The 56,067-nt window shown below is 60.8% G+C and carries 55 protein-coding genes and 2 tRNA genes (2 of these 57 cut by a window edge); 26 read left to right on the top strand and 31 right to left on the bottom strand.

The genetic code is table 11. The features are described 5' to 3' along the window. Together modA and E0502_RS03350 are read right to left on the bottom strand one after the other, a co-directional pair. Positions 1-411: the 5' portion of a molybdate ABC transporter substrate-binding protein gene (gene modA / locus E0502_RS03355; RefSeq protein ID WP_137676535.1), read on the bottom strand. Its footprint begins 339 nt before the window's first position; only the first 411 of its 750 coding nucleotides appear in the window; its start codon is at positions 409-411; its stop codon lies off the left edge, out of view. A 110-nt stretch (positions 412-521) separates the two neighbouring features. Beyond that, positions 522-1,208, bottom strand: a complete 687-nt coding sequence (locus E0502_RS03350) for a GcrA family cell cycle regulator (protein WP_137676534.1) — start codon at positions 1,206-1,208, stop codon at positions 522-524. Positions 1,209-1,294: 86 nt separating this feature from the next. Between E0502_RS03350 and E0502_RS03345 the strand changes: the two genes are divergently transcribed. After that, positions 1,295-2,197, top strand: a complete 903-nt coding sequence (locus E0502_RS03345) for an ABC transporter permease (protein WP_137676533.1) — start codon at positions 1,295-1,297, stop codon at positions 2,195-2,197. Positions 2,198-2,226: 29 nt separating this feature from the next. Here E0502_RS03345 and hspQ read toward each other — a convergent pair whose 3' ends face one another. Next, a complete protein-coding gene (gene hspQ / locus E0502_RS03340; RefSeq protein WP_137676532.1) occupies positions 2,227-2,607 on the bottom strand; it encodes a heat shock protein HspQ in 381 nt (126 codons plus the stop codon). 148 nt (positions 2,608-2,755) lie between these two features. Between hspQ and E0502_RS03335 the strand changes: the two genes are divergently transcribed. Further along, a tRNA-Ser gene (locus tag E0502_RS03335) sits at positions 2,756-2,845 on the top strand. Between the two features lie 142 nt (positions 2,846-2,987). On the opposite strand, the gene E0502_RS03330 is transcribed toward E0502_RS03335, so the two are convergent. The 4 genes from E0502_RS03330 to E0502_RS03315 all read right to left on the bottom strand — a co-directional run bounded on the left by E0502_RS03330 (position 2,988) and on the right by E0502_RS03315 (position 11,678). Further along, the gene (locus E0502_RS03330) at positions 2,988-4,952 is read right to left on the bottom strand and encodes a tetratricopeptide repeat-containing sulfotransferase family protein (protein WP_137676531.1); all 1,965 of its coding nucleotides are present in this window, start codon (positions 4,950-4,952) and stop codon (positions 2,988-2,990) included. Positions 4,953-5,028: 76 nt separating this feature from the next. Then, entirely contained in the window at positions 5,029-7,689 is a 2,661-nt protein-coding gene (locus tag E0502_RS03325) for a TonB-dependent receptor (protein WP_137676530.1), read from the bottom strand. A gap of 425 nt (positions 7,690-8,114) precedes the next feature. After that, positions 8,115-9,803, bottom strand: a complete 1,689-nt coding sequence (locus E0502_RS03320; protein ID WP_137676529.1) for a BCCT family transporter — start codon at positions 9,801-9,803, stop codon at positions 8,115-8,117. 357 nt (positions 9,804-10,160) lie between these two features. After that, positions 10,161-11,678, bottom strand: coding sequence for an alanine/glycine:cation symporter family protein (locus tag E0502_RS03315; protein WP_137676528.1), 1,518 nt, complete (start codon positions 11,676-11,678; stop codon positions 10,161-10,163). Between the two features lie 263 nt (positions 11,679-11,941). Between E0502_RS03315 and secE the strand changes: the two genes are divergently transcribed. The 4 genes from secE (at position 11,942) to rplA (ending at position 14,004) form a co-directional block, all read left to right on the top strand. Beyond that, positions 11,942-12,151: a preprotein translocase subunit SecE gene (gene secE, locus E0502_RS03310; RefSeq protein ID WP_137676527.1), complete on the top strand. Its 210-nt coding sequence runs from the start codon at positions 11,942-11,944 to the stop codon at positions 12,149-12,151. A 31-nt stretch (positions 12,152-12,182) separates the two neighbouring features. Further along, complete coding sequence (gene nusG / locus E0502_RS03305) at positions 12,183-12,719, top strand: transcription termination/antitermination protein NusG (RefSeq protein WP_137676526.1); 537 nt, start codon at positions 12,183-12,185, stop codon at positions 12,717-12,719. 156 nt (positions 12,720-12,875) lie between these two features. Further along, positions 12,876-13,307: a 50S ribosomal protein L11 gene (gene rplK, locus E0502_RS03300; RefSeq protein WP_137676525.1), complete on the top strand. Its 432-nt coding sequence runs from the start codon at positions 12,876-12,878 to the stop codon at positions 13,305-13,307. Between the two features lie 4 nt (positions 13,308-13,311). Then, positions 13,312-14,004, top strand: coding sequence for a 50S ribosomal protein L1 (gene rplA / locus E0502_RS03295; RefSeq protein ID WP_137676524.1), 693 nt, complete (start codon positions 13,312-13,314; stop codon positions 14,002-14,004). Positions 14,005-14,139: 135 nt separating this feature from the next. Here the strand turns inward: rplA and E0502_RS03290 are convergent, their stop codons facing one another. Both E0502_RS03290 and E0502_RS03285 read right to left on the bottom strand, forming a co-directional pair. Next, a complete protein-coding gene (locus E0502_RS03290; protein ID WP_137676523.1) occupies positions 14,140-14,895 on the bottom strand; it encodes a competence/damage-inducible protein A in 756 nt (251 codons plus the stop codon). A 57-nt stretch (positions 14,896-14,952) separates the two neighbouring features. Beyond that, complete coding sequence (locus E0502_RS03285; RefSeq protein ID WP_137676522.1) at positions 14,953-16,455, bottom strand: flavin-containing monooxygenase; 1,503 nt, start codon at positions 16,453-16,455, stop codon at positions 14,953-14,955. A gap of 115 nt (positions 16,456-16,570) precedes the next feature. Between E0502_RS03285 and E0502_RS03280 the strand changes: the two genes are divergently transcribed. Further along, complete coding sequence (locus E0502_RS03280) at positions 16,571-18,583, top strand: TonB-dependent receptor (protein ID WP_137676521.1); 2,013 nt, start codon at positions 16,571-16,573, stop codon at positions 18,581-18,583. On the opposite strand, the gene E0502_RS03275 is transcribed toward E0502_RS03280, so the two are convergent. Next, positions 18,577-19,611 carry an ACP S-malonyltransferase gene (locus tag E0502_RS03275; protein ID WP_137676520.1) on the bottom strand — a complete coding sequence of 345 codons (1,035 nt, stop codon included), beginning with the start codon at positions 19,609-19,611 and terminating at the stop codon, positions 18,577-18,579. The two genes, E0502_RS03280 and E0502_RS03275, sit on opposite strands and share 7 nt — an antisense overlap. Then, the gene (locus tag E0502_RS03270) at positions 19,608-21,797 is read right to left on the bottom strand and encodes a thiamine pyrophosphate-dependent enzyme (protein WP_137676519.1); all 2,190 of its coding nucleotides are present in this window, start codon (positions 21,795-21,797) and stop codon (positions 19,608-19,610) included. Before E0502_RS03270 ends, E0502_RS03275 begins: the two co-directional genes overlap by 4 nt. Before the next feature lie 159 nt (positions 21,798-21,956). Between E0502_RS03270 and asd the strand changes: the two genes are divergently transcribed. Genes asd through E0502_RS03260 form a run of 3 tightly spaced genes read left to right on the top strand, consistent with a single transcriptional unit; the run spans position 21,957 to position 23,398 of the window. Beyond that, entirely contained in the window at positions 21,957-22,808 is an 852-nt protein-coding gene (gene asd / locus E0502_RS03265; protein WP_137676518.1) for an archaetidylserine decarboxylase, read from the top strand. After that, positions 22,805-22,972 (top strand): hypothetical protein, encoded by a 168-nt coding sequence (locus tag E0502_RS15025; RefSeq protein ID WP_161593693.1) that lies wholly within the window; start codon positions 22,805-22,807, stop codon positions 22,970-22,972. Before asd ends, E0502_RS15025 begins: the two co-directional genes overlap by 4 nt. A 15-nt stretch (positions 22,973-22,987) precedes the next feature. Next, positions 22,988-23,398, top strand: coding sequence for an RHS repeat-associated core domain-containing protein (locus E0502_RS03260; RefSeq protein WP_137676517.1), 411 nt, complete (start codon positions 22,988-22,990; stop codon positions 23,396-23,398). A 1,035-nt stretch (positions 23,399-24,433) separates the two neighbouring features. On the opposite strand, the gene E0502_RS03255 is transcribed toward E0502_RS03260, so the two are convergent. The 9 genes from E0502_RS03255 to E0502_RS03215 all read right to left on the bottom strand — a co-directional run bounded on the left by E0502_RS03255 (position 24,434) and on the right by E0502_RS03215 (position 32,597). Beyond that, entirely contained in the window at positions 24,434-24,799 is a 366-nt protein-coding gene (locus tag E0502_RS03255; protein ID WP_137676516.1) for a TrbC/VirB2 family type IV secretion system protein, read from the bottom strand. A gap of 3 nt (positions 24,800-24,802) precedes the next feature. Beyond that, a complete protein-coding gene (gene virB11, locus E0502_RS03250) occupies positions 24,803-25,771 on the bottom strand; it encodes a P-type DNA transfer ATPase VirB11 (RefSeq protein ID WP_137676515.1) in 969 nt (322 codons plus the stop codon). Continuing rightward, positions 25,771-26,814 (bottom strand): TrbI/VirB10 family protein, encoded by a 1,044-nt coding sequence (locus tag E0502_RS03245; protein ID WP_240048840.1) that lies wholly within the window; start codon positions 26,812-26,814, stop codon positions 25,771-25,773. Before E0502_RS03245 ends, virB11 begins: the two co-directional genes overlap by 1 nt. Continuing rightward, positions 26,807-27,511: a TrbG/VirB9 family P-type conjugative transfer protein gene (locus tag E0502_RS03240; RefSeq protein WP_137676514.1), complete on the bottom strand. Its 705-nt coding sequence runs from the start codon at positions 27,509-27,511 to the stop codon at positions 26,807-26,809. Before E0502_RS03240 ends, E0502_RS03245 begins: the two co-directional genes overlap by 8 nt. Next, entirely contained in the window at positions 27,508-28,353 is an 846-nt protein-coding gene (locus tag E0502_RS03235; RefSeq protein WP_137676513.1) for a VirB8 family type IV secretion system protein, read from the bottom strand. The genes E0502_RS03240 and E0502_RS03235 overlap by 4 nt, the downstream gene beginning before the upstream one ends. Further along, complete coding sequence (locus E0502_RS03230) at positions 28,350-29,561, bottom strand: type IV secretion system protein (RefSeq protein WP_137676512.1); 1,212 nt, start codon at positions 29,559-29,561, stop codon at positions 28,350-28,352. The genes E0502_RS03235 and E0502_RS03230 overlap by 4 nt, the downstream gene beginning before the upstream one ends. A gap of 2 nt (positions 29,562-29,563) precedes the next feature. Further along, positions 29,564-31,939 (bottom strand): VirB4 family type IV secretion/conjugal transfer ATPase, encoded by a 2,376-nt coding sequence (locus E0502_RS03225; protein WP_137676511.1) that lies wholly within the window; start codon positions 31,937-31,939, stop codon positions 29,564-29,566. Further along, on the bottom strand, positions 31,918-32,151 hold the full coding sequence (locus E0502_RS03220) for a VirB3 family type IV secretion system protein (RefSeq protein WP_240048927.1): 234 nt from the start codon (positions 32,149-32,151) through the stop codon (positions 31,918-31,920). The genes E0502_RS03225 and E0502_RS03220 overlap by 22 nt, the downstream gene beginning before the upstream one ends. A 354-nt stretch (positions 32,152-32,505) precedes the next feature. Next, positions 32,506-32,597, bottom strand: a tRNA-Ser gene (locus E0502_RS03215). A 233-nt stretch (positions 32,598-32,830) separates the two neighbouring features. On the opposite strand from E0502_RS03215, the gene E0502_RS03210 reads away from it, so the two are divergent. From E0502_RS03210 to E0502_RS15155, 3 genes are all read left to right on the top strand, one after another. Then, the gene (locus E0502_RS03210) at positions 32,831-33,658 is read left to right on the top strand and encodes a DUF1134 domain-containing protein (RefSeq protein WP_192895908.1); all 828 of its coding nucleotides are present in this window, start codon (positions 32,831-32,833) and stop codon (positions 33,656-33,658) included. 75 nt (positions 33,659-33,733) lie between these two features. Further along, positions 33,734-34,927, top strand: coding sequence for an amino acid aminotransferase (locus E0502_RS03205; RefSeq protein WP_192895907.1), 1,194 nt, complete (start codon positions 33,734-33,736; stop codon positions 34,925-34,927). A 3-nt stretch (positions 34,928-34,930) separates the two neighbouring features. Then, the gene (locus E0502_RS15155) at positions 34,931-35,491 is read left to right on the top strand and encodes a GNAT family N-acetyltransferase (protein ID WP_192895906.1); all 561 of its coding nucleotides are present in this window, start codon (positions 34,931-34,933) and stop codon (positions 35,489-35,491) included. Between the two features lie 21 nt (positions 35,492-35,512). Here E0502_RS15155 and E0502_RS03200 read toward each other — a convergent pair whose 3' ends face one another. Continuing rightward, positions 35,513-36,121 (bottom strand): hypothetical protein, encoded by a 609-nt coding sequence (locus E0502_RS03200; RefSeq protein WP_137676509.1) that lies wholly within the window; start codon positions 36,119-36,121, stop codon positions 35,513-35,515. A gap of 176 nt (positions 36,122-36,297) precedes the next feature. Between E0502_RS03200 and E0502_RS03195 the strand changes: the two genes are divergently transcribed. Next, positions 36,298-36,840 (top strand): hypothetical protein, encoded by a 543-nt coding sequence (locus E0502_RS03195; RefSeq protein ID WP_137676508.1) that lies wholly within the window; start codon positions 36,298-36,300, stop codon positions 36,838-36,840. A gap of 277 nt (positions 36,841-37,117) precedes the next feature. Continuing rightward, positions 37,118-38,053 (top strand): TraB/GumN family protein, encoded by a 936-nt coding sequence (locus E0502_RS03190; RefSeq protein WP_240048839.1) that lies wholly within the window; start codon positions 37,118-37,120, stop codon positions 38,051-38,053. A gap of 3 nt (positions 38,054-38,056) precedes the next feature. Here E0502_RS03190 and E0502_RS03185 read toward each other — a convergent pair whose 3' ends face one another. The 6 genes from E0502_RS03185 to E0502_RS03160 form a co-directional block, all read right to left on the bottom strand. After that, positions 38,057-38,674, bottom strand: coding sequence for a riboflavin synthase (locus E0502_RS03185; RefSeq protein ID WP_137676507.1), 618 nt, complete (start codon positions 38,672-38,674; stop codon positions 38,057-38,059). 11 nt (positions 38,675-38,685) lie between these two features. Continuing rightward, a complete protein-coding gene (ribD, locus tag E0502_RS03180) occupies positions 38,686-39,660 on the bottom strand; it encodes a bifunctional diaminohydroxyphosphoribosylaminopyrimidine deaminase/5-amino-6-(5-phosphoribosylamino)uracil reductase RibD (RefSeq protein ID WP_137676506.1) in 975 nt (324 codons plus the stop codon). Beyond that, positions 39,638-40,102, bottom strand: coding sequence for a hypothetical protein (locus tag E0502_RS03175; RefSeq protein WP_137676505.1), 465 nt, complete (start codon positions 40,100-40,102; stop codon positions 39,638-39,640). The genes ribD and E0502_RS03175 overlap by 23 nt, the downstream gene beginning before the upstream one ends. 68 nt (positions 40,103-40,170) lie before the next feature. Continuing rightward, positions 40,171-40,893: a M48 family metallopeptidase gene (locus E0502_RS03170; RefSeq protein ID WP_192895905.1), complete on the bottom strand. Its 723-nt coding sequence runs from the start codon at positions 40,891-40,893 to the stop codon at positions 40,171-40,173. A gap of 4 nt (positions 40,894-40,897) precedes the next feature. Next, a complete protein-coding gene (locus E0502_RS03165) occupies positions 40,898-41,335 on the bottom strand; it encodes a YcgN family cysteine cluster protein (RefSeq protein WP_137676504.1) in 438 nt (145 codons plus the stop codon). Then, positions 41,323-41,931, bottom strand: a complete 609-nt coding sequence (locus E0502_RS03160; protein ID WP_137676503.1) for an SCO family protein — start codon at positions 41,929-41,931, stop codon at positions 41,323-41,325. The genes E0502_RS03165 and E0502_RS03160 overlap by 13 nt, the downstream gene beginning before the upstream one ends. A gap of 90 nt (positions 41,932-42,021) precedes the next feature. Here E0502_RS03160 and E0502_RS03155 point away from each other — a divergent pair, with 90 nt between their 5' ends. From E0502_RS03155 to ssb, 5 genes are all read left to right on the top strand, one after another. Next, positions 42,022-42,639, top strand: a complete 618-nt coding sequence (locus E0502_RS03155) for an ankyrin repeat domain-containing protein (RefSeq protein WP_137676502.1) — start codon at positions 42,022-42,024, stop codon at positions 42,637-42,639. Next, the gene (locus tag E0502_RS03150; protein WP_137676501.1) at positions 42,639-43,298 is read left to right on the top strand and encodes a COQ9 family protein; all 660 of its coding nucleotides are present in this window, start codon (positions 42,639-42,641) and stop codon (positions 43,296-43,298) included. The genes E0502_RS03155 and E0502_RS03150 overlap by 1 nt, the downstream gene beginning before the upstream one ends. A gap of 69 nt (positions 43,299-43,367) precedes the next feature. Then, positions 43,368-43,607: a FeoA family protein gene (locus E0502_RS03145; protein ID WP_137676500.1), complete on the top strand. Its 240-nt coding sequence runs from the start codon at positions 43,368-43,370 to the stop codon at positions 43,605-43,607. Beyond that, positions 43,604-45,457, top strand: a complete 1,854-nt coding sequence (gene feoB, locus E0502_RS03140; RefSeq protein ID WP_137676499.1) for a ferrous iron transporter B — start codon at positions 43,604-43,606, stop codon at positions 45,455-45,457. The genes E0502_RS03145 and feoB overlap by 4 nt, the downstream gene beginning before the upstream one ends. Before the next feature lie 102 nt (positions 45,458-45,559). Beyond that, positions 45,560-46,120 (top strand): single-stranded DNA-binding protein, encoded by a 561-nt coding sequence (ssb, locus tag E0502_RS03135; protein WP_137676498.1) that lies wholly within the window; start codon positions 45,560-45,562, stop codon positions 46,118-46,120. Between the two features lie 15 nt (positions 46,121-46,135). On the opposite strand, the gene E0502_RS03130 is transcribed toward ssb, so the two are convergent. Both E0502_RS03130 and E0502_RS03125 read right to left on the bottom strand, forming a co-directional pair. Further along, positions 46,136-46,657 carry a YceD family protein gene (locus tag E0502_RS03130; RefSeq protein ID WP_137676497.1) on the bottom strand — a complete coding sequence of 174 codons (522 nt, stop codon included), beginning with the start codon at positions 46,655-46,657 and terminating at the stop codon, positions 46,136-46,138. After that, a complete protein-coding gene (locus tag E0502_RS03125) occupies positions 46,654-47,166 on the bottom strand; it encodes a ubiquinol-cytochrome C chaperone family protein (RefSeq protein WP_137676496.1) in 513 nt (170 codons plus the stop codon). Before E0502_RS03125 ends, E0502_RS03130 begins: the two co-directional genes overlap by 4 nt. Positions 47,167-47,370: 204 nt before the next feature. Here E0502_RS03125 and E0502_RS03120 point away from each other — a divergent pair, with 204 nt between their 5' ends. The 6 genes from E0502_RS03120 (at position 47,371) to E0502_RS03095 (ending at position 53,607) form a co-directional block, all read left to right on the top strand. Next, positions 47,371-47,823 (top strand): outer membrane protein assembly factor BamE, encoded by a 453-nt coding sequence (locus E0502_RS03120; protein WP_240048838.1) that lies wholly within the window; start codon positions 47,371-47,373, stop codon positions 47,821-47,823. A gap of 75 nt (positions 47,824-47,898) precedes the next feature. Further along, on the top strand, positions 47,899-48,456 hold the full coding sequence (gene hslV, locus E0502_RS03115; protein ID WP_137676494.1) for an ATP-dependent protease subunit HslV: 558 nt from the start codon (positions 47,899-47,901) through the stop codon (positions 48,454-48,456). Positions 48,457-48,472: 16 nt separating this feature from the next. Continuing rightward, positions 48,473-49,774: an ATP-dependent protease ATPase subunit HslU gene (gene hslU / locus E0502_RS03110; protein WP_137676493.1), complete on the top strand. Its 1,302-nt coding sequence runs from the start codon at positions 48,473-48,475 to the stop codon at positions 49,772-49,774. Positions 49,775-49,806: 32 nt separating this feature from the next. Further along, positions 49,807-50,184, top strand: a complete 378-nt coding sequence (locus tag E0502_RS03105) for an ACT domain-containing protein (RefSeq protein WP_240048837.1) — start codon at positions 49,807-49,809, stop codon at positions 50,182-50,184. A 186-nt stretch (positions 50,185-50,370) separates the two neighbouring features. Next, positions 50,371-52,155, top strand: coding sequence for a PKD domain-containing protein (locus E0502_RS03100; protein ID WP_137676492.1), 1,785 nt, complete (start codon positions 50,371-50,373; stop codon positions 52,153-52,155). 144 nt (positions 52,156-52,299) lie between these two features. Next, complete coding sequence (locus E0502_RS03095) at positions 52,300-53,607, top strand: tyrosinase family protein (RefSeq protein WP_161593692.1); 1,308 nt, start codon at positions 52,300-52,302, stop codon at positions 53,605-53,607. Positions 53,608-53,656: 49 nt separating this feature from the next. Here E0502_RS03095 and E0502_RS03090 read toward each other — a convergent pair whose 3' ends face one another. Together E0502_RS03090 and E0502_RS03085 are read right to left on the bottom strand one after the other, a co-directional pair. Beyond that, positions 53,657-55,465, bottom strand: a complete 1,809-nt coding sequence (locus E0502_RS03090; RefSeq protein ID WP_137676490.1) for an ABCB family ABC transporter ATP-binding protein/permease — start codon at positions 55,463-55,465, stop codon at positions 53,657-53,659. 67 nt (positions 55,466-55,532) lie between these two features. Next, on the bottom strand, positions 55,533-56,067 hold the 3' portion of the coding sequence (locus tag E0502_RS03085; RefSeq protein WP_240048836.1) for an aspartyl protease family protein. The gene runs 434 nt beyond the window's last position; 535 of the gene's 969 nt are visible here — the last part of the coding sequence; its start codon lies beyond the right edge, outside the window; it ends in the stop codon at positions 55,533-55,535.

The following is a 56,067-nucleotide window of genomic DNA, read 5'->3' as shown; positions in this document are numbered from 1 at the left end:
TTGCGGATCACCGGTTGCGATGGCCAAACTGTCCAGCGAGCCAAACACGGACTCGCGTGACCATTCCTTGCCATCGGCATGGCGCGCCAGGACGAGGCGATTCCGGGCGATAAGGCGCAAGACCGATTCATCGTTGCCGCTCTCGTCGAGCAGGAAATCAATCCATTGGCGATCAGCGCTGATATAGATGTCGCTTGGCGCGCCGTTTTCGATTTGCCGGGCCAGTGTGGCCGATGCGGCAAACGACAGGACCGGAGCGGGCCGCCCGCTGGCTTCCCATTGTGCGGCGAGATCTTCCAGCGGCGCCTGCAAGCTCGACGCTGCAAAAACCACCGGCCCTTTTGGCTCAGATGGAGTGCAGGCTGCGACTGCGCCGAGAATTGCCAACAGGATCAGACTCAGGCGAAACATCGCGCCCTTTATGCCGGGAGAGCCGAATATGTCGAGCGGATATGACAAGGGGCCGCAAGTCCGAAACTTGCAGCCCCTGCCGTAATCAAGCTGTGTTTTGTTGGCCGTTATCAGCGCACGCGCGGACCGCCAAATGGCAGGGGCGGTGGGGGCCGGCGGGCACCGCGCGGCAGCTGTGCCTGGAACGCGCGCCCGCAATGTTCGACGCAATACGGGAAGCCGGGGTTCACCGCGTGGCCGCAGAAATGGAAATCGGCTTCGCCTGGGTGGCCCATCGGCCAGCGGCAAACCTTGTCGCTGAGGTCGAGCAGGCTGGTCTTGTCGGCAATCGACGGATCGGGCTTGGCAGGCACCAGCCTGCGCGGTGGTGCCGGCGGAATCGGAGGCTGCTGGTCGCCCGGACCTTGCCGCAGAAAACCGCCGGGGCCGACGGAAACGATCTTCGGCAGGTCAGGAACCGGGTTGGGCATCGGCTGCGGTGCGTTGCTGCCGCCGCTGGAAGGTTGCGCCGGCTTGGCTGCGGCGGGCGCAGCGGGCTGCGCAGGGGCCGCCCTTTTCGCAGCCGGTTTCGGTACAGCCCGCTTGGGCGCCACCGGTTTGGCCGCAGCTTTGGTCTTGGCTTTCTTCTTGTCATTCGCCTTGACCGGCGAGGGACGCGATTTCAGGCCAAGGCGGTGAGCCTTGCCGATAACCGCATTGCGCGACACACCGCCGAGTTCTTCGGCAATCTGGCTCGCGGTCGATCCGCCTTCCCACATCTTTTTCAGAGTGGCGATACGTTCGTCAGTCCAGCTCATTCTATGCTCAATCCAGTGCTCTATTGTCCGGCGCAGAATCATCGGGCCGCTTGCCAGTGCAAGCCATTCGCCCTAGGCGCGCCCCTATGGCCGATCAAGCCCGCACCGCCGAGAAATCGTCTTCGCCTTCACCTGCGCAAATCGCGGGTGACGCGTCCGGCACAGGGAGCCGGTTGCCGCCGCGCGGGGTGCCCGTGTTCACCGGGATCAACCGCATCGGCTTGTGGAGCCTCTATATTAAGGAGGTTCGGCGTTTTCTCAAGGTGCAGACGCAGACGATCTGGGCTCCAGCGGTCACAACATTGCTGTTTCTCGTCATTTTCACTGTCGCATTGGGCCGGGAAGGGCGCGAAGTGCTGGGTGTCCCGTTCGCGACATTCGTCGCACCCGGACTGATTGTGATGGGCATGATGCAGAACGCTTTTGCCAATTCCAGCTTCTCGCTGCTCGCAGGCAAGATACAGGGCACGATCATCGATCTGCTGATGCCGCCGCTGAGCGAAGGCGAACTGATGACCGGCATCGTCGCAGCCGCCATTACTCGCGCGGTGATGGTCGGCGGGGCTGTCGCCCTCGCGATGGCTTTTTATCCCGGCGTTTCGCTGGCGGTCGAGCATCTTTGGGCAGTGGTGTGGTTTGGCCTGATGGGGGCAACCATGCTGGCGCTGATGGGGCTGCTGACCTCTATCTGGGCAGAAAAATTCGATCACAACGCTGCGATCAGCAACTTCATCGTGGCGCCGCTGTCACTGCTCTCTGGCACATTCTACGTGATCAGCAATCTTGCACCGGCGTTTCAGATGATCAGCCGTGCCAACCCGTTCTTCTATGTGATTTCGGGGTTCCGATACGGTTTTCTGGGAGAAAGCGATATCGGCAACACGGACATGGCGGTGTCGCAAGCGGCACTCGGCTTGCTGGTGTTCAACCTCGTGCTGGCTCTTGTTGTGTACCGCGTGCTCAAATCGGGCTGGAAGCTGAAAGACTGACCAGACGCGCGATTACGCGTCAGCGCATGTCAGTGCGTCAGTGAACGGCGCATCCGGTACCGCCCGTTGGCGAACTGTTCGAACAATTCATCGACATTGGGATGATCCACCGGGCCGCCGTCAGAATCCGGCAGCAGGTTCTGCTGGCTGACATAGGCGACGTAGGAACTTTCATCGTTCTCCGCCAGCAAGTGGTAGAACGGCTGCTCGCGCTTGGGCCGGATATGTTCAGGGATCGATTCATACCACTCTTCGCTATTGGCGAAGACCGGATCGATATCGAACACCACACCGCGGAAATCGAACATCCGGTGGCGCACGACATCACCGATCCCGAAGCGCGCGCGCGCATGACGGGGGACGTCGATCTCACGACCGGCCTGCTGGGAAAAGAAGCGACTGCGTTCCATAGCGAATGAAATATAGACCTTCGCAGGTGCAAAACAAGCGAACCACGTGTGCCCTCCACCAATTCGGGCGGAGAAGGGGCTTGGCAAGCAGCAGGGCATCGGCTAACCGCGCGCCTTCGACCGGCCTTCAGCGGCCACGCACTTCTGCGGAGAGGTGGCAGAGAGGTCGAATGCGCCGCACTCGAAATGCGGTATGCGGGCAACCGTATCGTGGGTTCGAATCCCACCCTCTCCGCCAGATACCGAAATGTCATGGACCGTTGCCGATGGAATTGCTTGCGCGGCAAGATCAGGCCTACGTGCGGCGTGGCAAGCTTGATGCAAATCTCGCGGCGCGCCTGCAGGCACTCGGCGACTGTCCCGATGAGCCGGGATCTGCGCTAGGCCAGCGCGCCGAGCGACGTTTTCAAGTCAACCAGCCAGGGTTCGAACGGCACCCACGCGCCCTGACCCGAGCGGTTGATCGGTTTGCGCACCTGTTCGGATGATGCAGTGCGTACCGCACGGTCTGTCTTGTGGAATTCGAGGCAAGCCTGTTCGAACGGCAAACCGAGATAGTCCAGCATCCGCCTGACCTGCGCCTCCAGATCGTCGAGCACATCTTCGTGCTGCACGCGCAGCACCTTGCCGGGCAAGACTTTGTCCCAGTGGTCCATCAGGCCGATATAGTCGGAATAATAGCGGCCGATTTCCGTCAGGCCGTAGGTGAATTCCTGGCCTTCTGCGAACAGTTGTTTGAAGCCTGAAAAACAGCAATCCATCGGATCCCGCCGCGCATCGATTATCTTTGCATTCGGGAGGACGAGATGGATGAGCCCGATATGCCGAAAATTGTTCGGCATCTTGTCGATGAAGAACGACGCCCCCTGCCGGTGGATGCGCGTGCTCTCGATAAAGTCGGCTCCGAACTTGGCCAGTTGCTCGCCTTCGAGATCGTGCAGGATTTGCGGATAACGGTTGTCGCCCGCTTTCCGGCCGCGCAGCCGGTGAGCCAGGGCCAGAATATTGGGTAGCTCGAGTGTTCCGTCGACCTGGCTATGGCTGGCGAGGATCTGTTCGAGCAGAGTCGACCCTGCGCGCGGGAGACCGAGGATAAATATCGGATCGGGTGCCGGATCACCTGATCCTGCGTGTTTGGCGAACAAATCCCCGGTGCAGACCTCTTTTTGCCGCGCCAGTTCTTCGCTCATGGCGTCGGCGCTGTAGCGCGCCTGGCTGCGCTTCAGATCGTTGCCTTCACGGTAAAAGCGGAAGCTGTCTTCGTACTCCTTGCGATCTTCATACACTTTGCCCAGCGCGAAGGAGAGGTGCACGCGGTCCATGAAAGCGAGATCGGGCCGCGCGACCTGTTCACGCATTGCGGCCATTTCCGGGTCACTGAATTGATAGGTCTTGAGATTGGCGAGCGCATAATAGGCATCGCCGTGGTCCGGTCTGACGGCAAAGGCTGCGCGGTAACTGTCCACCGCAGCCTCGTGCTGCCCGGTCGTTTTCAGCGCATGACCTTTGCTTGTAAGTGTCGCCGGGTCGTTGGGTAGCTGGGCGAGGACCGCGTCAAACAGCTCGAAAGCGCGGTCATAATCGCCGGTCTGCATGCATTCGATCGCCAGGTGCGACTGGAATAGCGGGTTGCTTGCATCGCGTGCGTACAGCGCTTCGGCCTGCTCGCGCGCGGCGGCGAACTTTTGCCGCTTGCGAAGCACATCGATGTAGTCGAGCCGCAACTGGATATTGTCGGGCTCGAAAGTCACGGCGCTTTCGAGCAGGAATTCGGCGTCGTCGAGAATGCCCAGCCGCAGTCCGATCTGAGCCAGCAGCCGCATCCCTTCGACATCTCTGGGATGCTGGCGCAGGTAATGGCGGCAGATCTCTTCGGCCTTGAGCGGTCTGCCCTCGTGCAGGTGATTGGTCACCGCCAGCAGTTCACGCGGCAAACCGGCGATTCGCTGCGCCTGAGCTGCGGCTGTCTGCGCTTCGGCCCCTGATTGCATCTCTGCCAGCGCGCGCCAGCTTGCGACCAGAGCCGGGTTGAATTGCGTCGCCCGGCGATAGGCCTGAATGGCATCCTTGTCTCGGCCCTGCGCGCGGGCCAGATGGCCGCCCTCCTGCCAGGCCCGCCCGAATTCGGGAGAGGCTGCGTGCAGCGATTGGAGATAGCGCGCTGCGGCGGCAAATTGCTCGAGGTATCGTGCGGCTACAGCTGCCATGTAGAGCGCTTCGGCATCGCCCGCATCGCTCGCCAGCAGTTGCTCTGCAAGCCGAAGCCCAACAGCAAAATCGCCCGCTTTCAGCGCGTCTTGCGCTGCAGCCAGTTGTGCCTCTCGATCGGTTGTCTCGCCTGTCATTGTGCCGCCCTGCCAGAAATGCAAAGCGGCGGGCAAGCCGTGAAGCCTGCCCGCCGCCTTATCCTCGTCCCGTGTCTCAGTAGTCGTACGAAACCCGGAAGCCGACAGTGAGCGGACGGTTCGTCGTGATGCGAGCCCGATCGTTGACGTAATTGCCCGAGATCTGAGCGCGTTCGTCGAACAGATTTTCGCCGAACACTTCGAACTTCCATGCGTCGCTCGTGACACCGGCCGACAGGTCGAACACGGTATAACTTTCCAGTCTCAGCTTGTTGATTTCGATGATGTCGGTCAGCTTCGATGCAGAATGCGAGACCTGGGGCTGGATGTAAGCGCCAAGGGTGTCATTCAGATCGAATTCGTAACGGACCCGCAGATTGCCCTGGAATGAAGGTGCGAACGCGAGGTCGGACCCTGCCAGAACATCGTTCGTCGGGGTCAGAACTTCCGTCACCTCTGTGTCGAGGATCGAGAACGCGCCTGCGATGGTGAGCCCGGGCGCGCTGTATGGTGCGATCGTGAAGTCGGCTTCCACGCCTTTGATCTCTGCATTCGCCGCATTGTCGGAGAAGAACAGATTGGTGATGCTCGGGTCGAAGATCGTCGTCTGCAAACGACTTATGTCCACGTAGAAGGCACTGCCGTTAAAGCGCAGCTGCCCATCGATAAGATCCATTTTCCAGCCGATTTCGTAGTTTTTGACCTCGTCGGTCTCAAGCTCGAACGGCACGGTGAATCCGTTGGCGCCCTGCGCACCGCCGGGACGATTCAGCAGACCCGGCCGGAAGCCTTCCGAGTAAGTGGCATAGAACAGCAAGTCCTGCGTTGGGGTCAGGGTTGCCGTCCCCTTGAAAATCGTGCCTGTGGTTTCCGCTTTGTCGGGCGCAGCAAGCGCGTTGAACACCTGCTGTGCCTGACCAGCACTCAAGCCTGCGGCCTGAATATCTGCCAGACTGTCACCTTGCTGGAAGGTCTGGCGCAGAGCCGGGTTACAGCTGCCGATGAAGGTGAACTGACCGTCGCCATCGTAAAGGTCGTTCAGGTCGGTGCCAAACGCGTTCTGGTCGGTTGCACTGAAACTGTTGCAGAACGAACCGTTGGCGCTGCCCTCGAAGTCGACCTTGATGTCGTAGTAGCGGGCGCCCAGAGTTACTGTGAACAGGTCCTCGACGATGTCGAAGCTTGCTTCACCGAAAATGCCGAACTGCTCGTCCGTCCGGCGGATGTCGTTGCGGAAAATCGTATCGGTTGGGAACGGACCCGGATCGGTGTTGAAGCCCGCCTGCGGGAAGTTCGGCTTGAACGCGCCGAACGGCTGCGCAATCACATTGCCCGGATAGGCAAAGTCATTGCGCTCTTTCAGTTCGAGATCGGAATAGAAACCGCCCGCAGTTACCCGCCAGCGGTTCTCCTGCGGCGTGCTGAACCGCAGTTCCTGCGTGAAAACGGTCGTGTCGCTGGCCGAGGTGACGTAAAGATTCGGCGCCTGGCATGTCCCGGTCGGGCCACCTGCACCGGGATAGCTGACCGATCCGTCGCAGATGTAATACGGCAGATACTGACCGACAAAGAGGTAGTCGGAATAATCGACCCGCTGTTCCGTCTCACGATCAGTGTATGCGCCGGTGTAGACAACATCGAGCATCGCGATGCGGCCCTCGACGGTCCAGCTGGTGTTGGAGAAATCATCTTCGAGGCGATCTTCCTCGAACCGCTGGACCTCGAGATCATCGAGATCCAGTTCCGGATCGGCGAAAAAGACGCCGTCGGACTCGACGCTCTGGCGGGTGTGCGCGAGAGTGAGTGTCCAGTCTGGGCCAAATTCATAGAGGGCGGTAATCCGGAAACCGGAGTACTGGGTGTCGTTGAAATCTTCCTCGACAAGGCCCGCATTGTCGGCGGCGATGAAGTTCACATTGGCATCAATCAGCGCCAGTGTCGCCGGATCGGACTGGAAGCCGGCGCGGTTGGCGTTCACCGGCACACCGTTGGAGCGGACCGTGCCCGCTGGGCGGAAACGCGCGCTTTCACGCGTGGTGCGCGTGCCTTGCACGTTGTCGATATAGCCGCCCTGATCGTCAAGAAAGACGACGCCGCGCAGGCCGAAGCTATCGGTAACCGGCACGTTGAGCATGGCTTCCGCCTTGTAGCTCGTCTCGCCATTCTTGGTGAACGACACGCCGCCCGTCGCGCTGGCGCTGAAGCCGGCGAGATCAGGCTTGGCTGTAATAAGACGGACGACGCCGGCCTGTGAACTTGCACCGAACAGCGTGCCCTGAGGGCCGGACAGAACTTCGATCCGCTCCAGATCGGCGGCATACACATCGAGGTTGCGGCCCGGCTGCGCAAGCGGTTGTTCGTCCAGATAAAGCGCGACATTGGGCGCCAGACCGGCGACTCCAGCCGTGGTGAGGTTGGGTGTGGTCGAGGCAAGCCCGCGAATATAGATCGTCGACTGACCCGGCCCGCTGCCACCAGCAGTGACCGTGGGTAGCTGGTCGAGGTAATCCGCGAACGTATCGATATTCAGCTCTTCCAGGCCTTCCGCGCTGAGTGCTTGGACGGAAATCGGAACGTCCTGCAGGTCTTCGCTCTTCTTCTGCGCCGTCACGATGATTGGCTTTACGCCGCCCTGACGTTGCTGCGCGGCTGGTGCGGCTTGCTCTTGGGCGAGCGCGGGCGATGCGGCGACAATAGCCAACGCGCCAATCGACGCGCTGCTGAGAAGGTTTTTCATTTCGATTTCCCCTGTTCGCAGATCTTGCGAGCCCTGCGCGAGAATTGCGGAAGGCGTAAATATGAAGCGACTTCGAAAAACGCAGTTTTCCGACATTCGGCGGGGCGCCTAGCAAAGCAAATTGGGGCAATCCACCGGACTTCGGCGGAAATTTCGAGGAAATCCGCGATGCGTGACACAATAATCACACTGATTGAGGTGGCTTTCTTTTTGATTCTATTCTGCAAAATCAGAATTTTCCACCGAGCATAAAACAATTATAGTTTGGTGAACGTCAAGCATACTAAAATAGAGATATTTCTATTCTATTTCTATTCATAACTTTTTGCTTATTCTGTTCGTGATTATACCACCAAGATCGGTGCCTGGCGCAAGTGCAGAATATGTATAGATGGCGGCTAGATGGCCGCTGTCTGACTGTTGGTTCAGGCTGCGGGCGAACGCTCTGCAAGAATGTTTTCGCAATGGGTTTCGACACCGTGCCTCTTCCGGCGGATATCGTAGATCACCGCTTTCGCGCTCGAGATCGCCATCAGCAGCACCACGAAACTGAACGGCAACGCGCCGATGATCATCGTCGTCTGGATCGCGTTAATGCCGCCAACGATCAGCATGCTGGCGACCACCAGACCGATGGCCGAACCCCAGAACACGATATGGTGGCGGCGCTCCCCTTCGTCCGAACCAGCTCCGTTGATCGTGTTGACGATCAGAATGGCACTGTCGGCCGAAGTGATCAGATAGGTCATGAGCAGAATGACGACGAGCCCCGAAAGCACGAGCGCCACGCCGTCACTGCTTAGCAATGCCAGTGTTGCGTAAAGTTGATCGGAGATCGTCGCATCGAGGATTTGTCCTCCGGCCACGCCGGACAGTTCCAGGTCGATCGCTGTGCCGCCCGCTAGCGCCATCCAGATGAAGCACATCAACGATGGCACCAGGACCACGCCGAAAACATATTCGCGCAGGGTCCGCCCGCGCGAGACCCGTGCAATGAACATTCCGACGAAGGGCGCAAATGCGATCCACCACGCCCAGTAGAACACCGACCAGTCCAGTTGCCATTGCGCCAGCGCCGCACCCTCGGCGGTGCCGTCGGGCGTGAACCAGGTGAGTGAGATTTCAGGCAGGCTGACAAGATAGTCGAACACACCGCGGGCAAGCAGTTCAAGACCGAACAGCCCCGAACCAAACAGCAGGAAGATCGCGAGCAATACGAAGGACAGCACCATGTTGATGTTGGAGAGCCACTTGATGCCCTTGCCGACGCCCGACAGCGCCGACAGGGTGGAAGCCCCGACCAGCAGCACCACAGCGATGATGATGGCTGGCGCGGACGCGGTTCCGGCATCGTTCAGCGTCCATCCGCCCAGTCCCAGCCGGTCCAGGCCAGCCACGAACTGCTCCACCCCGAAGCTGAGCGTCACGGCAACGCCGAGGATCGTCGCAACAACCGCGACGATATCGACCACGTGGCCGCTGAGGCCGGACATCCGTTCGCCGAAAAGAGGTACAAGGCTCGACCTGATCGTCAGCGGCAGGCCGCGCCGGTAGGATACGTAGCCGATGGCCAGCCCGACCAGCGCGTATGTCGCCCATGCGGCAAATCCCCAGTGGAGAAAAGTATAGGTGTAGGCCGAACGGACTGTCTCCGCCGACACCGGGTCGACCATCCCGCGAATGATGTCCGGATTGTTCTGGAAATGCGCCAGCGGCTCTCCGGTAGAATAAGTCAGCATACCGATGCCAATTCCGGCACCGAAGAGCATGGAGAACCACGAGAAACGGGAGAATTCCGGCTGCTCACCGGGCGCGCCAAGGCGCAGGCTGCCGGACTGAGGGACAACGGCGATCAGCGCAACGACCAGCATCAGGAACGCGACAAGATAAACATACCAGCCAGCGAACTGCCGGATGATGGTTTCATTGGCTGCGGCAAGTGTCTCACTGGCTTGGGCCGGGAAGAATATCGCCCATGCGATGAGCATGCTGACGATGATTTTCGAAGGGATCGTTACCTGTTTGCTGAATCCCCCGTAAAATCCGTCATTGGCCGTTGCGATGGGCAGATCGGTCAATGGCGGCAGGACGGGTGCTGGGGATTCATTGGTCATGAGTGAGATTTGTCTCTCGGGCCTGGGCAATGGCTTCGACTTGGAAGCAGCTGCTGTGAAGATTCACAAAGGAGGGGTGGCGGCCAGCATAGGTGGCCGGCCCCACATTGCAAACCGCAGCGTCCCGGATAAAATCTCAATTGAAAAGGACCCTCGGCAAAACGGCGCCGTACGGGGCAAAAGTTCTGTGCCGATGCGCGAGGGATCTCTGGCGCAAATTTGCGGGCGAACCGGAACTATCCCGGCACTGCCGACCAACTCGGACACAAGACGCGAACAGGCGTGCAGCACGCCCATTGGCCGCGATGAATTGCTGCAGGCCGACGCGCCGCGATCAGGCGGCGCGTCGGCCTGGCATCAATATTCTTCCGGTTCTTCCGGCGTCTCGGCCGTGTGCGTCGGACCGGCGTCCTTCTGGCCTTGCGCCAGTTTGAAAACGACACCCGAAAGCAACAACAGGGCAATCAGGTTTGGCACCACCATGGAAGCATTCGAGATGTCGCCCAGTCGCCAGACGAAGTCCGACTTCTGACTGGCGCCCAGCACGATGACGATACACCAGAAGACACGCCACACTATGTGCAGTTTCTTCTCTCCACTGCGGGTGGAGCCGGGAATGCGATCGTACAGGAACGTGATTGCACGCTCGCCGTAATAGCTCCACGTCAGAAGGGTGGTGAAAACGAACAGCACCAGCACCACGCCGACAACGAGGGTCCCGAACGGGATGCCAGCGATTTCAAACGGCATGGCCGTTCCAAAAGCGCTCGAAGTCATCGCGATCGGGTCCATGGTGGTTTGCCAGGCGTAGCTGACCGTCTCGGTGCTATCGCCGCCCACGGCAAAGCTGCCTTGGACCGTCAGAATGACCAAGGCAGTCATGGTGCAGATCACGACCGTGTCGATGAACGTCCCGAGCATCGCCATGCGACCCTGCTGTTCGGGATCGTCCGTTTGCGCGACTGCGTGTGCGATTGGCGTCGAACCTTGGCCGGCCTCGTTCGAGAACAGGCCGCGGGCGACACCGGCGCGGATTGCCAGAATCATCAGCGCCCCTGCAAATCCGCCGGTTGCGGCAGCAGGATTGAATGCACTTTCAAAAATCAGCCCGAAAGTCGCAGGGATCAGAGGGGCATTCATCGCCAGCACAACAATCGCGAGGACGATGTAGAGACCAGCCATGAACGGAATGACTTTCTCAGCCACGCTGCCGATCGACTTGATGCCGCCGATAATCACTGCGAACACGGCTATCGCGACGATTGACCCGCCGACGATTTCAGTGAAGCCGAACAGTTCCTTGATCCCATCGGCGACTGCATTGGCTTGAATGGCATTACCAGTCACCAACGCGGAGAACAGCAGCAGGATACAGAACACCACTGCGAGCCAGGTGTATTTCGGCCCGAGGCCCATCATGATGTAGGTCATCGGTCCGCCGCGATAGACACCGTCCGAAGTTTGTTCGCGGTAGCGGATGGCTAGCGAGCCTTCGGCAAAAGCCAATGACATCCCGATCAAGGCGGTGATCCACATCCAGAAGATCGCGCCAGGTCCCCCTAGAGCGATCGCCGATGCGACACCCGCGAGATTACCCGTTCCGACTTGGCCCGAAAGCGCTGTCGAAAGGGCCGCGAAGGGTGAAATTTCACCGGAGCCAGATCCTTTGCGCCCGGCGAACAGGCCAGTGATCGAAACCCATAGCTTGCGGATTGGGTAGAATTTCAGGCCGATCATCATGAACAGGCCGCCGCCCAGCAGGATAATTGCCATCGGAGGGAATGGCAGCACATCGGCCCCATTCCACTGACCACCCCACATGAAATCAGCTACATTGGTGACCAGCTCCAGTGCCGGATCGGATTGCGTTGCCATTGTCCTGGCGTCCCCTCTTTAATCTTGTCCCTCAGGAAAGCGCGCACGCTAGTGCCGAGCGGCGCGCAAGGGAAGGGGCAAAACCGGCTTGCGCACTCTTGACCACGGTTGGCAGGCGGTGGCTTGCTTTTGCCGCAACCCGGGCCTAGATAGCTGCCGTCTTCCGACATTGATGAAGGATAAGCCCCTCCCGGACTTGAACCGGGTCGGCGAAACCCCCATCCCGGAAGGCAGGATAAATTTGCAGGACGGAACACGCCATCATGGCTGAAGAGAAGAAGCGCAAGACATCGCCCGCCGAGTTCGTGAACCAGGTTCGCGCGGAAACGAGCAAGGTCGTCTGGCCCACTCGTCAGGAAACGATCACCACCGCGATTTTCGTCGGCATCATGGTGTTGATTCTGTCGCTGTTCTTCCTCGGTGTCGATTCGGCCTTCAGCGCCCTCGTCGGCTGGCTTCTGACGCTCGCCTGATTTTCGCTCCCCGAAAGACTTAAGGATCACAATGGCCCGCTGGTACATCATCCACGCCTATTCCGGCTTCGAGAACAAAGTTCGCGACGCGATCATTTCAGAGGCAGAACGTCTCGGCCTGTCCGAAGCGGTCGAAGAGGTCGAAGTTCCGACTGAAACCGTGACTGAGGTGAAGCGGGGCAAGAAGGTCCAGGTAGAGCGCAAGTTCATGCCCGGATACGTTCTGGCCAAGCTGACCATGACCGACGATGTCTATCACCTGGTCAAGAATACACCCAAGGTGACCGGCTTCCTCGGCAACAACAACAAGCCGCAGGCGATCTCCGAAAAAGAGGCCGCGCGCTATTTCGGCGGCGTCGAAGAAGCCAAGTCGGCACCGAAGAAAGAGATCAGCGTCGACTACGAAATCGGCGATCAGGTCAAGGTTCTCGACGGGCCGTTCGCCAGCTTCAACGGCGTGGTCGAAGAGCTCGATTTCGACAAGGCCAAGGTCAAGGTCAGCGTTTCGATCTTCGGCCGTGCGACCCCGGTCGAGCTCGAGTTCGAACAGGTCGAGCTGGTCAAGTAATCTTGTTGCGTTTTGCGGTGCCTCGCGTTAGAGGCGCCGACTTTCCGGCTGTGAGCCGGAAAACCCGTGCGGGAGGCGTGCCTCGGCAAGCCGTTTGACCGCTTAACATGAAGGCGCGCAGCATTGCTCGCCTGACAGTGTGAATAGGAGGCCACTATGGCCAAGAAGATCGACGGCTATATCAAGCTGCAGGTACCGGCCGGTGCCGCAAATCCCTCACCGCCTATCGGCCCGGCACTGGGTCAGCGCGGCGTCAACATCATGGAATTCTGCAAGGCTTTCAACGCCGCCACCGGCGACTTGGAAAAGAACATGCCGATTCCGACCACGATCACCGTGTTTGCCGACAAAAGCTTTACCTTTGTCACCAAAACGCCCCCGGCGAGCTTCCTGATCAAGAAGGCGGCCAAGCTGAAGTCCGGCTCGAGCGAGCCTGGCAAGGTATCGGCCGGAACCATCAAGCGTTCCGCGCTGACGGAAATCGCCGAACAGAAGATGGCGGACCTGAACGCGAACGACATCGAACAGGCAACCAAGATCATCGAAGGCAGCGCGCGTTCGATGGGTCTCGACGTGGTGGAGGGCTAAGATCATGGCAAAACAGACCAAGAAGCAGCAAATTGTTGCCAAGCTCGACCGTGAAACACTCTACAGTGTCGACGATGCGATCAAGGTGCTGCGCGAGCACAAGTCGAAATTCGACGAAACCGTCGAAGTCGCCATGAACCTCGGTGTCGACCCGCGTCACGCAGACCAGATGGTCCGCGGCATGGTCTCGCTGCCGTCAGGCACGGGCAAGGATGTGAAGGTCGCCGTGTTCGCCAAGGGCGACAATGCCGACAAGGCGCTCGCCGCAGGTGCAGACAAGGTCGGCGCCGAAGACCTGATGGAAGACATGCAGGCCGGCAACCTCGATTATGACCGCGTGATTGCCACCCCTGACATGATGGGTGTGGTCGGTCGTCTCGGCAAGATCCTCGGCCCCAAGGGCCTGATGCCGAACCCGAAGCTCGGCACGGTCACTCCGAACGTGGAGCAGGCTGTGAAGGACGCCAAGGGCGGCCAGATCGAATTCCGCGTCGAAAAGAATGGCATCATTCATTCGGGTATCGGCAAGCTGTCGTTCAAGGACGACGCGCTGAAGGAAAACTTCAAGGCGATGACCGACGCGATCGTGAAAGCGAAGCCGACCGGTTCCAAGGGCAAATACGTCCGGAAGGTCACGCTGACCTCCACGATGGGCCCGGGCCTCAAGGTTGACCTTGCAGAGATCGAAGGCGCGTAAGCCGAACCATTCCAATCGGATAAGATCAGGGGCCGGAGGAGCAATCCTTCGGCCCCTTTTCCATGCGCGGGTCTATGCGCAGGCAGGGGGGCGCGCTGCTGCGGATGACCCATCCGGCAAGACAGTCGGCCTGCGCTATATCCCGCCGGGAGTGAAATCGAAGCCGAGTTCGCCGAGGCCTTCGCACAGACTGTGCATACAGCTCTGCAGCGCATCGGCATCGGTCGAACGGATCACGAAGTTTGATCCGACCTTGCCTTCGCGGAAGAATGGATAACTGCCGATCTGGCAATTCTCATGCGCTTGCTCGACTTCGCGCAGGAGAGCCGAGACTTCGCTTTCAGGGATGAAGCCGCCCACGGTCTCGCTCAGCAATGGCGCCCCGCCTTCCAGCGTCCCGGTCAGGGCGTCGAGCATCCCGGCGGTAATATGCGGTACGCCTGCCATCAGGTGCACTTTGCCGATCCGCAGGCCGGGTGCGCCCGACATGCGATTGGGGATCAGTTCCGCCCCTTGCGGCGCCCGCGCCATGCGCAATCGGCCTTCGTTCACGCCGCCCTTGTCGGCGTAGAACCGCTCCAGAATGGCGCGAGCATCGGGATGGATGATCACTTCGACGCCAAGCGCCTTGGCAACCGCATCCACGGTGATGTCATCATGGGTCGGGCCTATCCCGCCGGTGGTGAAGAGATAATCGTTGGCCTCGCGAAGCGCGTTGACCGCCTCCACGATCCGGTCGATCACATCGGGCACCACGCGCACCTCGGCCAGCCGGATGCCTTGCACCTGCAGCCAGCTGGCGACTTGCGCGATGTTCTTGTCGTGCGTCCGCCCGGAGAGGATCTCGTCGCCGATCACGACGAGTCCTGCAGTGTAGATGCGTTCAGCCATGCCGACCGGTTAGGCTAGCGGCGCGGCAAGGGGAAGAGGGCTTTCGCCTTTCCCGCTTCACTCTGCGGCTTGGAGCTGCTCGTCCGGATTGGCTGTGTTGGCCCCGGCTTTTCGGAACGCGAGCAATCCGTCTTCAACCGGGCTTTCACGCAGGACCTTGCGATCGAACAGATATTCCTGGTTGAGGCGCCACGGGTAAGATGTCGCACTCTTGGGCATGATATGCTTGCCGCGCTGAATGTAGCCGGAAGAGAAATCGAACAGATCATCCTCTTCAAGACCATGGTCTTCAGGCAGTTCTGCCACAGCGATATCAACGCCTTTCGCTTCCATCTTGTTGAGCACCCGGCAAACGAATTCCGAATTGATATCGGCTCTCAGGGTCCAGCTGGCGTTGAGATATCCGAACACCACCGCAAGGTTGGGCAGGTTCGAGAACATGCAGCCCTTGTAGTAGAAGCGCTGGCTGAAATCGACTGGCTCGCCATTCTGGCTTACTGCGATTTTGCCGGCAAGAGCGAGGGTGAGGCCGGTTGCAGTGACGATGATATCGGCGTCGATGACATCACCGCTTTCAAGTTCGATGCCGCCTTTGACGAAACGTTTGATGCGTCCCGTGACGACATCGGCCTTGCCGCTTTTCATCGCTTCGAACAGATCGTCGTCCGGTACCAGGCATAGGCGCTGGTCCCAGGGATTGTAGGGCGGCGTGAAATCGGCAAGATTGAAATCTTCGCCCATCGACTTGCGAATGCGTTTGTGGAGGTCGGCGGCCATCTTGTCCGGCTTGGTGCGCGCGCGCTTGAAGCCGAAATCCTGCAGCTTGATATTTTTCCAGCGAGTGATCTTGTAAGCGAGTTTTTCCGGCAAGACCTTGCGCAAGAAATTGGCCAGACCGTCTTTCGCGGGGCGGGAGAACATCCAGGTCGGCGTGCGCTGGAGCATTGTCACCTTGGCCGCCTTGTCTGCCATGGATGGCACGATGGTAACAGCGGTTGCGCCTGATCCGATTACGACGATTTTCTTGCCCGAATAGTCGAGATCTTCCGGCCAGAACTGCGGGTGGATCACCTGCCCGTCAAAATCGGCGAATTCGAAACCCGGATCGTAGGGGGCATCGTAATCGTAATAACCGGAAGCGAGATAAAGGAAGTTGGCGGTCATCACGGTTTGCGAGCCGTCCGCCTTTTCCATGGTCACATGCCAGCGCGCCTCGTCTTCGCGCCAGTCGGCAGAAATCACCTTGTGCTGGTAGCGAATGTGCTCACGGATGCCGCGCTCGTCCACGATTGTGTTGAGATAGTCGAGAATGGCAGGGGCATCAGCAATGCTTTTCTCATGCTTCCACGGCTCGAAAACAAAGCCCAGCGTGTGCATGTCACTGTCCGACCGGATGCCCGGATAGCGGAACAGGTCCCAGGTGCCGCCGAGGTTCTCGCGCCGCTCGATGATGGCATAGCTGCGACCCGGGCAGAGCATCTCCATATGAGCGGCCATCCCGATGCCGGAAATACCGGCGCCGACGATCAACACATCAAAATCGGGTGCGGTTGCGAGCATAATGTCCTCTCCTCTTGACGTTTAGGTAAACCATTCGGAGCGTCAACGCGAGTCCCGATAGCAAATTGAAACTGACTGCTGAGGAACCTTTCGCTAGGGACGGCTTATGTTTCGCATGAAATCCCTGTCCGCTGCACCACTTCTCGCTCTCTGCCTCGCTCCTGTCGCGGCTCAGGAGATTGATAAAGAGCCCGATCCTGAGCCGATTGTCGTGACGGGGCGGGGCCTGAATGAAACGCCCGCCGCTGTCGCCTATGCCAGTCGCGAGATCGACCGCGAGCAGATCCTGACGGCGCCATCCGGCCGGATCGAAGATGTTCTGGGCGCTGTCGCTGGTTTCCAGCAATTCCGCCGATCAGACAGCCGTTCGTCCAATCCGAGCGCGCAAGGGGTTACTTTGAGAGCCCTGGGCGGGAACGCGACAAGCCGGGCGCTGGTCCTGCTCGACGGGGTGCCGATGGCAGATCCGTTTTTCGGCTACATCCCGCTGTCATCCATCGCACCGGAACGCCTGTCCAGCATCCGGGTCACGCGTGGGGGCGGGTCTGGCCCGTTCGGGGCCGGCGCATTGGCCGGTACTATCGAACTGGAAAGTGCCGATGCATCGGAGCTTGGTTTTGCAAGTGGTTCACTGCTGGCCAACAACCGGGGAGAAACCGAAGCAAGCGCAACGATAGCGCCGGAGCTTGGCAGTGGCTTTGCCGTGCTCAGCGGCCGCTGGGACCGCGGCCAGGGCTTCTTCACGACCCCTGCAGCCGACCGTGTGCCGGCATCGGCGCGCGCGCGTTTCGATAGCTGGTCGGTCGGCTTGCGCGGGGTTGCACCGCTGTCGGACACAGTCGAGCTTCAGGTGCGCGGTCTGGCGTTTCGCGACGAGCGCACCCTGCGTTTCGACGGCGCGAATTCTTCGAGCGAAGGACAGGATGCGAGCCTAAGACTGGTCAGTCGCGGGGACTGGCAGGTCGATGCTGTCGCCTATCTGCAGGCACGCAATTTTTCCAATGTCGTGATCAGTTCCACGCGATTTATGCGCGTGCTCGACCAACGCAACACTCCGTCCACCGGTATCGGAGGCAAGCTGGAGGTCCGTCCGCCGGTCGGTGCCGACCATGTCCTGCGCATCGGCGCGGACTATCGCCGGTCGAACGGAGAGCTGCAGGAGGAAGCGTACAGCGCGTTCAGTGGCAATTTGACCCAGCGGCGGCGGGCAGGTGGGACAAATTCCGATATTGGGTTCTTCATCGAGGACGACTGGTCGGTCGGTCCGGTAATTCTGACCGCAGGTCTGCGGGCGGATCGGACGATCATCGCCGACGGTTTCTTTCGCGCGATCGACTCTGACGGTGCGCTTGTGTCGGAGACCGTATCGCCTGATCGGTCGGAATGGACAGCAACCTATCGCGCCGGTGCCGCTTGGCAGGCTTCGGATGCCATGCGGCTGCGTGCGGCGATCTATTCCGGCCTGCGGCTGCCGACCCTCAACGAACTTTACAGACCATTCGTCGTGTTTCCCGTCGTCACACAAGCGAACGCCGCGCTCGAGAATGAAAAACTCGAAGGGTTGGAGGCAGGCATCGACTTTGCGCCGGCGGACGGCGTGGCGCTATCGCTGACCGCGTTCGACAACCGCGTCGAGAACGCCATTGCCAATGTCACACTTGCCCCGAACCTGAGACAAAGGCGTAACCTCCCGGCAATCGACGCTCGGGGGGTGGAAGCCGGGCTTGCCATTGCACGCGGCCCATTTTCGCTCGATGCAACGGCAACCTACACCGATGCCAAGGTCGATGGTGACGGCGCATCGATCGCGCTGGATGGCTTCAGGCCGGCGCAGTCTCCTGCATTTGCCGCCGCTGCGACAGCCAGCTGGCGGCCTGCGGATGGCTGGGTATTCTCCGCCACCTTGCGCCATGTCGGCAAACAATTTGAAAGCGATCAGGAAACAGATGCGCTTCCTGCCGCGACGACAGTTGGCGCCTATGCGCAAATTCCGTTGTCAGACCGGTTTGCTCTGGTTCTCCGCGGCGAAAATTTGACCGATGAAACGATTGTGACGCGCAACTCGGGTGGCGACGTGGATCTTGGCGTACCGCGAACCGTGTGGGCCGGTATCCGGGTCGGCTATTGACCGGTAACGGATGAACGCTGCTCGGCCATTCCCATCGAAACAAGGACCGGATCGGCATCTTGCCGCGCTTTGAAATCGGCTTTGCTGCCAATCCCGCGCCAGTCGGCCAGAACCAGCGACTGCGCCACGGCCCCGCCAAGGGTTGTTCCGGGGCCGGTGACGATGAACAGATCCGGGGCGAACTCGCGTGCGGCAACCGCGATGGCACGGGTGAGATCATACGTCTGCGTGACCTGCCACCCAAGAGTGTAATCCCACAGCGCAGCGGTGTCCGACGCATGCGGCCACCAAATCGAACCACGCCCGTCGATCATCGGCAGGGCAGGCTGGCTAAACAGGTCTGGTGACAGGGCAGCACGCCCGCGTTCGGCGACCGGTTGCTGCAAAGCCGTGTGAAATGCAGCATGATTGCCGAGCCGCATGGGAAAACGCCCGTCGACCGGCTCGACTGCGTGCTCGAAGGCTTTCAGCCCTGCTTCATTGCCCGCGAGCACCAGCATGCCGCCAAGGTCGATCGATAGCGCCAGTGTGTGATCCGTGCGGTTGTCGATGTCGGTGGCAAGGCTGAGCAGAGCCGCCTTGCGTGCAGGGGCGGGCGTCCAGTCGTCGCCGAGGAAGGGGTAGACAAGCTGCCCGCCGATCAGGGCTTCCTGCATAAATGTGCCCATGGAGTTGGCGACGCGGAATCCCTCCTGCGGCAACAGCGCCCCGGCACAGGCAAGCGCAGAGTACCAGCCCATCGAATTGCCGGTGACTGCGACGATCTCGATCTCTTCACGATCAATCGAAAGAAAATCGCCCAGCGTCGCGGCGAAAATCAGGCCCGATGCATTGTCGCCGCGCGTGTGCCGCGCAAGGCTGAAACGGTCGGCACCGTCGAGGGCCGATAGGCTATCCTGTCCGGCACTCTCGCGCTGTGCGTCGAATCCGGCGAGCATCTGCGGGTCAGGGAAATGTCGCCCAAGATAGCCGAGCTCGTCCTTGTTGTAGGTGCCGCGCCCGGGGCAGATGACCACTGCCGTCTTCATGCTTCGCCTCCCGCCAGCTGGCGCGCCGCTTCGATGATTCCATCCACTCCGGGCATGGTCGCGGCATAGGACGGGCCGGTGGGGATGAAGCTGTCTTGCGCGGTGCATCGGGCAACGGGTTTGTCGCACTGTTCGCTGAGCAGCGCCATCAGCGCTTCTGCCAACCCGCCGGTGCGGCGCGTTTCATCGACCACCAGCACGCGTGCTGCATCGCCGATGGCCTCCAACATGGCCGCCTCGGGCAGCGGATTGAGCCACTGCAGATCGATCACCCGTGCGGCGATACCTTCTGCCGCCAGCTTCTTCTGTGCCTGGAGCGAGAGGTGCAGCCCGTTTGCGTAGCTGACGATGGCAAGGTCCTTGCCGTCACCGTGAACAGACACTTCGCCGAAGCCGATCCGTTCCGAGGGATCGGGATAATGCCGCAGCCATAGCCCGTCGCCCGGCTCGTGCAGGTCGCGCATCGGGTAAAGCGCGATGGGTTCGAGGAAGACCACAAGCCTTTGCTCTTCGCGCGCCAGGCGTGTGCATTCGCGCAGCAATTTCGCTGCGTCCGCGCCGTTCGAGGGGCAGCACAGCACCAGGCCGGGAATGTCACGCAGCACGGCAAAGCTGTTGTCATTGTGGAAGTGCCCGCCGAACCCTTTCTGGTAACCGAGGCCCGCAATCCGCACGACCATCGGGTTCGTGAACTGACCGTTGGAGAAGAACGGCAGTGTCGCGGCTTCACCGCGCAGCTGGTCCTCGGCATTGTGCAGATAGGCCAGGAACTGGATCTCCGGCATGGGGACGAAGCCATTGTGCGCCATGCCGATCGCAAGACCCAGAATCGACTGCTCGTCGAGCAGGGTGTCGATTACCCGCGCGCGCCCGAAACGCTGGCCCAGCTTCTGAGTGACGCCGTAAACACCGCCCTTGGCGCAGACATCCTCGCCCATCAGCGCGATTTCGCGATGTTCGAGCATCAGATCGGTCAGCGCCCAGTTGATACAGCGGCTCATGATCTGCGGGCTGTTCATGGCCTTGATATCGCCGCCGAACGCTGCTGCCCGCGCTTCGTCGGATGGGCCATTGGTCGGCGCGTTGTCCCTGTTCGGGGGAACAAGGCTGGCCATCACTTGTCCGGCATCCTTGAGCCGCGGGCGGCTCACCGCTTCGGTGCGAATCCGCTCGACCCGCTCCAGCGTGCGCTCGTATATCGGCAGGGCCTCTTCGCGCGGCAAGGCACCAGCGGCGTCGAGCAGGCGCACGGTGTGCAGCAATGGATCGTTCGCTTCGTCGGCCTCCACCTCTGACTTCGACATATAGGTGGTCTGCACATCGGCCCCCGCGTGGCCATACAGCCGCACGGTGCGGATATGCAGAAAGGCGGGCTTGCGCCGGGTGCGGACAAACTCTGCTGCGGCCCGAGCAGTGCGAAACGTCTCGTAGATATCGAGCCCGTCGCAGCTGAAATAGGCGAGATCGGGCCGCGCCGAGAAATTAGCCGCGATCCATCCCGTGGGCGTTTTGGTCGAGATACCGATCCCGTTGTCTTCGCACACCCACAGCAGCGGCATCGGCACATGCTGGAACGCGGTCCAGCAACTGGTGTTGATCGCCCCCTGCGCGGTCGAGTGGTTGGCGCTTGCATCGCCGAAGCTGCACATCACGATGGCATCGTCGGGCAGGGTCCGGTGCTCGGGCTTGACCCGCTTCGCAAGACCAATCGAGTACGCTGCGCCAACAGCCTTGGGCAGATGGCTGGCGATGGTCGAGGTCTGCGGCGGAATGTTGAGCGCTCGCGATCCCAGAACCTTGTGCCGCCCGCCCGAGATGGGGTCGTCGCTCGAACAGGTGAAGCTCAGCAGCATGTCCCATGCAATCGACTGGCCAGGCACCTGGTTGGCGCGTTCGATCTGGAACGCGGCGTCACGGTAATGCAGGAAAGCCATGTCTGTCGGCCGCAAGGATGCCGCGACTGCAGCCATCCCTTCATGACCGGACGACCCGATAGTATAAAAACCTTCGCCCGCTGCCTGCATCTTGCGGCTGGTGATATCGAGCGCGCGCGTCAGGCAGCCCGAGCGATAGATCTGCACTGCGAGATCCGGCGACAATTCGCCAGACGGCTCGCTGCCGGAGGGAAGATCACCTGCGGACACGCGCCGAAGGAAATTCTCATGAACAATTTGCGCACGATCCATGGCTGCGCCTTTAAGCGGCTTTGATTTCGATTGAAACCGGTTCCTGTGCCAAATCACTCGCACTGAACACGCGCCCTGAACACGCGCCCTTGTGTGTTGTTTGCCCGCAGCCCATCGTTCGGGAAACCATTTCGCCGCCGCGCCCGTTAGGACATTGCTATGCTGGATCGTCTCAAAGTCATCTCACAATATGCCCTGCCGAAGCAGTGGCTGACCACAACCGCCGGCCGCATTGCGGATGCCGAACGGGGGGAGCGGACGACCAGACTGATCCGCTGGTTCGTCGGCAAATATGATGTCGACATGAGCGAGGCCGAGAACGAGGATATTGCCAGTTACAAGAGCTTCAACGCGTTCTTTACCCGTCCGTTAAAGCCCGGCATCCGGCCGGTTGCGGACGCGGATTTCGTATCCCCGGTCGACGGGGCGATCAGCCAGTTCGGGGCCATCGACGATCACCATATCTTTCAAGCGAAGGGCCATCGCTTCACCACCACGCAATTGCTCGGCGGAGACGCTGATCTCGCCGCCGGATTCCGCCATGGCAGTTTCGCCAATGTCTATCTGTCGCCAAGGGATTACCACCGCATCCACATGCCCTGCGAGGGCAGGCTTGTGCAGATGACCTACGTCCCTGGTGCGCTGTTCTCCGTCAATCCCGTCACCGCGCGCGGCGTGCCCAATCTGTTCGCGCGAAACGAGCGGGTCGTTTGTGTTTTCGATTCGGCCGATCACGGCCCGTTCGTGATGGTCCTGGTCGGGGCGACCATTGTCGGGAGCATGGCCACTGCCTGGCACGGGGTCGTCAATGCGGAGCGGGCCGGACGGGTCCTTCAATGGACCTACGCCGATCAGGACATCAATCTGGCCAAGGGCGAGGAAATGGGCCGGTTCCTGCTCGGCTCCACCGTCATCATGCTGTTCGGCCGCGACAGGATAAGCTTCAATGCAGATTGGCGGCCAGAACGCCCGGTCCGCCTCGGCGAGAAAATGGGCGCTAGGCCGGATTGACGCTACAGACTGCCCCGGCAACCGGGCGGGACATCGATGCTTCCTGTCACGATGCAGAGTATCTCTACACCGACCGCCTCGGCTCGGTGATCGCGCGCTACGGCCGCGACGGCACCCCGCGTGCGATCAACAGCTATGACGGAAGCGCAGCCGAACGAGCGTAGCGAGGACAATACGGCGTGCCGGGGCCGGAGACCGGGGTCTGCAACAACGGCCGGTTCCGCTATACGGGCCAGATCTGGCTTCCCGAGCTGGGGCAATATTACTACAAGGCGCGCATGTACTCACCGACCCTTGGCCGCTTTATGCAAACCGATCCAATCGGTTACGCCGACGGGATGAATATGTATCGCTATGTGGGCAATGACCCGGTGAACTTTGTGGACCCGACTGGGTTGAACGATCGGCAATGTGATGTCCTCGCTTGTGCTCGACCGCCATCATGCTCTGCTGGTCAGGTCTTGATAGTTGAAGGTGAATTTCCATTTTGCATGGACCTAGGCATACATAATATTGACTTCGGGGGTATCAGGTACTGGTTTCGGAGTACCGGTCATGCCAAGCGGACAATTCTTGCAGGTCGGAGCTAGTTTTTCCGGAGACGTTGGGATCGCTATACCACTCGATTCAATCCTAGAAGGTAGTTTGAAGGGTTCTCAAGTGGTCTATTCTGGATCGGCGACAGGCTTGGCAGGCATTGGGGCTTTCTATGGAGCTGGCGAATGTTTCACTGCGTCATATTTCGAGGGTCCAGCAAATTATCAAAGCTTGGATAGCGCAGTCACCAGAAGCTCTGTGGTGCAAGGAGGCGCGGCAGCTCGGTTTGGTGCAGAGGTATCTGCGGACACGGGAAGTGGTGACGCTTCTGTCACAGCGTCTCCAAGGGTCGGCGGGGGTGCATATATCGCGGCGGGGGAGCGCATCACAGCTACTGCGGCGACGAAACCTATGGGGTGCAATGTACAATGAGAGGCTTTGTTAAAAGAACCCAAACGCAGCTACGGATAGCATCCTATGTTGGGCCAATAATTGGAATAATCATCTTGGCCGTTGTCACAGTTTCGAAAGGCTGGGATCAAGCAATCAATCACGAGCTTTCTCAATTTGCGCTCATTTTTGGTTTTGGATCTTTAGTATTGTCACGAATTCTTTTATTCCTATTCGATCTTTTATTTGATTGGTAAGCCATTATCTTCTACCTTTACGCAATTACCCCGACTCAGAATTCCGGGGACACAATACTAAACTCGCGATCATTGTCTGCATTTTCCTACACGGCCCGCATTCGTTAAGCTTGCGCCCGCTCTGTCTCACCGTCCGATCGAATCGCCAAGCCAGCACCTCGCCGCGCGCTGAGTGAGTGCATCTTGCAGTCCGCGCCATGCGCGAAACATGTCCCACTGCAAAGGTCACACTGGAAGCGCCGAATTGCCGCTTAACCCATTGTATCGACATGGATCCTCCCAAAGGTCACGGGTTCACAAATACGCTTTCGTGTTCCATTTGGCCGCTATGCCTTGATCGGCTCGCCGCCTGCTCGGCAACAGCGCGCCCAACGCCTCCCTGGCCATCCCAAAGAAGGGCAAAGCCGGTTGGCCCGATCCCGGAACCGGGCCCAAATCTCCTCAATCCCGCCTGAGTGAGGCCCCCGCATAGGGATCGCCAGCGGGCGGCAGATCGCCGCGCGGGTCTTCGCTGGCTTGTGCGGCAGGGGGTGGCAGCGGTGATGCGCTTGTCGTCCACAAACCGCTGATCGACGCCGCCACGACCGGCGCCCCCAGCAACAGGAAACAGCCCACAACCACTTGCAACCCGCGCCGTACGGGCAACCGGCCTGACAGCATCTGGAACCCGACAAACGCCACGGCCAGAACGCAAGCGCTCGTCGCAACAGTGCCGAGCAACGTGCCGGTCATCCAGCCAAGCGCGCCCTCGATCGGCCCGACCGGGCGCGGGACGAACAGCGAAGTGGAAGCTAGCAGTCCAGGCATGGGTCAGGCCTTGACCAGCACTTCGGAAACGCGCCGCTTGCCCTCGCGCCGCTCCAGCTGGACGAAGATATCGATGCTCTCGCGCACATAGTGCCGCACATCGACCCGCGACAGGCGTGACCCGGCTTGCAGCACGAGGAGGGCGAGTTGCTCGATCGCGCGCTGCGGTGTGTCGGCGTGGATGGTGGTCATCGATCCGGGATGCCCGGTGTTGACCGCGCGAAGGAACGTGAACGCCTCGCCGCCGCGCAGCTCGCCCAGGATGATGCGATCGGGCCGCATGCGCAAAGCCGCGACCAGCAGGTCTTCGGCGGTGACGTTCGCTTCCGCCATCTGGCCGCGCGCAGCGATCAGGCCGACCGCGTTATCGTGCTTTAGCTTCAGCTCCTCCGTGTCTTCGATCAGGATCAACCGTTCATCGTCCGGGATCTCTGCCAGCAGCGCATTGAGGAAAGTGGTCTTGCCGGTCGAAGTGCCGCCGCTGATCAGGATGTTCTTGCGCGCCTGCACCGCATCGCTGAGGAACTTGGGTGCCTCGCTCCCGTGCAGCGTAAAGTAGTGATGCTCGGGCTCCAGCTTCGCTTCGCCGCCCCGCAGCCTGTCGAAAGCATCGTCCTCGGCCCAGTCTGACAGCGACAGGTCGGCCGAGACGTGCCGCCGGATCGCAATCGCATGACTGCCGCGGGTCGCGGGCGGCGCAACGATCTGTACCCGCGAGCCATCGGGGAGATTGGCCGCCAGCAGCGGCTGTGCGCGGCTTATCCCTTGCGAGGAGTGCGCGGCGATCTGCCGTGCCAAACGTTCCAGCAGCTTGGCGTCGAGTGCGGGTTCGATCTGACGCGTTATCGTGCCGCCCAGCCGTTCGGCCCACACCTCTCCCGGCCGGTTGACCCAGATGTCGGTCACATCGTCCTGCGACAGCCACGGCGCGAGCGGGGCGAGGAAGCTGTCGAGGAAGTACCCGGCGTCCATCAACGATCGACGCTGGAGAAATCGAGATCGCGCGCAACGAATACGGAAACGCTGGTCCCGTGCCTGACCTTCAAGGTCGGCTGGACGCGGCTGCCATCCTGGATCTGTACGTTTTGCGTGCTGCCGGGGAGCGCGACAACAACGCCATCGGTGGCTCTGCTGGTCGCTATTCCGACGCCGATATCGAGTACCGATTGCAGCAAAGCGCCGCCAAAACGCTGGAAGAACTTGCTGTCGACCCGGCCCTTCACCCCGGCCCGCCCGAGCGGATCGGAGGCCGGTGAATCGAGGGCGATGGTCACCCCGTCCGGGCGGATGAGGCGCGACCAGCGGATGCTGGCGCGCTTCTGCCCCGCTTGCAGATCGGCTTCGTATTCGCCGTAAAGCCGCGATCCGCGCTGGATCAAAACGCGGCTCCCGTCGAACCCGCGCACGTCTCGCTGGACAAGCGCCCGAACGCCGCCAGGCCGGGTTGAGTCCAGAGCGGTCTCCAGCACAGCGGGGATGACCGTGCCTTGCGGGATGGTCAGGGCGGGATTCTCGAACCGGCGGGCGCGCACGCGATTGGTCGATCCAGGGGTCGGCAGGGACACTGCGGGATCGCGTGTATTGAATGTCGTATCGAAGACCACCGAAGGGCGTGGTTCGGTGGTTGGCGGTGGCGGGTAACTTGGTTGAGGAGCCGGAACCACAGGCCGAACAGCTTCTGTCGCAGGGCTCTCAACGCGCATGACCCGGACCGGAGGCAGACGATCGACCCGAGTCTCGATGGGGGGCTTCGCGATGGGGCGTTGGTCAACGGCTTGCCACGCGGGAGGCAGGGCAAGCGGCGGCGGCGATGAAATGCGCTGCGACGTAGTAGGGTCGGTCAGAACCATGCTTTCCGGACCGGATGCGTCCCGGCTTGAACTCAGCATCCAGAAGACAGCAATTCCGGCCAGCGCGACAAAGGCAATGCCCATGATCAACCCGAAATTGTCAGACTTGCGCGAAGCGACCACAGGGAGCCCGTCATCCGGGTATGTTCCCGAGGCATCAGACATCGTCTGGCTCCGGATCCGCGCTGCGCCTGGCAGTGGCTTTCTCCTTGTCGATGCGGAACACCAGTTCCTCCCACACCCTGTCGATCACGAAGATACCGCCGCGCATATAGCCATCGACAACTTGCTCATCGCCTGTCGGGCCGATCGCAAACACGGCAGGCAAAGCCTGATCGGGTGCAAATTCAATGCGAGTTCGTATGCCGTCATCGCTGATAGCTGCCGGCCTTACTTCCGTGTCACCGCGAAGCCTGTAGCGCCAAGTCCGACCGGTCGGTCGCTCGGCCTGAAGCGCTTCGGCTTCAATGGGACTGCCAGTGCCAAATCGGAGCCGCACCAGCAGCGCTGCCATCAGTCCTTCGCCTGTGCGCAGTTCGAAACTGTAGTCTCTTCGGTCGGAGGAAACGGACATGGTGGATTCAGCACCGGTGACCAGCGGAAAGACCTGGAAACTGTCGAGGTCGGCGGAGACACGGACATCGAACACGCGGTCTGTCCCGACTACAATGCGCTGGACCTGCTCGCCAGGCTCCAGCATCACGGTGAGCCCGGTTTCGGGAAGAGTCGTCAGGAGGATGGTTTCGCCGGCCTGCCAGGTGACCTCCTGTAACCGAGGGCTATCGGATTGCGGCAGTGGGACAAGTTGCCCCGCTGCAGGCGATGCAGAAAGCAAAAGGAGAAGTGCGATCAGGCGGATCATTCGTCTGACTTGCCGTCTTCAGCTGCGGAATTGTCGCTCGCCTCGCGGGTCCGGGATGGTGGAGCTGCCGTCTCCGCTTGCTGCTCGAATTCCGGCATGGTTTCAGCATCTCGCCGGTACCGGGTGACCTGAAAGCCGAGCGGATTGAGCAACCGGTCGTCTTCGCTCATCCCCGCACCGGAGAATTCGTAATTGATGATCGCGGCCCAATACTGCTTTTGCTGCTCGCGCGCTCCGGGATCGGTGCGGGTGGTGATGAACCGTACCATCATCTGGCCCGGCGCCAGAGAAGAAACGCTTATTATCTCGGCTTTGATCCGGCCGCCTGCGGGCATGAATGCAAGAGGGCTGCGCGGATTGGAGGACTGCATCTGACCGCTGTAGCGCTGCTGTTCTTCCCCTGCGCTCCACAGGCCAACCTTGCGGTAATCTTCCTGTATGCTGGCACCATCGAAACTCTCGCGGGCGATGACATATTGCGCCAGCATCGACCGGGTCAGTGCTGCATCGGGAGTGACCAGTTGCTCGTCCATCGGCGCAAGCCGCTCGACGTTGCCGGTCTGCCGGTCGACCAGAATGGTGTAAGGCTCGACTGTCCTGAGCGGGAGGAGCATTACCACGGCGAGCGCGAGCAGGAGAGCGATGGCAGCTGAGACACCGGCGACAATCCATGCGATGCGGCGTGAGCGCTCCAGCTCCCAAGTGACACTTCGATCCCAACTGCTCGAGCTTTGCTCGCCGACTTCGTCATCGTTCCCGAACGGGTTGGTGCTATCATCACTCAGTTCGTCCATGTCGATAGCCTGCCCGTCTTCGCGCTTGCCCAATCCGAGAAAAGTCATGCTCCGCGCTCCCTCGGGCCGGTCACCCGATCGCTGATGCGGCTTGCGCGTCTCCAGGTCGAACCAAGCCGCGCTGCGCCGGGTGAAGTACTTGAGGCTGACGTCTGGCTACCAATCTGCGGCTCAGTGTGCGCCCCATCTGGACCGATCCGCTCTGTCACGCGGCGGGGGCTGCTATTCTGTTCGCTGACGATCAATCGTTCGACGCTGTCGGACATACGTTCCACCCTCGATCTGGAGTACGCCGGAGCGGCTTGGATATTCTGAACCAATGCTGCCCGCGCCTGAGTCACGCCGACTTCTTTGGTCCAAACCGGAAGGACCGGCAAACCGCGATTGAAAGCGACCTTGGCGATTAGCCAGATTATTCCGAATTTCACGGCCAGGAAGGCAAGAGCGCTCGCAAGGATCTCCAACGGGGCAAACGGCGTGGCATAACCCAACCCTCGCACACGCAATGCATCTGCAAGCCACGGCTCCATGATGGCAAGTTCAACGCCGAGCACGATTGTCAGGCCGATCGAACCGGCCATGCATAAGACGAGGCCCTTCAACCATCCTGCGAAGATGCCCCGGCTGGATTGGAACAGCAGGAGCCCCGCAATAATGGGTGCGAGTGCGAGGAGAATTCCGGCCAGTAATCTGAGCAAGGCGAGCGAGCCGACGGTGCTTGAAAGAAATGCCAGCCGTGCGTAGCCGATGGCGCTGTCGTCTTGCAGCGCGGTCCCTGCAAAGACGGGGCCGGCTCCGGCGGCTCCAAGTGCGGCCCCTGAATTTCGCCCGGTGCCGATCTCCATCAGCCGCACAAGCGTGTTATCGGCCGATTGCAGACGCGAAATGAGATTTCCGCTCCCGTCGAGCGAGGCAGCATTGCTGACGAAACCGGCGATTTGTGCCGGCCCGTAAAGCACCAGATCGTAGATCACGGTCCTGAATGCGGGCCAGGAAAAGGCGAGCGTGAGAACGATCCCGATCTTCAGGATATCGTAAATGGCATCGCGGCCCAACGGATCCGGCCCAAAGAGAAAACGCAAGCCGTAAAGCGCAACGAATAGGGTCAGCAGTCCCGTCACCACAATCGAAGCAACCGAACCAGGCTGCCCGAGCGCGCTGTAGCCATAGCTGCCGATCACCTGCGCCTGGCAGTCGAGATGTTCCAGGGTTCTGGATAGGAAGCGGTCGCCGGTAATGACTGTTGGACAGGCCATTGTCAGGCCGCCCGCTCAAGCAGAAGATCAATCCAGGCAGAAGGCTTGGGCCCGGTTTCCTGTACGATCTCGTCGTACAATCGCACTGTGCTCTCTCGGCCGGAGAGGATGGTCAGGATCTTGGCCTCACCCGTCAGGTCCAGTCTGGCCACGACGCTTTCCTTGCCGTGCTTGATCAGGAAGCAGTGCGAGGAATCGGGCAGGGTTCGAACAAGGTCGAACTCGTGGCGCGAGAGGCCGAAACCGTTGATGTAGTCTTCTGCGCGCGCCTTGGGATTGATCATGAATATCTGCGTCGCCGCCTGCTCGATGATTGCAGCGGCAATGCGGCTTTCCAAGGCATCCTGCGCGCTCTGTGTGGCAAATCCGACAATTCCGTTGCGCTTGCGGATGGTCTTCTCCCAGTCCTTTATGCGCTGCACGAAAACATCGTCATCAAGCGCCTTCCAGCCTTCGTCGATGACGATGATAGACGGGCTGCCATCGAGTCGCTCGTCAACCCTGCGGAAGAAGTACAGCATGGCCGGGGTGCGCAGCGCCGGATCGTCGAGTATCTCCGTCATGTCGAACCCGATGGTTTTTTCGGACAGGTCCGTGGTGTCTTGCGCGTTGTCGAACAGCCAGGCCCGTTCGCCATCGCCCCACCATGGGCGCAGACGCGAATACAGATCGCCGCTTGTGGGCCGGTCACCGCCACGCAAGAGCTCCACGAAATGCCGCAGGCGCCGCCGTTCCGGCGGCTGCTGGTAAATCGTGTCGATCGCGTCGCGCATCAGATCAAGTTCGCTCGGATGCGTGCCGCCTGCCAGAATCGAGAGCCAGTCGAGCAGAAAAGTACGATTTTCAGGCGTATCTTCGATCTGGAGCGGATTAAGCCCGCTCGGCCGCCCCGAAGCCAGCCGGTCGTATGTTCCGCCTATTGCCCGGACGAACAGCTCGGCGCCCCGGTCCTTGTCGAACAGAATTGTGCGCGGCGAAAATCGCTGCGCCTGCGCAAGCAGAAAATTGAGCAGCACTGTCTTGCCCGAACCGGATGGGCCGATAACGGTGAAATTGCCCAGATCGTTCTGATGGAAGTTGAAGAAATACGGTCCGGCTGCTGTGGTCTCAAACAGAGTCACGGCCTCGCCCCAGTGATTGCCATGCGGCTTTCCGACAGGAAAATTATGGAGCGAGGCGAAACTTGCGAAATTGGTCGTCGAGATCAGGCCTTTTCGGGTGATATACCTGAAATTACCTGGAAACTGCGCCCAAAAGGTAGGCTCTATCGCAATGTCCTCGCGTACCGCGTTGATGCCTAAATCGGCCATCAGCGCAAGCACTTCAGCTACATTCGAGCTGAGTGTGTCGAGATCCGTCGCATGGATCGCAAGAGTAGTGTGGTGTTCGCCGAAGCCAGCACGCCCGGCGGCCACCTCATCCTTGGCTGTCACGAGTTCATCTCGTAGTGACAGAGCTTCGTCTTCTGCGGACTGCATCCGCCGAAGCACGAGGTTCATCCGCGACAAGGCTTCTGCGCGCTCGACGAACGCAAAGCTCTGACTGATATCGAATTCGAACGGAAGACGGCTGAGTTCGTCGAACATTCCGGGCATTGTCCGGCCGGGCCAATCCTTGATCGAAACCATCGCTGTAAAGTTACGCGCCAGATGACCGACCGGTGCAAGCTCGACAGCTTCGCGCCCAAAGCTGATCCGGCGCCCCGGGATGAAATGCCCTAGTTCTCCTGAAGGAACTTTGATCGGGCGCATATCGTGGTTGAACATCCACGACAGGAATTCGAGCGGTTCCGAGCGTTGACCCTCGGGAGTTTCGTAAACTGACAAGATATGGGGATCATACTGCCCGAGCGCTGCAACCATGGCGGCGACTGCGTTGGACAAGGCATGCCGGTCGGTCTCTGTCCGTTCGGCGTTGCGCCGGGTTGAACGCCCGAGCCATTCTTGCGCGCGGTCGAGGAACCCCACTTTGCCCTGAAGCGGTCGGCGTACGATTGTGAGAAACAGTTCATTTACATAGAGCGATTTGGCTTCGACCCTGTCACGCCAGGCGGTGTCGAGATAATCGCAGAATTCGGAGTTCTCCATCGGGTCGAGATCGACCAAAGCCGATCGGCGAACGAGGTGATGGTAAACAGCAAAGCGCGATGACCCGAGCGTGCGGAGCATCGCATCGCGCAACTCCGCGCGATAGTTCAGCTCATCGCTATCAGCGGTTTCGAACAGCAAACCGCCCAGACGGATCGTCTGCATCAGCAGCCCGTCACGTGTCTCGATCGTCCGGCCGTCCAGATGGCGGGCATAAGGCAAATGCGTACCTGCCGGCGCTTCGCGTGCGACGGTCCTGGGGTCACGGGTCAGGGCCGGTAGGAATTGCATCGCCACAAACTGTAATTCTTGACGCGCGGGCAATTGCGCACGCGTGTCAGCCACAAATCGACGAAACGCGGTTCGCGCAGACACAGGATCATGCCGAAGCCATGGATGGCGACTGCAGCCAGAAGTACCCACCAGCTCTTGAAAATCAGGAACAGCTCGACCGCGATGACGGCGTTGATGATGAAGTATGAATAGGTGACGCCCGCAAACATCTGCGGTCTGGTCAGGCCGGTAAACAAAGTGTCCTGGCGCAATTCTTCAGCCAACTGCCGAATCCCCTCATCCCCTACAGGTTGTGAGGAATTGTGACCGATTTGCAACCCGTTTAGCAATCATGGTTGCCATGAGCGATCGCTCGATCCCGAAAGTGTATCTTGAATTCCACTACCGACACGAGCGCAGAAGGGTGCTTCGAGAATTGACCCCGGGGGGCTGTCGCACCTTCAATGGAACCAGCCAGGACAATGCGCCAGCCTCTGCACAAGGCACTTGTTCTCGGGCCATCAATCGCCGGAACGGTCAGTCAGGCTTGTCAGTCGATCCATCAGGCAATTGCAGCAATCAAATGGCGGAGACGGAGGGATTCGAACCCTCGATACCCCGATAGAGGTATGGCTCCTTAGCAGGGAGCTGGTTTCAGCCACTCACCCACGTCTCCGCGCGCAGCCTTGGCTGCGAAGGGCGCGCTATAACGGGGCGCATCGGGGGCGGCAAGGGGCGTTTGCGTGAATCCGCGCGATTGACGATCCAAAGGCTTCGCTGGCCGGCAATCCGACTCGACTCACCGCATTTTCGATTCGTCTGGCCGCGCAGCAATTGCCCGTTCAGGTGCCGGGGCCTCTGTTGCGCAATGGATTGCTGTTGTTCCCACGGAGAGGGTCGATGTCGCTTATGAGCCTTACACAGAACACGCTGAGAACCGCCCTGATCGGCGCCTTCGCCAGCCTGTGCCTGGCGGCAAGCCCGGTGTCCGCACAGACCATCGAGACCGTGGACCCCAGCGCCGTCATCGACGGCGACCTGATGGAAGCGCCGGGTGACGAGCCGGTCTATGCCGATACCGCAGCGCAGGCGGCAGACGATGGCGCGCGGCCCCGTGTGGACGATGTCTTCGGTGAGAGTAACGCCGGGGCAGACGTGGCGCCGACCTGGGCCGACCCGGTGGTTACCGCTGGCGATGCTTCCGAAGCTGCCAGCCAGGCTTCCGCCAATCCGGAAGTCGCCGCGGCGCAAGGCGACACTTACAAGCAGGACGATCTGATCGGCGCAGCCGAAGGCGTGTTTGGTGAAGGCGCTGAAGGCGTCGCGCGAATGATCCAGGATCTGCTCAAAGAGCAGGGCGAGCCCAACGCCTACATCGTCGGGCGTGAAGCCGGCGGGGCGTTCATCATCGGCGCGCGCTACGGTTCGGGGACGCTCTATCACAAGGTCGAAGGCCAGCGCCCGGTATACTGGACCGGCCCGTCGATCGGTTTCGATGCCGGGGCCAATGCCGGCAACACCTTCGTGCTGGTCTACAATCTGTATGACAGCGAAGAGCTCTACAAGCGATTCCCGGCGGGTGAGGGCCAGGCCTATCTGGTCGGCGGCATGACCGCGAGCTATCTGCGGCGCGGCGATACCGTGCTGATCCCGATCCGTGTCGGGGCGGGTCTGCGGCTCGGCGTCAATGCGGGATACATGAGGTTCTCGAAGAAGCAGCGCTGGTTGCCCTTCTAGTCGCACAAGCAATGATGCCGTCAACGAACGGCGATAGGACTTGATACGCTGGCGATCCCTCGGCAAGGGAGCGCCATGCTCGACCGTCTCACAGCCCAAGCGCCTGATGCGCTTCTCGCCCTTATCAAGATGTACGCCGCCGACGATCGGGCGGACAAGATCGACCTCGGGGTGGGCGTTTATCGCACCAACGAAGGCGCAACGCCGGTTTTCAAGGCGATCAAGGCGGGCGAACAGGCGCTGATCGACGAGCAGCAATCGAAGAGCTACCTCGGGCCGGAAGGCGACCTTGGCTTTGTCCATGCACTGATGCCCTATATCTTCGGCAGCGATCCGGCGACGGGCGGCCCCACGATGGACGGGCGGATCGAAGGCATGCAGACGCCCGGCGGGACCGGCGCGGTGCGGCTGGCAGCGGCGGTAGCCAAGGCGGCGGGTGTGACCCGCATCCACATGGGCACACCAAGCTGGCCCAACCACGCTCAGATACTGTCCGATCTCGATCTCGAACTGGTCGGATTCGGTCATGCAACGCCGGAAGGCGCGGCAAACATCAAGGCTGTGCTGAGCGCGATCCGCGATGCGCGCGATGGCGATGCGGTGCTTCTCCACGGCTGCTGCCACAACCCGACCGGCGTCGATTACACTCATGAGGAGTGGGACCAGATTGCCGCGGCGCTGGCTGACAGCCCGGTGCTCGCGATCCTCGATGTCGCTTACCACGGCCTCGGCCATGGGCTGGAAGAAGACGCATATGGCGTGCGCCGCGTGCTCGGTGCGCTGGACGAGGCGCTGGTCGCCTATAGCTGCGACAAGAACTTCGGCATGTATCGCGACCGGGTTGGCGCACTCTATGTGCTGGCAAAGGATGCAGGGGCGCTCGATCCGATCCTGTCCAACCTCAACGCGTTGGCCCGCGCCAGCTGGTCGATGCCGCCCGATCATGGCGGCGCAGCGGTGCGGATGGTGCTGGAGGACGAGGGCCGTACGCAGATGTGGCTCGACGAGCTGGAAGACATGCGCAGCCGCATGCGCCGCGTGCGCGAACGGCTGGCGGCGGCGGACAACGAAGTGCCGGGGCTCAATCTTGCCGCTCTGGCCGATCAGAACGGGCTGTTCGCGATGCTGCCGCTGAGCAAGGAGCAGATTGCCGCCTTGCGCGATGACCACGCGATTTACATGGCCGGTTCGGGCCGGATCAACATCGCCGGGCTGCATGCGGGCAACACCGACAAGTTCATCGCCGCGCTCAAAGCGGTGGCGGCCTGAGCCATGGATCGCCAGCCGGTCCTTGAAGGGGAACGGTTGCTGCTGAGACCGCTCGCGGCAGACGACTGGGACGCGCTTTACGCTGTCGCCTCGGATCCGGCGGTGTGGGAACAGCACCCGTTTCACGACCGCTGGCGCGAAGACGTGTTCCGCGCTTTCTTCGATGATGCGCTGGCCAGGGGCGGCGCGCTGGCGGTGATAGACAAGCGGACGGATGCGATCATCGGATCTTCGCGCTTCCAGAACCTGCTCGATGCGGAGGATGACCCGGAAGAGCAAAGCTCGGTCGAGATCGGCTGGACCTTCCTCGCCCCGCGGTACTGGGGGAAGGGCGTGAACCACGAGATGAAGCGGCTGATGCTTACCCACGCCTTCCAGTTTGTCGAGCGGACCGATTTCCGCGTTGGCGAGACCAACTGGCGCAGCCGCACCGCGCTGGAGAACATCGGCGCCGAGCGCACCCGGCGGACCGATCTCAGCCAGTACCAGGGCAAGCGGGTGATCCACATCGTCTACGCCATCACCCGCGAGGGCTTTGCCGAAGGGCCGCTGGCACAGGTTTGAGTGGAACACGAAACGGTGTTTTCAAACCCGTGACCTTTCGCCTTCACCGCCCTTGAACCGGCCGCGCCGCGCGTTCCCTCCGGTGAGTGCGATCACCTGCAAAAGCGCGGAATTGTCGGCTTTCCGGATGACACCCGCATATCTCCCGCGCCGCATGATGACACTCCACAGTCCGGTCTCGTAACGCCAGCGCAATTCGGCAAGTGTGACCTTTCGCGCGGCCGCTGTTCCACTTGGCTCCGGCCTCTTTGGCGGCTCCGGCGTCTCTGGCGTCGCCATTGCGAGCGCCCGCCCGCGCAGCCCGAGCTTTTCCATCCGCGCCGCCATCAGCCCCGCGCCGGCGAACTTCGGGCGGAAAGCCAGCGGCGGCCGCCCCAAGGCCGCATCCCACGCCGCGCAGAAACTTTCCGACCATTTGCGCTGCCGCAGCCGATAGGCCGTCTCGCGCGTCATCCCGACGCGCCGCGCGGCTTCAGCGACCGAGCGCGTCTCCGCCAGCTCACCGATAAACTCGGCCTGCCTGAGCGGCGTCCACCCGTCTGCCCGCGACCGTCCGGGCACGGCATGAAACGGCGGAATGCGGCGAGGAGCGGCGGAGGATGCGTTCGGGGCGCGCTGCGTCTGCGTCATCCGGCAGGATAAGGCAGATTTTTGCCATGTAGGAAAGTTTTTGTATTCCGCCTTTTCCGTGGAAGCAGGCATCGTTCCGGCCAAACAGTGTTAGTTGAAGCGCGCGAGCAGTCCTCAAGCCAAATTTTTGCGGAGAATTCGACCCAATTTAAGGTACGAGCAAAAAGGAGAAGATCATGAAGATATTCGTGGCACTTGTCGTTGGAGCATTGCTCGGCGCTATTGGCATGACCTATTGGTTCGCCGAGCATGACAAAGACAGAGTAATCATGTTTCCGTCAAAAATTTTGAGCAATTTTGGTGAAGGTTTTCGGCTAGAGGGATCCTTGATTGGGGAAGGCGAAAATCGTCCCATCAATGGAATGCTTCGCATTGATTGCTACAAGAGCGGTGACTGCAGAATGTTGTCGGTCGATCAATTGAGCGAAGATAGCGTTAGTTTTATCCACGAAGACAACTTGCGTGTGGAAAGTTGGGATGGAGACGTAGTGCGCCTTACTTCCTTCCAAAGAGGCAGGCCTCCATCGAGCCAACCATGCAATTACTTCGAAATCCGTGTTGATTTTTCGACGGAAGATGCTGCTTATACCCGCATCCCCAATAAAAATGCGACTAACTCGAATTGCAGCATGTTTCTCGATGAAACTTTACAGTGGCGCATAGACGATGGCTACGCGCATCAGCGCTTCGCCAAGGAGAATCGAAATGAAGAAGGTTGATGTGAAGCTCACAAAATAATTTGGTTCCAATTCCTGATTATTTTTGGCGCACTGTGAAAGGCCAGCGCTTTCAGAATGCGTCAAATTTTTATCGGTGAAGCTTCTTCTCTATGCGGCTCGCGCCTCGCGTATTTCCAATCATTTGTCGTTTCAACATTAGCCTCAAATAGCTTTTCGACAAATGACAGAGGTGCCGAGAGCGATCTCTGGTGCAACTCCGCACCCCGTGAAATCCTGTTCACCACTCGTCTAGTCGCCGGTCGATAGGGCTGCAGTCATGGATCGCAAATCAAGTTTCGCAGCGGCTTTGGCCGCAATCTCGCTCTGCCCGGCGCCCGCCTTCGCGCAGGAAGCCTCACTCTCGCAGGATGAGATCGTGGTCACCGCGCAGCGCTCCGGCGCGCCGATGTGGACAATCGAAACACCGACCGGCACTGTCATCCTCGTCGGCGAGATCAGCGCTGTGCCCAAGAGCACACCGTGGGAGCCGGACCGGCTGAAGGATGCGGCGGCCGGGGCCGACCGTGTCTTCATTCGCGCGCTGCCCAAGTTCTCGCCGGGCGATGTGTTCCGGCTCATCTTTGCCGGCGGACGCATTACCAAGCTGCCCGACGGCAAGGTTGCGGCGGACTTTCTGAGCGCCGAACAACGCACGCGGCTGGCGGCTTTGGAGACCGAATACGACGTCGATTACGACCGCCGCAGCTTTCTGATGTCGGGCTTCGACCTGCTCGCGCGGCGGCTCGATTTCGATGACAAGACCACCAAGGATCCGACCGATATCGTGCGCAAGGCCGCCGACCGCGCCGATGTGCCGATTACACGGCCCGAGCGGTTTCGCGGCGAAGACCTGCTCGACGATCTCGCCGAAGCGGACCCGAAGAGCCACATACCCTGCCTGGAGGCGGCGATGACCGCGACTGAAGCGGGGCAGGGCATCATCGCGCAGCGCGGCGACGCCTGGCGCAACCGCGAGATCCCCGCCGTGATGGCCAACCCGCTTGAAATCGCGCTCGGCACCTGCTGGCCGTGGGCGGATGACGATGTCGGCAAGGAAATCCGCGACCAGTGGACCGGGATGATCGCCGATTCTGCGGAAGCTGCCGGGGTGACGCTGGCGGTGGTTCCGCTGCGCGTGCTGGCAGAACAGGACGGTGTGCTCGACCAGCTCGAAGCGCGCGGTTTGCCGATCGTCGGACCGGAGTGGCGCTGAGCCTTACCCCCGCAAGCTCTCCATCCGCTTCAAATAACGCGCCAGCACGTCGATCTCGAGATTGACCTTGCTGCCTTCTTCCAGCGTGCCGAGCGTTGTCACCTCGCCGGTGTGCGGGATGATGTTGAGCGCGAAGTCGCAGGTGCCGTCGGCGCGGTCGCGGATGTCGTTGACGGTCAGCGAGACCCCGTCGATGGTGATCGAGCCCTTGGCGGCGATGAAGGGTGAATATTCCGCCGGGGCGCGGATCGCCATGCGGGTCGAGCCGCCTTCTTCCTTCGCCATTTTTACCTCGCCCACGCAATCGACATGACCGGTAACGATATGGCCGCCCAGTTCATCACCGACTTTGAGCGCCTGTTCGAGATTGAGCCTGCGCCCTTTGCTCCATTGATCCGGCACGCTGCATGATACGGTTTCGTCCGAGACATCGACAGCGAACCAGCTGTCGCCGGGCTCCCCGCCGCGATCGACCACCGTCAGGCACACGCCCGAACAGGCAATCGAGGCCCCGATGGCCATCTTGTCGGGATCATACGGGCAGGCGATACGAATGTGCAGGTCGCCGCGGCGCTCGACGTTGACGATGGTGCCGATGGCGGTGATGATTCCGGTGAACATGCAAACTCCCTTTAGCGGGTGCGGCTGTAGGCTTCGTGGCTGTCGCTGCCAAGCTGGCGCCGTTCGGAAAGCGTCCAGCGGTCATGGGCCGAGGCGAGGTCGGTGAGGCCGATATCGCCGATAGCGTTGCGGCCGCCGATCACAATGGGCGCACGGTAGAGCTCGATCCGGTCGACCAGATCCCGAGCCAGAAAAGCCGCCGCTGTCTGCGCGCCGCCTTCGACGTAAAGATACTGCACGCCGTCAAGCTGCGCCACCTGCTCCGGTGCGTTGATCACTTTCACTCCGTCGGGCGGGACGCCGCGTGACAGCAGGATGCGCTGCGGACTGCGGTCCTCCAGCCCTTCCAGCCGCACATTGAGCCGTGGCCTGTCCGCCCGCCATGTGCCGCCGCCGACGAGAATCGCGTCCACCATTGCGCGGCGCGAATGAACATGCGCGCGCGCGGCTTCGCCGGTGATCCACTGGCTCTCGCCATTGTCGAGCGAGACGCACCCGTCGAGCGAGACAGCGAGCTTGAGCGTGATATGCGGGCGGCCGCGCTCTGCGCGCGTGAGATAGCCGGCAAGGCTTTCACGGCAAGCGTCATCGGGCTGGTGGACCGCATCGACCCCGGCCTCCCGCATCGCCTGCAGGCCTTTGCCGGAGGTGCGCGGATCGGGGTCCATCACGCCGAAAACGCAGCGCGCCACGCCCGCTTCGCCGATCGAGGCTGCACAGGAAGGCCCGCGCTCCGACCGGTGAGCGCAAGGTTCCAGCGTGCAATAGAGCGCCGCGCCCCTCGCCGCATTGCCCGCCATCGCGAGAGCCATTGCTTCGGCATGGGGTCTGCCGCCGGGCTGGGTCCATCCGCGGCCCACGACGATGTTGTCCTTCACGAGAATGGCCCCGACCCCGGGGTTGGGACGGCTCAATGGTCGAGCGCGCGACGCGAGGCGCGCCGCCGCCGCCAGCCAGTCTGCGTCAGTCCGCAGTTGCGGGTTCATCAGGCTCGATACCGGCTCGGCTCAGCAGGGCGCGGCGTTCCGCCTCTGCGGCTTCCGCGGCGCGCGCTTCATCTTCGGCGATTTCCCGCTCCATTCCGTCCACGTCGACGCCGGTCGCTTCACCCAGTGTGCGATAGAGATCACGCCGGACTTCCAACCGCTCCTGCTCAAGCGCCGCGCGCTCTTCCTTCGCCCTTTGATTGGCGATGTTGGAAGCGATGATCTGTTCCTGCGTGCGGTCCGCATCGAAGGTCGAGATGTAGATCACCTCGGGCGGTCTCGGCAGGCCGATATAGCTTTCCCCGGCGAAAACGTAGAGCACGCTCAGCGGAATAAGGACAGAGATCACCATCACCGGAATACGGCGCGGGTTGGGGCGGCGGAATTCGTGCCAGAAATCCTTGATGCCCGGTATCGGATTGAGTCTGCGGAGGAAGCGCATTTACCGACCATAGGCGGTTGGCCTGAACAGCGCCAGTACGAAGCGCGCCCCGGCAGCCGTCACGAATTTCAGCCGAAATGACGGTAGAGCGAGCGCCCGTGTTGCTTGAGCCAGCGATTCGCGCTGTCTATGTCGCCTTCGAACAAGCCGCCGAGCAGGGTGTGGAAGGCACTGCTGTGATCGAAGTGCACCAGATGGGCGACCTCATGCGCAACCACCGAGCGGCGCACCGCATCGGGTGCCATGACCAGTCGCCAGTTGATCCGCACAGTGCCGCTGGTCGAACAACTGCCCCAGCGGCGCTGCGCCCTTGAGAGCGCGATCTTCGGAGTTTCCACCCCGCCGCGCGCGCAATATTCTGCGAGGTCGGCTGACATGAGCTCGCGCGCCTCTGTCCGCAGCCAGCGCTCGAGCCGTCCCGCCAGCGCATCCCCGGGTCCGCCGACCACCAGCCTGCTGCCATCGACAACAACGCGGCGCGCGTGATCCGCCTGCCAATGGACAGTTAGATCGCACCCGCGAAACGGCAGGATCGACCCCGAACGCGGCGCTTGCGGGCGTTCGGCCTTGGCCAGTTGCCCTTCGAGCCAGTCTTCGCGGGAGCGGGCAAATTCGATCGCTTCGCGCGTGCGGCCCCATCGCGGAATGGTGATCCGCACTTCCGACCCGTCGGGGGCAAGCCGCATGGTCATGCGCTTGGCCGTGGGATGACGCTTGATCGCCAGCGGCAGGTCGTGCCCGCCGACCGTCACCGCCGGTTCCTGCATATCGGGGCGCAGCCAATCGATCACCGGCTCAATCCCATTCGACGATATGGTGTTCCAGCGGGCCGGCCCTGGTCTCGCTGATGACCCGCCCGGCAACCGAAACGCCCGCTGCGATCACCGCGTCGGGATCGCCGCAGATCAGATGGTGCCACTCTTTCAGCGGTTTGCCTTCCGCGCGCAGCCGGTAGGCGCAGGTTTGCGGCAGCCACGGCACGCTATCCATCAGCTTGAAGGTCAGGCGCAGGCAATCCGGGACGAAGGCCTTGCGGTTGCGATAGTCGCTGCACCGTGCGGTCTTACAATCGAGCAGCTTGCACGCGACGTTGGTGTGCTCGATCTCGCCAGTGTCTTCGTCTTCGGTCTTGTGCAGGCAGCAGCGCCCGCAGCCGTCGCACAGCGCTTCCCATTCCTCGCGGTTCAGATCGCCGAGCGGAAGTTCCCAGAACCTGTCCCTCAGCGGACCCACCCTTCAAGTTCGCTCGCCACCGCTTCCGGCCCCTTGTCGGTCGGGAGCAAGCCAAGCGGCTCGCCTTCGGGCCCGAACAGATAGGTCAGGGTCGTGTGAGTAATGTTGTAGCCTTCAGCCGCGTCGGGATCGTCTTTCTGTGCGCTTGCCGAGAAGATTCTCACAACCTTGTCGGTTTCTTCCTGGTTGCCGCGCAGGCCGATCAGGCGGGGATGAAAATTCCCCACGAACTCGTCGATTGCAGCCACCGAATCGCGATCCGGATCGACCGAGATGAAGATCGGCTGGACCTTGCGAGCGAGGGCGGGGTTTTCCTTCTCGAACAGTTCCAGCCCGGCTGACATGCGCTGGACATCGGTCGGGCAGATCGACGGGCAATAGGTGAAGCCGAGGTAAACCATCCGGTACTGCCCGTCGAAGTCCGACCAGCTGACCGGCTGCCCCTTGTTCGAAGTCAGAGTGAACGCACCGCCCAGCGATGAGCCGCGCAAGTCCGCTCCGTCGGGCGAGGGACCGGGCGGGGTGGCTCCACCACAGCCGGCAAGCGCGAGCGCTGCAAATCCGGCGAGCGAAATTCGGGAAATATGACGAAGCATGGCGCGGCGCTTAATGCTCTGCTAATCGGCGCTGCACAAGAGGGCGAGTCCGCCCACCACGACCTTTTCAATTCGGAGGCAATCCTTTCCATGGCCCGCGCGCTCTTTCGCAATGCCCTGATCGCCGCTTCGCTCGCCGCAATCGCTACGCCGGCACCGGCGCAGATATTCTCGGACGGTTATGAATTTCTCAAAGCCGTGCGTGACCGCGATGGGCAGAAAGTGACCGATACGCTCAACGAGCCGGGCGCGACCATCGTCAACACCCGCGACAAGGCGACCGGTGAGACTGCACTGCATATCGTAACGTCGCGGCGCGAAACCGTGTGGGTCCGATTTCTGCTGCAGAAAGGGGCCAATCCCAATATCGCCGATCGTGATGGCACCACGCCGCTGATGATCGCTACGGGCCTGGGCGAAGTCGAGGCGGCGGAAATCCTGATCAAGCGCGGCGCAAAGGTCGATGTTTCGAATGCGACCGGCGAGACACCGTTGATTGCGGCCATTCATCGGCGCGATCTGCCGATGATCAAGATGTTGCTCGAGCACGGAGCAAACCCGGACAAGTCCGACAACTCGGGTAGAAACGCGCGCGACTATGCCGGTTTGATGAATAGCAATGAGCAATTGATCGATGCGCTCGAAACAGCCGATACCGCGCGCGAGGCGGCGGTTCGGGCGCCGCAGACCTACGGGCCGGATTTGTGATGACGGGCTATGCGGACATGACGCTCGACGAGCTGCGCATTGCGCTGGCGCCGGAAGTTGCCAACTCGGCCGTGTTCGATGGCTGGAACGCCAAAGCGGTTGAAAACGCGGCGGACATGGTCGGAGTCGATGCCGATGTTGCGCGGCTCGCCTATCCCGGAGGTGCAATGGACATGATCGGCGCGTGGATCGACAGCATCGACGCCGCGATGGCCGGGCATTTCACTCGGGAAGAGCTGGCCAAGCTGCCGATCCGCGAACGCATCCGTTCATTGGTTCAGTTCCGGCTGGACGCGATCGAGGGTCAGGAAGAAGCGTTGAAACGCGCCACGGCGATCATGGCCATGCCGCAGAATGTCGCGGCATCGCTCAAGACCGGGTGGCGCAGCGCGGATCTGATGTGGCGTCTCGCGGGCGACACCGCGACCGATTACAACCACTATACCAAGCGCACCATTCTTGGCGGGATATACACCGCGACTCTGGCGGTCTTCGCCGACGACGAGAGCGAGGGCAAGGCCGATACCAGGGACTTCCTCGACCGCCGGATCGAAGGCGTGATGAAGTTCGAGAAAGCCAAGGCCAAGTGGCTCAACCCGGAACGGGAGAGCTTCAGCGTTACGCGGTTCCTCGGCCGGTTGCGCTATCCCGCGCGCTGAAGCGACTCTGTTCCCACTTCTATTGATAATCAGTTGCAATAAGCGCGCGTCTCTGGCAGCGCGCGCCGCATGACATTGGAAGCCCTTGCTATCGGACAGCGCGCGCGGATCGTCGCGGTCGACTGGGACCGTGTTGCGCCCGAAGACGGCAAGCGTCTTCGCGCCCTGGGTATCGACGAAGGCGCGCGAATCGCCATCGCACACCGCGGTGTGTTGGGCGGGCGTGATCCGATTGCGATCATGATAGGCCGCATGACCATCGCGCTGCGCCGTGCCCACGCCGAAGCCATGACGGTCGAGCATCTATGACCCGCCTGCGCCGCGCCGCGCTGGTCGGCAATCCCAATGCCGGCAAGAGCGCGCTGTTCAACGCGCTGACCGGTGCGCGTCAGAAGATCGCCAACTATCCCGGCGTTACGGTGGAGCGAAAGGTGGGACGGTTGGTCCTGCCTTCGGGCGAGCCGGTCGAACTGATCGATTTGCCGGGCAGCTACAGCTTCGACGCGGCCAGCCCTGACGAAGAAGTCACCCGCAAGGTCGTGATGGGCGAATTCCCGGGCGAGGCAAAGCCCGATGCGCTGGTGATCGTGCTCGATGCCGCGAATCTCGAACAACACCTGGTCTTCGCGCAGGAAGTCATTGCGCTGGGCGTGCCAACGGTCGTGGCGCTGAACATGATCGACCTGGCCGAACGGGACGGGCTGGTGCTCGATCCGGCAGCGCTGTCACAAGCGCTCGGCGTGCCGGTGGTGCCGACCGTTGCCGTTCGCCGCCGCGGTCTTGCCGAACTGACTGAAGCCATAGGTTCTGCGGAAGAACTGGCAGACGCGCAGTCTCACCCGGATCCGCGCCCGCACATCACCTTGCCCGAACGCCGCCTCACCGCACGCAACATCGCCAAGGCGGCGATCCTGTCCGAGAGTACAGAACACCGCATCCATGCAGGCCTCGACAAGGTTTTGCTGCATCCGTGGCTTGGCCCGCTGATCCTGTTCGCGATCCTGTTTGTGATCTTTCAGGCGGTGTTTGCCTGGGCGACACCGTTTGCCGACGCGCTCGATGCCGGGGCGGGCGCGCTGTCGGGGCTGGTTGTGGCAAACTTCCCCGCAGGTTTCTTGCGCGACCTGGTGACGGAAGGCGTGATCGCCGGGGTTGGTTCGGTGGTCGTCTTCCTGCCGCAGATCGTGATCCTGTTCTTCTTCATCCTGTTGATGGAGGCGAGCGGATATATGGCGCGCGCGGCCTTCGTGATGGACCGGATGATGGCCAGCGTCGGCCTGTCCGGCAAAAGCTTCATCCCGCTGCTGTCCAGTTTTGCCTGCGCCATTCCCGGCATCATGGCGACGCGGAGCATTGCGGACCCGAAGGACCGGCTGACTACCATTCTGATTGCTCCGCTGATGACCTGTTCGGCCCGCTTGCCGGTCTATGGCATCATTATCGCAGCGGTCATTCCCAACACCAGCGTCGCTCCCTTTGTCGGCTTGCAGGGGCTGGTGCTGCTGGGGCTTTATCTGGCCGGTATCGTCGGGGCGATGGTCGTCGCCCTCGTGCTGCGCAAATCCGTGACCAAGGGGGACGCCAGCGGCTTCATCATGGAACTGCCGCGGTACCAGCTGCCGGCGGTAAAGGATTTGCTGATCGGCCTGTGGCAGCGGGCGTGGGTGTTTCTGCGCCGTGCAGGCACGATCATCTTTGCTGCAACCGTGGTGCTGTGGCTGCTGCTGACCTTCCCCAAGGCAGACCCGGGCGAAAGCCAGGTCGATGCCAGCTTCGCCGGGCAGATCGCGACCGCCATGCATCCGGTGTTCGAACCGATCGGTTTCAACCGCGAGATGACGCTGGCACTGGTGCCCGCCATGGCCGCGCGCGAAGTTGCGGTGTCCTCGCTCGCGACCACCTATGCGGTCGACTCGGACGATGAAGACAAGACCCTGGCGGCGCTCGAAGGCAAGATCTCGCAGCTGTGGGGCCTGCCCACCGCGCTCGCATTCCTCGCATGGTTCGTCTTCGCCCCGCAATGCGTCTCGACCATCGCGGTCGCCCGGCGGGAGACCAACGGATGGAAATGGCCCGCATTCATGGTCGGATACCTGTTCGCGCTGGCCTATGCCTTTGCCGGGCTGACATACTGGCTGGCGACAGCAGCAGGGCTCTAGCGGCCAGACCGATCCGAAGCCGGTGGAAACGAGTGGTTCTTCACTGGCACCGCTTGGCTCCATCCGATAGGCCGGTGCCCGAACAGACAAAGGGACGATTCGATGGCCGGTAGCCTCAACAAAGTCATGCTCATCGGGAATCTGGGCGCGGACCCCGAGATCCGCAGTTTCCAGAACGGCGGCAAGGTCGCCAATTTGCGCATTGCGACTTCGGAAACATGGAAAGACAAGAACACTGGCGAGCGGCAGGAACGCACGGAGTGGCACACTGTCGCAATCTTTTCCGAAGGCCTCATCGGAGTGGTCGAGCGTTACCTGCGCAAGGGCTCCAAGGTTTATGTCGAAGGCCAGCTGCAAACCCGCAAGTGGCAGGACCAGTCGGGCAATGACCGCTATTCGACCGAAGTCGTGATCCGAGGCATGAACGGGTCGCTCACCATGCTCGACGGCGCATCCGGCGGCGGCAGCGGCGGTGGCGGTGGAGGCGGTGGTGGCGGCCAGCGCGGCGGCGGCGACTGGAACCAGGATCGCGGCTCAGGCGGAAGCTCGGGCGGCTATGGAGGTAGTCAGGGCGGCGGCGGTCAGGGCGGCGGCGGTCAGGGCGGCGGGACTTCCGGCGGCGGCTCGAACTACGACGATCTCGACGACGATATCCCGTTCTGATCGCTTAACCGGGGATCATCCCTTTTTCAGCGCAGAGAGCGCTTCGGCCAGCGGACCGCTTGGCGTGTCGTCGGTGACGATCCCGGCTTTCTTGCGCACTGCGTCGGCATTGGGCCCTTCGGCGTAGGGATCGATCGCAAGGCCGAGGCTTTGCGCGACCGCCTCGCCAAGATCGAAGCTGTCGCCGGAATACTCGATATCGTCGAGCTCGTTCGGATCGAGTTCGATTTCGGCGTCGGGCACTTCGGGTACGGCACCGGCCGGGACAAAGCGCAAGGCGAGCTTTTCCGATATCCGGACCGGAAAATCATCGCCTGAGATGGCGCAGGCCTGAATTATGTCGGCCTCCAGCGTTCCCTCTCCGGTCACCGCCTTGCCATCATCGCCGAGGCTGACCCGGGCGACCAGTGAAGAAACCTCGGTCACATCGAACCTGACTGCCAGAGCGGCGCGTTCTGATGCGCCGGGGATCAATTCGACTGGCTCCTGAGGGAGCGGCCTGAGGCGGACCATGCGAGAGAATTCCGGCGCGCTCATGCCGCGATATTCCCGGCGCGGAATTCGTCGTCCGAAATGCCGGCAAAACGCGCGGCAAGGTCGCTGAGCCCCGCTGCCAGCTTTGTGCCATCGGCACCGTCATTGAGAGTCATGTTCTTTTCAACCACGTCTTCCATCGCGCGTTCACCCGAAACGGCATTGCGGAACGCACCGATCCGTCCGCCCATCGCGGAAACCAGTTTGCCGACATATTTGCCCACGGTGGGATCGCCCACGCCGCTTTCACGCAGCTGGCTGTCCATATCCTCGACAAACAATTCGGTCAGATAGGCGGTATCGCGCGACAGCGCTTCGTCCTGCTCCATCCGCACGATCGCCAGCGCGACCACGGCGGTGATCATGTCGAACCGCCCCTCCAGCGTATCGGCCACTCCGCACGCCGCATACCAGTGTTTGTTCCGGGCCTGTGCAACAAGCGCGTGCCACAAAGGGCGAATATCCTCACGCGGGTCGCGTTCGGTACCAAACAGGCGGGACAGCAAAGACATAGCGAAGGGCACTCCGTCGGGTTATTCAGCGACAATTCAACCCGCCGTCCCCAAGCGCCCGAAGCGCGAAGTTGCAAGGCGGCGGCCATCGCCGTAAGGCTCGCTTCGATATAGGACAGATGTGCGCCGTTCCAACCATGGCATGGCGCGCGCGAAAGAAGGTTTGTTTCGATGATTTCACGCCCGAATACATTTCGCAGGGTGATGGCAGGCGCTTCCCTGATGGTCGCAGCTGTGGCGATTTCGGGCTGCAGCTCGATCCGCGAGAACCGCGGATACATTCAGGACAACATGCTGACCGACTCGGTCCAGCCGGGGATCGACAATCAGGATTCGGTCGCAGCAACGCTTGGCCGGCCGTCCTTTACCAGCCAGTTCGGCGACCAGACATGGTATTACGTGTCGAGCGTGACCGGACGCAAACCGTTCGTGCGGCCGCGGATCAGACAGCACAGCGTGCTGGCGGTGAAGTTCGACGGTTCCGGCAATGTCGTAGCGACAGAGCGCAGCGGTCTCGACAAGGTCGTGTTCCTTTCGCCCGAAGGCGATGAGACGCCGACGCTGGGTCGCGAGCGCGGGTTCCTGGAAGACCTGTTCGGCAACATCGGCACGGTCGGCGCACCGGGCGCGGGCGGCGGCGCTGGACCGGGCGGCTAAACCCGGCTGCAAAGCGCCCCGGCCTGTGTCGGGCGTTGTCTTGACCACTGGGCGGCGCACCCCATATCCCGCTGCATGGATGAGAAAAACTCTGCACACGGGCTAACGCCCTGGCACGGCACGACCATCGTCGGGATCAGGAAGAACGACAAAACCGTGATCGCCGGTGACGGTCAGGTTTCGATGGGCAACACCGTGATGAAACCGAACGCACGCAAAGTGCGCCGGATTGGTGATGGCAAGGTTGTCGCCGGATTTGCCGGAGCCACCGCCGATGCCTTCACCCTGTTCGAGCGGCTGGAAAAGAAGCTGGAGCAGTATAGCGGCCAGTTGATGCGCGCCGCTGTCGAGCTTGCCAAGGACTGGCGAACCGACAAATATCTGCGCAATCTCGAAGCCTTGATGATCGTGGCCGACAAGGACACTCTGCTGGTACTCACCGGCAATGGCGATGTGCTGGAGCCCGAAGGCGGGATTGCCGCGATCGGATCGGGCGGCAATTTCGCCCTTGCTGCGGCCCGCGCTCTCACCGCCTATGAAGAAGATGCTGAACAGATTGCCCGCAAGGCGATGGCTGTCGCCGCAGACATCTGTGTCTTCACCAATGACAATGTGACGCTTGAAACCGTCTGACCCGACCGGGAATTCCATGACAGAAGCACTGACACCAAAGGCGATCGTCGCCGCGCTCGACGAGCATATCATTGGCCAGAATGATGCCAAACGCGCGGTGGCAGTGGCGCTGCGCAACCGCTGGCGCCGCCAGCAGCTCGGTCCTGAGTTGCGCGACGAAGTCACCCCCAAGAACATTCTGATGATCGGCCCGACCGGCTGTGGCAAGACAGAGATCTCACGCCGCCTCGCAAAGCTGGCCGAAGCGCCGTTCGTAAAAGTCGAAGCGACGAAATTCACTGAAGTCGGCTACGTTGGCCGTGATGTCGAACAGATCGCGCGCGATCTGGCGGAAGAAGCGATCCGGCTGGAGAAAGACCGCCGCCGCGAGGCCGTGCGCGAAACCGCCAGCGAAGCCGCGATGGACCGGCTGCTCAATGCGTTGGTCGGAGAGAACGCCTCCGAAGCCACCCGCGAGAGCTTCCGCAACCGCATTGTCGACAATTCGATGAACGATACCGAAGTCGAAATCGACGTGCAGGACGCACCCTCGATGCCGATGGACATTCCCGGCATGGGCGGCAATGTCGGCATGATCGACCTCAGCGATATGTTCGGCAAGGCGATGGGCAAGAAGCCGACCAAACGCCGCAAGCTGAAAGTGCCCGACGCATGGGACAAGCTGGTGGAGGAAGAGGCCGAGAAGCGGATGGACCAGGACGATGTCGCCCGCGTCGCGCTGGAGAATGCCGAAGCCAACGGCATCGTGTTCCTCGACGAGATCGACAAGATCGCCGTCAGCGATGTGCGCGGCGGCTCTGTCAGCCGGGAAGGAGTCCAGCGTGATCTGCTGCCGCTGATCGAAGGCACGACGGTTTCGACCAAATACGGTCCGATGAAGACCGACCATATCCTGTTCATTGCCAGCGGTGCGTTTCATCTTGCCAAGCCGAGCGACATGTTGCCGGAATTGCAGGGCCGCCTGCCGATCCGCGTCGAATTGCGCGCGCTGACCGAAGAGGACTTTGTCCGGATCCTGAGCGAAACCCGCGCCAATCTGGTCGAACAGTATCGCGCCTTGCTTGGGACTGAAGAGGTCACGCTCATACTGGATGACGATGCAGTGGCAGAGATCGCCAAGATTGCCGCGCAGGTGAACGATAGTGTCGAGAATATCGGAGCCCGCCGCCTGCAAACGGTGATGGAAAAGCTGCTCGAAGAACTCAGTTTCGAGGCCGAGGAGCACAAGGGCGAAACGATCACGATCGACGCCGACTATGTGCGTGACAAGCTCGGTGAACTGGCCGGCGATACCGATCTCAGCAAATACATCCTCTGACGGTGCCGACCCCGGTTTCAGGCCGCGAGACCATGATCGCGCAGATGGAGCCCAGACTCGATGCCGCAGTGTGGCGGTTTGTCTTGATCGGGCCCGGCAACGCGCCGACGCTGCTGGGCAGAGCGATTGCCACCTTCCGCGAGGACGAAGGCGTGACGGCAATCGTTCCGGCTGAAGTGGCCGATGAGGCTGGCCTGCCCGGACCCGATTTTCGCCGTATCGTGCTGCAAGTCTACTCGGACCTGGAAGGCGTGGGCCTGACCGCCGCTGTTGCCTCGGCGCTCGCCGATGGCGGTATCGCCTGCAACATGGTCGCAGCCTTCCATCACGATCATGTGTTCGTTCCGGCAAAGAAGGCCGAAGCAGCACTGGCATTGCTGGAAGCGCTCTCAGTAAAGCGGCGCGTTTAGGTGTCCGACCCGAGCCACGCCGGCACAAAGTGATGTTACACACCTTCCTCGCCGCTGGAACCGCCTCCTTTGTACTTGTTGTAACAGTATATCGAGCCAATTTTATAGCTGTATAGCCGTCCGAAAAGCATCCGAGCTTGAATAATATGGATTTTCCTTTCACCATGTTTTTGAGGGGGGATTCTTATGGGTTGTATTCTTTCGATCGGCGATGTTCATGCTGAAGGCATTTCAGTCGGCGGGATCTACACGTCGCTGGATGTCGAAATTACCGCTCAGCAATGCGCCAATATCGAGATTTCCGTTTACGATGGTGTAAATCTAATCGGTCAGGAGCCATTTTCGGGAGCCGGCGGCACCAATACCCATACTGTTCCGCTGACGAAGGCGGTCCGATGTGATGAAAATATCCGCGTTGAGGTTGTTTGCACCGACACACCCGATTGTAAGGAGTCAAAACAGACGGGAGTTCTTTGCAATCCTCCGCTCTGCTGCCTTCCTTTGAATATAAGCTATCAGGATTTGGGCTGTGTAGGCGCGTCAACCTTTCGCCAAATTGAGATATCCGTTTCCGGCACGATCATGGACCCTGATTGCCTGCCTTACGCTCTGCAATTGGCGTTTGGTGATGGCCAGCTGGGCAACACTCAGTTCATTTCATCCGGAAGCACAATCAATTTTTCCGAGGTTCACAGCTACGATACGTCGAGCACTACATCGTTCACTCTGGAAGTCCGGTTCCCTTCCCACCCCGATTGTCCGCCGCAAACGCATTTGTTGAGCTTCGACAATTGCGCGACCGACTGCTGCCCGGTTATTACAAATTCTACTGTCGTGATCAGCGACTGCAAGCCGGGGTGCCAACGTACCGCTACCCTGACCGCCCATTATTTGACGTTCCAGTCACCTTGCGTACCGGCCACCATTCAGTGGGTGCTATTTGATAACAGCGGCACAAACGTTATCGATCATGGTCTGTCCAAATCAACTGGAAACCCGGGGCCATTGGTTTGGGAGACCGATCCGCTCGATCCAGCGGGTTCTCCTTATATCGCCAGGCTCGTGACCGACTTCCCTGACGGTTGCGATGACCACGAAATTACCTTCGACATACCAGCGTGCTCTGAAGATCCGCAATGTCCGCAAAACCTCTCAGTAACGGCGACGGAAGGGGGCTGCGAGCGCCAGAGCCCCGGCAACCCGCTTTCGCCGGTCGGGCGCCGCGTGGATATTGAGATTTCCGGAGATTTCTTCACCGGCTGCGGGGCCGGGAACGGGCCGACCAAGCTGCGCGTCGAATATGGCGATGGGCAGGTTGAGACGAAGACGCTTCCCGTGGTCGGCGGTTCACTCACCTTTGGATTCGATCATCTGTATTTAGGCTCGGGTCCGCATACTATCACGGTATCGGTTATCGATCCGAGCCCGTGTGCCGAAACTGCCACTGTGACGATCAATGTGACCAAATGCGATCAACCCGATCCGCCGAAAGTGCCTTGTCCGGATGCGCCGCCAAGTTGGTGTCTGCTGTGCAAATGGTGCCACTACGCAGTGCAGTTGGATGGCAAGCCCGGTTTCTGCAAGAACCGTTTTTGGCTGACCTTGATCGCTGCGCTGGTTGGTTTTGCCCTCTTTTCCGTCTTGCAGGGATGGGTGACGATAACCCCCGGCAATGAGTGGTGGGAAAACTTGGCCGCGGGAACCACGTACTTGCTGGCCACAATATTCGTGATTTACAGCTTGTGGTGCGGGCCCTGTTGTATGACATGCCTCATAAGGATCTCGTTGATCTTTTTCGTACTTTATTTGCTAATAGGTCTAGCAACCAGCACAATGATTTGGGGTGGAGTCATTGCTTTTCTGATCATACTGTCTGGCATTATAACAAGCTATATTGCCGCACTTTATCTATGCAAGAAGAAGCAAAAGGAGGAGGGGGGTTATCAAGAGCAGCTGGATAATTGTGAATAATGGGGACTTTTCTGGGAGAGTGATGTGACTGTTCTGAGCCGCAGGCAGGTGTTGATGTCGACCGGGGCTATCGGCCTGGCTTTTGCGACAGGCGGGTGCGAAGCGATCCAGCGAATTATTGACGAGCGGCCCACTCGGCGCAATTTGGCAAATCTCAGCGCAAACAGTTTCGAAATCCAGGTATTCAAGGATGGTGTCGCGCAGATGAAAGCGTTGCCATCAAGCGACAAGCGAAGCTGGGTGCATCAGGCCAGCATTCACAACGACTTTTGTCCGCATGGCAATTGGTGGTTCCTGCCATGGCACCGTGTGTACATCCAGGCGTTCGAGCGGATTATCCGGGGCCTTACGGGCGAACCGGATTGGGGATTGCCGTATTGGAACTGGCAGCACGTTCAGTCCGTGCCAGCCATCTTTACCGACAGTACCAGCCCGTTATTCGATGCAACGCGCTCTTCGAATAATCTCAATTCCACCACCTTCGGCGCTGCCAACGTTGAAGCTAAAATGAGCGAATCCGATTTCGAGCTGTTTGCCGGCTCCGCACCCAATAATCTCGCGCCGTTCAACATCAGAGACGCGGGCACAAAGGGTGTTCTGGAGCAACAACTGCACGATATCGTCCATGGCACCGTAGGCGGACCATCTGGTCATATGCGTTACACCAGCACCGCAGCTCTCGATCCGGTGTTCTGGTCACATCACTGCATGGTCGACTACCAATGGCATCAGTGGAACGACAATCGTGCCAATTCCAATATCAGCAATAGCGATTGGATCACCATGCCAATTGACGGGATGTTCGTGGATCCGGATGGCAACGATATCAACGGTACGATCGAAGATGTCATTCCTTTACCGTTATACGCATATCAATACGAACCCGACACGATTGGCACGGTGTTCGGCATTCGTGGTACTCAGCGCTCAGGGCAACTCGAGCGGCTGATGGTGCAGGGCGGACCCGCGAAGTTCCGGGAGTTGGATTCGACCAGAATTGCCCGAGACCTGGTTGTCGGGCCAGACACGCCGAGCACATTTTCATTGGACATTCCTGCGGCAGCATTTTCCGCTGCCATGGCACCGCTGCAAGAAGGTCGTATTTTCCTCCGATTGATCGATCCCAAGGCCCCGCAGGTCAGCGACTATTTCGTGCGCGTGTTTCTCGGTAATCCCAACGCCAATGTCGACACCCCGATCGATGATGCCAGCTATGCCGGAAGCTTTGGCTTCTTTACGGCAAAAGACGGCAAGCATCATTCCGGTGCGTATCAGGTCGAGATTTCGAATGCCCTGCGCTCCGCTGGCCGTGTCCGAGGCGTATCGGAGAGGGTGCAACTGACCTTCGTCCCAATCCCCAATGGCCCGGCGAGCCAGACCGAGTCCGATCCGTTGCAACTCGGATCAATAGATCTAATCCTTGGATCGATGGCACCACTCGAACGCTCGTAGCCGGAGAATTGGCACGTCGCAGCTTCGAGAAGTCACCGACCAGACCGGCTCAAACCGTTCCCACTTCGCTCTCCGCCGCCTGCCGGCTCCACATTTCGGCGTAGAGCTCTCCATGCGCCAGAAGCGCCGAGTGACTGCCGCGTTCGACAATGCGGCCATGGTGCATTACCAGAATCTCGTCCGCATCGGCAATCGTCGACAAGCGGTGCGCAATCGACAGCGTCGTGCGGTTCTCCGCGACCCGGTGCAGCGTTTGCAGGATCGCCTGTTCGGTCCTGGTGTCGAGCGCGCTGGTCGCTTCGTCGAGCAACAGGATCGGCGGGTTTTTGACCAATGTCCGGGCGATGGCCACGCGTTGCTTCTCACCGCCGGACAATTTGAGCCCGCGCTCCCCTACTTCGGTATCCAGACCCTTGGGCAAACGGTTGATGAAGGGAAGAATCGCCGCCCCTTCCGCCGCCGCAAGGACCTCTTCTGCGCTCGCGCCGTCCCGGCCGTAAGCTATGTTGTAGCCGATGGTGTCGTTGAACAGCACGCTGTCCTGCGGGACGATGCCGATTTGCGCGCGCAGGCTTGCTTGTGTCACTTCGGCGATATCCTGCCCGTCGATCAGGATCCGCCCGTCCTGCGGATCGTAAAAACGAAACAGCAGCCGCGCGATGGTGCTCTTGCCCGCACCCGATGGCCCGACGATGGCGGTGCTGCTGCCGGCCGGCACTTCGAAGCTCAGTCCGTGCAGGATGGTCCGGTCCGGGTCGTAGCCGAACGTGACATTGTCGAACGCGACCATCGGATTGCGGACCACGATTGGGGGCGCACCCGGTTTGTCCGCCACTTCAACCGGGGTGTCCATCAGGCGGAACATCTGGCCCATGTCGACCAGCCCCTGGCGGATCGTGCGATAGACCCAGCCAAGCAGATCGAGCGGGCGGAAGAGCTGCATCAGATAGGTGTTCACGAACACCAGATCGCCGACCGTCAAATTGCCCTTGCTCCATTCCCACACGGTGAACGCCATCGCCCCTCCCATCAGGGCATTGGTAATGAGCGATTGCACCATGTTGAGCAGGGCGAGCGAATTGTCGGTCTTGACCGCCGCGTCCGCATAGGCGCGGGCGGCGGAGGCGTAGCGCGCCTGCTCGCGCGCTTCGGCACTGAAGTATTTGACGGTCTCGTAATTGAGCAGCGAGTCGACCGCACGGTCCAGTGCCCGGCCATCCAGATCGTTCATCTCGCGCCGCAGCTTGGTACGCCATTCCGTGATCCAGCGCGTAACAGCGATATAGGCGACAACTGTCACGCCCGTCGCGGCGACCAGTTCCCAGCCGAAATTGATGTAGAAGATCACGCCGACCACGAACAGTTCGATGATCGTCGGGGCAATGTTGAACAGCAGGAAATAGAGCATGGAATCGATGCTCTTGGTTCCGCGCTCGATGGTCTTGGTGACTTCACCCGTGCGGCGCGCGAGATGGAACCGCAGGCTCAGGCGGTGGAGCCGGGAAAAGACGTCCTCCGCGAGATGGCGGGTGGCATCCTGTCCGACCCGCTCGAAAGCGACATTGCGCAACTGGTCGAAGGCGACGCCGCCGAAACGGCCCAGTGCGTATGCCAGCACCAGAGAGATGGCGACCATCGCTGCCTCATTGCCCGGGGTGTCCATCGCATCGACGGCGTATTTGTAAGCGAACGGGAGAGCCAGCGTGACTGCCTTCGCCAGCAGAACGAGTATGATCGCAAGGATGATGCGCCGCCGCAGCGCAGCGTTATCCCGCGGCCAGAGATATGGCAGAAACCGCCGGAGCGTCGCCCAGCTATCGTGATCGGCTGGCGTAGGGGAGGCTGCGTCGGGCGGCATCGCCCGGCCCATGTGGGATCAGCACCGTCAAAGGGCAATGATCGGCCGAACGTTGCCGGCCGGCGAATTACAATCGCGAAGGAAAAAACGTGCGGTTGTACAGCTGTTGCAGCTGAGTCCCGCCCGGCAGGTCGAACAGTATGCTGCGGCTCTGAAAATCGATCGCAATCCGGTCAAACAGCCGCAGGTCCCGCATCCCGAGTATGAGAGCAGGCCGCCGGTCGAGCCCGAGCGCTTCGAAGGCCGGTGTATCGGCAAAGGCAATTGTCAGGTTTTGCAGCTCCAGCCCCTGGATCGTAAGCGATTTGGCCAGCGCAAGGTTGCCCGTCAAATCGATACCGTTGACATCTGTGGTGACAAATTCTTCGCGGTCCCGTGCCCGCATCCGGCGTTGCAGCGCAAGATTTCCTATGCTGTTCTGCGCCCCGGTATCGACGATGACCGACGTCGTAACACCATCGATTTTTGCTTGCGTAATGATCAGCCGGCCCAGCTTGCGCCGCGCGCGTACGATAATCTCGAACCCTTTGTTGCCGCCGAGCGCCCTCGCGTCGTCTACTGCAATCGTATCGGCGCGAAAGTCGATCAGCACGCGCATGTCC

Source organism: Parerythrobacter lutipelagi (assembly GCF_005434975.1).
GTDB classification, from domain to species: Bacteria; Pseudomonadota; Alphaproteobacteria; order Sphingomonadales; family Sphingomonadaceae; genus Parerythrobacter_A; species Parerythrobacter_A lutipelagi.
The sequence above is the reverse complement of the archived record's forward strand: the minus strand, read 5'-3'. Positions and strand labels throughout refer to the sequence as shown.

Coding starts and splice junctions, on each gene's coding strand:
- E0502_RS03325 (WP_137676530.1), bottom strand. CDS start 7,689: ATGAAAAACCTTCTCAGCAGCGCGTCGATTGGCGCGTTGGCTATTGTC.
- E0502_RS03255 (WP_137676516.1), bottom strand. CDS start 24,799: ATGCCTGGACTGCTAGCTTCCACTTCGCTGTTCGTCCCGCGCCCGGTC.
- hslU (WP_137676493.1), top strand. CDS start 48,473: ATGACAGAAGCACTGACACCAAAGGCGATCGTCGCCGCGCTCGACGAG.
- secE (WP_137676527.1), top strand. CDS start 11,942: ATGGCTGAAGAGAAGAAGCGCAAGACATCGCCCGCCGAGTTCGTGAAC.
- E0502_RS03090 (WP_137676490.1), bottom strand. CDS start 55,465: ATGCCGCCCGACGCAGCCTCCCCTACGCCAGCCGATCACGATAGCTGG.
- E0502_RS03200 (WP_137676509.1), bottom strand. CDS start 36,121: ATGACGCAGACGCAGCGCGCCCCGAACGCATCCTCCGCCGCTCCTCGC.
- hspQ (WP_137676532.1), bottom strand. CDS start 2,607: ATGGAACGCAGTCGCTTCTTTTCCCAGCAGGCCGGTCGTGAGATCGAC.
- E0502_RS03160 (WP_137676503.1), bottom strand. CDS start 41,931: ATGCTTCGTCATATTTCCCGAATTTCGCTCGCCGGATTTGCAGCGCTC.
- E0502_RS03285 (WP_137676522.1), bottom strand. CDS start 16,455: ATGCTCGCAACCGCACCCGATTTTGATGTGTTGATCGTCGGCGCCGGT.
- E0502_RS03105 (WP_240048837.1), top strand. CDS start 49,807: ATGATCGCGCAGATGGAGCCCAGACTCGATGCCGCAGTGTGGCGGTTT.
- E0502_RS03230 (WP_137676512.1), bottom strand. CDS start 29,561: ATGGCCTGTCCAACAGTCATTACCGGCGACCGCTTCCTATCCAGAACC.
- E0502_RS03330 (WP_137676531.1), bottom strand. CDS start 4,952: ATGACAGGCGAGACAACCGATCGAGAGGCACAACTGGCTGCAGCGCAA.
- E0502_RS03270 (WP_137676519.1), bottom strand. CDS start 21,797: ATGGATCGTGCGCAAATTGTTCATGAGAATTTCCTTCGGCGCGTGTCC.
- E0502_RS15155 (WP_192895906.1), top strand. CDS start 34,931: ATGGATCGCCAGCCGGTCCTTGAAGGGGAACGGTTGCTGCTGAGACCG.
- asd (WP_137676518.1), top strand. CDS start 21,957: ATGCTGGATCGTCTCAAAGTCATCTCACAATATGCCCTGCCGAAGCAG.
- ssb (WP_137676498.1), top strand. CDS start 45,560: ATGGCCGGTAGCCTCAACAAAGTCATGCTCATCGGGAATCTGGGCGCG.
- E0502_RS03125 (WP_137676496.1), bottom strand. CDS start 47,166: ATGTCTTTGCTGTCCCGCCTGTTTGGTACCGAACGCGACCCGCGTGAG.
- E0502_RS03275 (WP_137676520.1), bottom strand. CDS start 19,611: ATGAAGACGGCAGTGGTCATCTGCCCCGGGCGCGGCACCTACAACAAG.
- rplA (WP_137676524.1), top strand. CDS start 13,312: ATGGCAAAACAGACCAAGAAGCAGCAAATTGTTGCCAAGCTCGACCGT.
- E0502_RS03175 (WP_137676505.1), bottom strand. CDS start 40,102: ATGCGCTTCCTCCGCAGACTCAATCCGATACCGGGCATCAAGGATTTC.
- hslV (WP_137676494.1), top strand. CDS start 47,899: ATGGATGAGAAAAACTCTGCACACGGGCTAACGCCCTGGCACGGCACG.
- E0502_RS03240 (WP_137676514.1), bottom strand. CDS start 27,511: ATGATCCGCCTGATCGCACTTCTCCTTTTGCTTTCTGCATCGCCTGCA.
- E0502_RS03100 (WP_137676492.1), top strand. CDS start 50,371: ATGGGTTGTATTCTTTCGATCGGCGATGTTCATGCTGAAGGCATTTCA.
- E0502_RS03280 (WP_137676521.1), top strand. CDS start 16,571: ATGAAATCCCTGTCCGCTGCACCACTTCTCGCTCTCTGCCTCGCTCCT.
- E0502_RS03245 (WP_240048840.1), bottom strand. CDS start 26,814: ATGTCTGATGCCTCGGGAACATACCCGGATGACGGGCTCCCTGTGGTC.
- E0502_RS03235 (WP_137676513.1), bottom strand. CDS start 28,353: ATGACTTTTCTCGGATTGGGCAAGCGCGAAGACGGGCAGGCTATCGAC.
- E0502_RS03320 (WP_137676529.1), bottom strand. CDS start 9,803: ATGACCAATGAATCCCCAGCACCCGTCCTGCCGCCATTGACCGATCTG.
- E0502_RS03220 (WP_240048927.1), bottom strand. CDS start 32,151: ATGTTTGCGGGCGTCACCTATTCATACTTCATCATCAACGCCGTCATC.
- E0502_RS03345 (WP_137676533.1), top strand. CDS start 1,295: ATGGCCGATCAAGCCCGCACCGCCGAGAAATCGTCTTCGCCTTCACCT.
- E0502_RS03155 (WP_137676502.1), top strand. CDS start 42,022: ATGGCCCGCGCGCTCTTTCGCAATGCCCTGATCGCCGCTTCGCTCGCC.
- E0502_RS03315 (WP_137676528.1), bottom strand. CDS start 11,678: ATGGCAACGCAATCCGATCCGGCACTGGAGCTGGTCACCAATGTAGCT.
- E0502_RS03225 (WP_137676511.1), bottom strand. CDS start 31,939: ATGCAATTCCTACCGGCCCTGACCCGTGACCCCAGGACCGTCGCACGC.
- E0502_RS03205 (WP_192895907.1), top strand. CDS start 33,734: ATGCTCGACCGTCTCACAGCCCAAGCGCCTGATGCGCTTCTCGCCCTT.
- rplK (WP_137676525.1), top strand. CDS start 12,876: ATGGCCAAGAAGATCGACGGCTATATCAAGCTGCAGGTACCGGCCGGT.
- E0502_RS03120 (WP_240048838.1), top strand. CDS start 47,371: ATGGCAGGCGCTTCCCTGATGGTCGCAGCTGTGGCGATTTCGGGCTGC.
- E0502_RS03145 (WP_137676500.1), top strand. CDS start 43,368: ATGACATTGGAAGCCCTTGCTATCGGACAGCGCGCGCGGATCGTCGCG.
- E0502_RS03130 (WP_137676497.1), bottom strand. CDS start 46,657: ATGAGCGCGCCGGAATTCTCTCGCATGGTCCGCCTCAGGCCGCTCCCT.
- virB11 (WP_137676515.1), bottom strand. CDS start 25,771: ATGGACGCCGGGTACTTCCTCGACAGCTTCCTCGCCCCGCTCGCGCCG.
- E0502_RS03150 (WP_137676501.1), top strand. CDS start 42,639: ATGACGGGCTATGCGGACATGACGCTCGACGAGCTGCGCATTGCGCTG.
- feoB (WP_137676499.1), top strand. CDS start 43,604: ATGACCCGCCTGCGCCGCGCCGCGCTGGTCGGCAATCCCAATGCCGGC.
- E0502_RS03290 (WP_137676523.1), bottom strand. CDS start 14,895: ATGGCTGAACGCATCTACACTGCAGGACTCGTCGTGATCGGCGACGAG.
- E0502_RS03210 (WP_192895908.1), top strand. CDS start 32,831: ATGAGCCTTACACAGAACACGCTGAGAACCGCCCTGATCGGCGCCTTC.
- nusG (WP_137676526.1), top strand. CDS start 12,183: ATGGCCCGCTGGTACATCATCCACGCCTATTCCGGCTTCGAGAACAAA.
- E0502_RS03350 (WP_137676534.1), bottom strand. CDS start 1,208: ATGAGCTGGACTGACGAACGTATCGCCACTCTGAAAAAGATGTGGGAA.
- E0502_RS03195 (WP_137676508.1), top strand. CDS start 36,298: ATGAAGATATTCGTGGCACTTGTCGTTGGAGCATTGCTCGGCGCTATT.
- ribD (WP_137676506.1), bottom strand. CDS start 39,660: ATGAACCCGCAACTGCGGACTGACGCAGACTGGCTGGCGGCGGCGGCG.
- E0502_RS03185 (WP_137676507.1), bottom strand. CDS start 38,674: ATGTTCACCGGAATCATCACCGCCATCGGCACCATCGTCAACGTCGAG.
- E0502_RS03190 (WP_240048839.1), top strand. CDS start 37,118: ATGGATCGCAAATCAAGTTTCGCAGCGGCTTTGGCCGCAATCTCGCTC.